This window comes from Pseudomonas sp. Z4-20 (assembly GCF_051131955.1).
GTDB classification, from domain to species: Bacteria; Pseudomonadota; Gammaproteobacteria; order Pseudomonadales; family Pseudomonadaceae; genus Aquipseudomonas; species Aquipseudomonas marvdashtae.
Map to the genome: position 1 here is coordinate 3,665,339 of NZ_CP071641.1, position 56,859 is coordinate 3,722,197.

The following is a 56,859-nucleotide window of genomic DNA, read 5'->3' on the forward strand; positions in this document are numbered from 1 at the left end:
TCACTCGCAAAGGCGTGGCGCGCAGCCAGATCATCATCCTCGAAGCGCTGCTCAAGCTTCGCCAGGTGTGCTGTGACCTGCGCCTGATCAACGACGCAACCCTGCCCGCCCGGGGCAGCACCTCGGGCAAGCTCGACAGCTTGATGGAAATGCTCGAAGAATTGTTTGAAGAAGGCCGGCGGGTGCTGCTGTTTTCGCAGTTCACCTCCATGTTGGCGTTAATTGAAGAGGAACTGAAAAAGCGCGGCGTCGCCTATGCGATCCTGACCGGCCAAACGCGCGACCGGCGCACTCCCGTGAAGGAATTCCAGAGCGGCAAGCGTCAGATTTTTCTCATTAGCCTGAAGGCTGGCGGCGTAGGCTTGAACCTGACCGAAGCCGACACGGTGATCCACTACGACCCGTGGTGGAACCCGGCGACCGAAAACCAAGCCACCGACCGCGCCTACCGCATCGGCCAGGAAAAACCGGTATTTGTCTACAAGCTGATCGCCCGTGGCACCGTGGAGGAGAAGATTCAGCTGCTGCAAAAAGAAAAATCCGACCTGGCGGCGGGTGTACTGGATGGCCGCGTGGCCGGAGATTGGAAACTGCAGAATGAGGACATCGAAGCACTGTTCGCACCGCTGCCGGAGAAGCTGGAAAAACGCTAGGTCATCCCGCCCTGATAAAAGCCGCTTCCGGGGCTTTTAGTGGGAGCCGAAAAGGCTCGGCTCCCTCCGTCGTCCTGTACAAGCTCATCAACCGGCCATCAACACCCGCGCCAGCGTCGACTTCACTTTTCCCATCCCGTCATGCAGCGCCTGCTCGATCTCGGCCATGGTAATCACTGTGGTGGACTTGCCTGCTGCCGGGTTCACCACCAAGGCCAAGCAGGCGTAATCCAGCTCCAGCTCACGGGCCAAGGCCGCTTCCGGCATGCCGGTCATGCCGACAATGTCGCAACCGTCACGCTCCAGGCGGGCGATTTCAGCCACGGTTTCCAGGCGCGGGCCCTGCGTGCAGGCGTAGACACCATGGCTGCTATAGCCACAGCCCTCGGCGGCCAGGGCTGCGATCAACTGCTGGCGTAGCGACTCCGTGTACGGATAACTGAAGTCGATGTGGGTCACCGCTTCCAGGTCGTCCGCAAAATACGTGTGCTGGCGACCGCTGGTGTAATCGATCAACTGGTGGGGCACGCAGAAATGACCGGTGCCCATTGCAGCGTGAATCCCGCCCACGGCATTGACGGCCAGGACAGCCTGGGCGCCGGCCTGCTTCAAGGCCCAGAGATTGGCGCGATAATTCACCTGATGAGGCGGCAGGTGATGGGGATGGCCGTGGCGCGCCAGGAACAAGACCTCGCGTCCGGCATAGTCGCCGATCTGCACGTCGGCCGATGGCGCGCCGTAGGGCGTTTCCACCGAGAGGGACTGGCGAATGGTCAAGCCTTCGAGCTGGGTCAGGCCGGTGCCGCCAATAATTGCGTAAACGGTCATGTAAAACGTCCTTTAATCGATCAGTTGGGCGGCTTTCAACGCGCCGATAGCTGTCAACCAGCGTGGGTCCTGACGATATTCAGTGGTGGCGAACGCCTGGCCACGCATGCGGGCGATCCGGGCCGATGGCGTGACCTTGAGACGCTGAGCAGCGCTCAAGGCCAACTCGGCGGCCGCGCGGTCGTTGCACACCAGGCCCATGTCGCAACCTGCCGACAGCGCAGCCTCGATTCGACTGGCGGCATCGCCGACCACATGGGCGCCAGCCATGGACAAGTCATCACTGAAGATCACGCCATCGAACTGCAACTCGCCTCGCAGAATGTCCTGCAACCAACGCCGGGAGAACCCCGCTGGACTCGCATCCACCTGCGGATAGATGACATGGGCCGGCATCACCGCCGCGAGCTGTTTGCTCAGTTTGGCGAAGGGCACCAAGTCGTTGGCGCGGATCTGTTCGAGGCTGCGCTCGTCGTTGGGAATGGCGACGTGGGAGTCGGCCTCGGCCCAGCCGTGCCCTGGAAAGTGCTTGCCGGTGGCGGCCATTCCCGCGGCGTTCATGCCACGAATGAAAGCACCAGCCAATAGTGCGGCGCGCTCGGGATCGCCGTCAAAGGAACGACTGCCGACGACGGCGCTGCGCTGGTAATCAAGGTCCAGCACCGGGGCGAAACTCAAATCGAGGCCAACCGCCAAGACTTCCATGGCCATGATCCAGCCGCACTGTTCGGCCAAGTATTCGGCATTCGGGTTATCGGCGACGGCTCGCATCGCCGGCAGGCGGACGAAGCCTTGGCGCAGACGCTGGACGCGCCCACCTTCCTGATCGACCGCCAGCAGCAGGTCGGGACGGATGGCCCGGATCGACGCACTCAGTTCGCGCACCTGGCGCGGGTGCTCGATGTTGCGAGCGAAGATGATCAAGCCGCCCACTTCGGGCTGACGCAACAGATGGCGGTCCTCAGCCGTCAGCCAGGTACCGGCGACGTCCACCATCAACGAGCCTTGCAGGCCAGCAGTCATAACAATTCCTTAAAAACGATGAACCCACACAGTGACGCATGCACGACCGCACCGCCGGGCTCCAGGCCTGGCAGACCGCAATGATGCAATGAACTGTATAACGGGTTCGAAACGAGAGTCGGCATGGGCGGCTAGCTTAGCGGATGTAGGCTGCCGCGCCCACCCGCGCACTCAAGCCTTGGCGAGCGCCGGCGTGGATTTGCTGCGCGGACGCAGCTGCGCCGCGGCCATGGCCTCATCGGTGACACCACTTTCGGCACGCATGCCGGCCGCCAGGAAAGGCACCATCAGCCGCATCACCTGTTCGATGGAAGTGTTTACCCCGAAGTCGGTTTCAGCAATGGCCCGCAATGCCTTGATACCGGACATGCTGAACGCTGCGGCGCCAAGCATGAAGTGCACGCGCCAGAACAGCTCGATCGGCGGGATTCGCGGCGCAGCCTCGTTGACCAGCAGCATGTAGCGGCGAAACACCTTGCCGTACATGTCCTCAAGATAACGCCTCAAGTGGCCTTGGCTCTGGCTGAACGCCAAGCCCAGCAGGCGCATGAAGATGGACAGGTCGTTGCCGCTGCGAGGCTGCACGACAAGGGCTTGCTCGACAAGGATTTCCAGCAGCTCTTCCAGCGTCGGCTTGACGTCGGGCTTGGCCTGGCGCCGCTCCAGCTCGCGATCGAGACTGAGGCAAAAAGGCCCGAGAAATCTTGAGAAGACCGCCTGGATCAGCGCTTTTTTTGAACCGAAGTGATAATTCACCGCTGCCAGGTTGACGCCGGCTTTGCTGGTAATCAGACGCAACGAGGTTTCGGCGAAACCTTTTTCCGCGAACAACTGCTCGGCAGCATCCAGAATGCGTTCTACGGTTTCCGACTGGGCCATGGCTACTCCGCCTGACAAACACTTGTTTGAAACATACGTTTCAGCCTTGGGGTTGTCAAGCCTGACGGGACGTTTTGCGAACGCCCGGTCAGGTATTTAACCACACCTTCCAGAAGGTTTGGCGCAGTCGTTTGCAGCCTTCGGGGCGACCGTCCAGCGGCGCCTGAAAAAAGGAGGATTGCCAAGCGCCGCGCACTGTATATAATCCCAGTCACTGTATAAAAAGACAGAGCGATCAATATGCTAAAGCTGACGCCACGCCAAGCAGAGATTCTGGCCTTCATCAAACGCTGCCTAGAAGACAACGGCTACCCGCCGACCCGTGCGGAAATCGCTCAGGAACTGGGTTTCAAATCGCCCAACGCGGCGGAAGAACACCTTAAGGCACTGGCCCGCAAAGGCGCGATCGAAATGACCCCTGGCGCCTCGCGGGGCATTCGCATCCCAGGCTTCGAAGCCAAGGCTGACGAAACCACCCTCCCGATCATTGGTCGTGTTGCAGCTGGCGCACCGATTCTCGCCCAGCAGCACGTCGAGGAATCCTGCAACATCAACCCTTCGTTCTTCCATCCAAGGGCTGATTACCTACTTCGTGTCCATGGCATGAGCATGAAGGACATCGGCATCTTCGACGGTGATCTCCTGGCTGTCCACACCACGCGTGAGGCCCGCAACGGCCAGATTGTGGTGGCGCGAATCGGCGATGAAGTCACGGTCAAGCGATTCAAGCGCGACGGCAGCAAGGTCTGGCTGATTGCCGAAAATCCAGAGTTCGCCCCCATCGAAGTGGACCTGAAAGATCAGGACCTGGTTATCGAAGGCTTGAGTGTCGGCGTCATTCGCCGCTAAAGGAGGCTTTATGCAATTCCCTCACGCACCACAGCACACACAACTTCCGTTGTTCGAGGCATTCATGGCCCAACCGCTGGTTCCTGTCCTGCAAGAGGTCATCGAATCGCCCTGGGGTATCGAGCCCGAGGCGTTCAGCGAGCTGTCGTTGCGTGGTGCAGCTGGAAATTGCCTGAACCTGCTCGCCCCCATCCTGAGGGAGCTGAGCCAAGACCAGGATGCTCGCTGGCTGACGCTGATTGCGCCGCCTGCGAGCGTGACACAGGCCTGGTTGCGGGACGCCGGTCTCAATCGGGAACGGATCCTGTTACTGCAACCGCGCGGCACCCAAAGTGCCCAGCAATTGACTTGCGAAGCGTTGCGCCTGGGCCGCAGCCATACGGTGGTCAGCTGGCTGAACCCCTTGAGCGCGACCGCGCGTCAACAATTGATCAGCGCCGCCCGCATCGGGGATGCGCAAAGCTTGAATATCCGACTGGGCTAAGACAATCGCAGGGCTTCTCCAGGGCAGAGAAGCCAGCAATATTGACGTAAAAAATCGACAGCCGGGATCAATGAAGAACCCGAGGTCCTTCTTCCTTGTTGAATTCGCCTTCAACCAAGCGGCCTGCCATCTGGACACCCACGCTAAGCATCGCCTTGGCGACCTCGACGTGCTGGCCTTGAAGGAACACCTTGGCGTCCTCGGAGAAGTTCAGGGTAACCAGAGAACCCTCGTCTTCAGCCCTGCGCAACTCGATGCGGCCATCAGGAAGTTCGACAATTTCTAGAAAGGACGTTGGCATATAAGTCTGTTCTCCACGAAAGGCGGGGATTATATAGTCATCAGCCGGGCTTCGCTCAGGATCTTGACCAAGCGTCGTTAGCGAACATTACGGAGCGAATGAAACTCAGCATTCGTTCAGCCCTTCGCGAAAGCGGATAGCCAGGCCTTTGAGATTCTGGCGCCAGCTCTCCAATTCTTCCCGCGTCAGCTCCTGCTCCGGCTCTTGTTCGTCAAGATTGACCGCAACGATCAACGGCTGGGTCACGTCACCCTTGGGTTTACGGGGGGCCCGTGGCGGCTGGAACAAAGCCGTATGGGCTGCCAACAGCCTGGCCAGCCAGGTTTCGGGGTTTTGGGCCAGCTCGACCATTTCGGCCAGCTCTGGAATCGCGTGGGCTTCCAATACTTCTGGAGTCAACATCAACTCGGCCCGTGAAGCATTTGCCTGGGGCAAGCGATAGAAACCGGCAATTTCATGACAAAGCCCCAGCAACGCACCGTACAAATGAAACAGCACTGATTCACGCCCAGCCTGGACCAGCGCCGGGGCATTCATTGCGCGCCCTTCCTCCGCCTTGGTCAGCGCTTCAAGCGACAGGCCGGCGAAATAAATCTTCTGATTGGTGCGGGTGTAGAGTTCGTGGGCCATGTCGGCATTCTCCCCAACGAAATAAAAGCGTCACGCAGGTACGACAGTGTCGTGGATCAACCGAGGCGACTGCAAGGCAAAAACAGAGAGGCCGCATGAAACCGTTGGGTTGTCATGCGGCCTTCTGTTCATCCGTGGCTATTGGGGCGACTGCGCCCGAAACGTCGGACCGGTCCAGCGGGAGCAAGCTCCCTCGCAATAGAGAGCCCACACACCATCAATTAGCGCTTATCTTCAACGGTCCACTTTCCGCCGTCATAGAACGCTTTCCAGCCAGTAGGCTTGCCGTCGACCTCGGTCTGCACGTATTGCTCCTTGGTCTTGCGGCTGTAACGAATCACCGCCGGGCGACCGTCCGGGTCCTTCTGCGGCGCTTCACAGAGGAAATGATACTTCGGATCGATTTCGTCCTTGTGCGGGACGATCTCCATCACCAGTGGCGCACGGGTTTCACGGTTTTTCGGGAACTGGCTGGCCGCCAGGAACAGTCCGGAAGCGCCGTCGCGCAGGATGTAGGTGTCGTTGACCTTCTCGCATTTGAGCTCGGGCATCTTCACCGGGTCCATCTTCGGCGGAGCGGCATCACCACTCTTGAGCAGCTTGCGGGTGTTCTTGCAGGTCGGATTGGTGCAACCGAAGAACTTGCCGAAGCGGCCTGTCTTGAGCTGCATCTCACTGCCGCACTTGTCGCATTCCAGGCTCGGACCTTCGTAGCCCTTGATGCGGTAGGTGCCCTCTTCAATCTCGTAGCCGGCGCAATCCGGGTTGTTACCGCATATGTGCAGCTTGCGCTTTTCATCCAGCAGATAGGCGTCCATCGCGGTGCTGCAGATAGGGCAGCGGTGCTTGCCACGCAACACCAGGGATTCCGATTCGCCTTCGTCGTCTGCGGCGATTTCATCGCCAGGCACCAGGTTGACCGTCGCCTTGCATCGTTCTTTCGGCGGCAAGCTGTAGCCTGAGCAGCCTAGGAATACGCCAGTCGAGGCGGTACGGATTTGCATCGGCCGACCGCAGGTCAGGCACGGAATATCCGTCATCACTGGCTGGTTGGCGCGCATGCCGCTCTCAGGGCTCTCGGCTACTTCAAGTTTTTTCTTGAAGTCGCCGTAGAACTCGTCGAGCACGTTCTTCCAGTCCCGCTCGCCCTGGGCCACGTCATCGAGGTTCTCTTCCATGCCGGCGGTGAAGCCGTAGTCCATCAGGTTCGAGAAGCTCTCGGACAAGCGCTCGGTAACGATGTCACCCATCTTTTCCGAATAGAAACGACGGTTGTGCAGCGCCACGTAACCGCGGTCCTGGATGGTGGAAATGATCGCCGCGTAGGTCGAAGGACGACCGATGCCGCGCTTTTCCATTTCCTTGACCAGGCTGGCTTCGGAGTAACGGGCCGGCGGTTTGGTGAAGTGCTGGGTTGGATCGATCTTGACCAGCTTCATCACATCGCCCTGGGCCATGTCCGGCAAGACATCGTCGTCGCCAGGCTTGGTGATTTGCGGCATGACACGGGTGTAACCGTCGAACTTCAGGATGCGCCCCTTGGCGCGCAGCTCGAAGTCGCCAGCACCGACGCTGACCGTGGTCGACAGGTATTGCGCCGGCAGCATCTGGCAGGCCAGGAACTGGCGCCAGATCAGCTCGTAGAGACGCTCGGCATCGCGCTCCATCCCCGACAGCTTGCTTGGCTCGGTATTGGCGTCGGACGGACGAATCGCTTCGTGAGCCTCTTGGGCGCCTGCCTTGCTGCTGTAGACATTCGGCGTCTCAGGCAGATATTTCTTGCCGAACTCGCTTTCTATATAAGTACGCGCCATCGCCACGGCATCCGCCGAGAGGTTGGTCGAGTCGGTACGCATGTACGTGATGTAGCCCGCTTCGTACAACCGCTGGGCCATCATCATGGTTTTCTTCACGCCGAAGCCCAGGCGGTTGCTCGCGGCCTGCTGCAGCGTGGACGTAATGAACGGCGCGGACGGCTTGCTGCTGGTCGGCTTGTCTTCACGCTTGACGATGCTGTAGCTCGAAGACTTGAGCTTCTCCAACGCCGCCATGGCCTGGGCTTCGTTGAGTGGCTTGAAGGCCTCGCCTTCCTCACGGGCCACCTCAAAGCGCACGGTAGCGCCCTTGGCGGTGCCAAGATCAGCGTGGATTTCCCAATACTCTTCAGGAATGAACGCCCGGATTTCGCGCTCGCGCTCCACCACCAGCTTCACCGCAACCGACTGCACGCGACCGGCCGACAGACCACGGGCGATCTTGGCCCACAGCAGCGGCGAGACCATGTAGCCCACTACGCGATCAAGAAAGCGACGCGCCTGCTGGGCGTTGACCCGATCGATATCCAGCTCGCCCGGCTGGGAGAAGGCTTCCTGGATGGCTTTCTTGGTAATTTCGTTGAACACCACGCGCTTGTAGCGGCTGTCATCGCCACCGATGGCTTCGCGCAGGTGCCAGGCAATGGCTTCCCCTTCGCGGTCCAAGTCCGTCGCGAGATAGATGGTGTCGGCGTCCTTGGCAAGCCGACGCAATTCTTCGATGACCTTTTCCTTGCCCGGGAGGATCTCGTACTTGGCTTTCCAGCCGTGCTCCGGATCAACCCCCATGCGGGAGACCAACTGCTTGCGCGCCTTTTCTTTCGGCGACAGCGCTGGCGCTTCACCGGCAGCTGCCTTGCCGCGCTTGGCGGCCGGCTCTTTGCTGGCGCTAGCCGAACCGCTGGTGGGCAGGTCTCGGATATGGCCGATACTCGACTTCACCACGTATTGGTTGCCCAGATACTTGTTGATGGTCTTGGCCTTAGCCGGGGATTCCACAATGACCAGCGATTTGCCCATGGATCAGAAAATTCCTGAATTCAAAAAAGTGAAAGGCGGTTGGCGCCTGACGCGGCACCGCTATATATAGTGGCTGCAAGGTGAGGTCAAGGGCATGCCCGCCCCCATGTCGGCCTCAAGCCTTGGAAAAAATGCTCGCCTCGGCCTGCACCAAAGCAAAGCGTGGCACCTGTTCGCCGTCAACCTCGACGGACTCCTGGAACATGCTCAACGGACGCACCCAAAAGCCGTAATCGCCATACAGGGCTTGATAGAAGACCACTTCTTCCTCGGTCTCGGAGTGCCGCGCAATACTGAATACGCGGTACTGCGGACCTTTGTAATGTTGGTAGAGCCCAGGTTGTATCGGCATGCTTTGGCCCCTGCTCAAGTCTTACCAAAATAAAAACAAAATCTTTTTTTTACTAAACCCGGAAAAACAAAAACCGGGGCACTTGGCCCCGGCTTCCATCAACGTAACGCTTAGACGCGTTCGAAGACAGTGGCGATGCCCTGGCCAAGGCCAATGCACATGGTGGACACCCCAAAAGTGCCGCCGTTCTGCTTCATGACGTTGAGCAGCGTGCCGGAGATACGCGCACCGGAACAACCGAAAGGGTGACCCAGGGCGATTGCGCCGCCGTGCAGGTTAACCTTCTCGTTCATCTTGTCGAGCACTTTCAAATCTTTCAGCACTGGCAAGGCCTGTGCGGCGAAAGCTTCGTTGAGCTCGAAGAAGTCGATATCGGCAATGCCCAGGCCCGCACGCTTCAAGGCTTTTTGCGTAGCCGGTACTGGACCATAGCCCATGATCGCAGGATCCACACCAGCGACGGCCATCGAACGAATCACGGCCATCGGCTGTATACCCAGGTCCTGAGCACGCTGGGCCGACATCACGATCATGCACGACGCACCATCGGTGATCTGCGACGAGGTACCGGCTGTCACGGTGCCGCCCTTTGGATTGAAGGCCGGCTTGAGGGTCGCCAGGCTTTCCAGGGTAGTTTCCGGACGAATGGTTTCGTCGTAGTCGAACAGCTTCAGGAAGCCGTTCTCGTCATAGCCCTGCATCGGGATGATTTCGTCCTTGAACTTGCCTTCCACGGTCGCCTTGTGGGCGAGCTGGTGGGAGCGCACGCCAAAAGCGTCCTGCTGTTCGCGGGTAATGCCGTGCATTTTGCCGAGCATTTCCGCAGTCAGGCCCATCATCCCCGAGGCTTTTGCCGCGTATAGCGACATGTGCGGGTTCGGATCGACGCCGTGCATCATGCTCACGTGGCCCATATGCTCCACACCGCCTACGACAAACACATCGCCATTGCCGGTCATGATCGCCTGGGCGGCGGTGTGCAGTGCGCTCATGGACGAACCGCACAGGCGGCTGACGGTCTGGCCGGCCGCGGTGTGAGGAATCTGGGTCATCAGCGAGGCCATGCGGGCGATGTTCCAGCCCTGCTCCAGGGTCTGGTTAACGCAGCCCCAGATCACGTCTTCGACTTCGTTGGGGTCAACCTTGACGTTGCGTTCCAGCAGTTTGCTGATCAGGTGCGCCGACATGTCTTCGGCGCGGGTGTTGCGGTGCATGCCGCCCTTGGAGCGGCCCATCGGCGTACGACCGAAGTCGACGATCACGACGTCTCTAGGATTCAAGCTCATAAATGTTCTCTCGCTCTAGTCGTTGGGCGCTTAACCGAAGAAACGCTGGCCATTTTTGGCCATTTCACGCAGCTTCGCGGTCGGGTGGTACAGCGCGCCCAGATCAGCGTACTGGTCAGCCAGGGCAACGAACTCGGCCACACCGATCGAGTCGATGTAACGCAGCGCACCGCCACGGAATGGAGGGAAACCGATACCGTAGACCAGACCCATGTCGGCTTCGGCGGCAGTTTCAACAATGCCGTCTTCCAGGCAACGCACGGTTTCGAGGCACAGCGGGATCATCATCCAGTTGATGATGTCCTCGTCGGTGACTTCGCGCTGCTCGTAGACGATCGGCTTGAGCACTTCCAGCACCGACGAATCGGCGACTTTCTTCTGTTTGCCGCGCTTGTCGGTCTCATAGGCGTAGAAGCCCTTGCCATTCTTCTGGCCCAGGCGCTTGGCTTCGTAGAGCACGTCGACGGCCGAACGGCGATCGTCTTTCATGCGATCCGGGAAGCCTTCAGCCATCACGTCGCGACCGTGGTGGCCGGTGTCGATGCCGACCACATCCATCAGGTACGCCGGGCCCATCGGCCAGCCGAATTTTTCCATGATCTTGTCGATACGCACGAAGTCGACGCCAGCGCTGACCAGCTTGGCGAAACCGCCGAAGTACGGGAACAGCACGCGGTTGACCAGGAAACCCGGGCAGTCGTTGACGACGATCGGGTTCTTGCCCATTTTCTTGGCGTAGGCAACGGTGGTGGCGATGGCTTGTTCGCTGGACTTCTCGCCACGGATGACTTCCACCAGCGGCATCATGTGCACCGGGTTGAAGAAGTGCATGCCGACGAAGTTCTCCGGACGCTTGAGGGCCTTGGCCAGCAGCGAAATGGAAATGGTCGAGGTGTTCGAGGCGAGGATGGTGTCTTCTTTGACCTTGTCTTCGACTTCGGCCAATACCGCCTGCTTGACCTTCGGGTTCTCGACAACGGCTTCGACCACCAGGTCGACATGGCCGAAATCGCCGTAGGACAGGGTTGGACGAATGCCGTTGAGCACTTCGGCCATCTTCGCGGCGGTCATGCGACCTTTGTCGACGCGACCGACCAGCAGCTTGGCGGCTTCGGCCAGACCCTGCTCGATCCCGTGTTCGTTGATGTCTTTCATCAGGATCGGCGTGCCTTTGGACGCCGACTGGTAGGCGATGCCGCCGCCCATGATGCCGGCGCCGAGTACAGCGGCCTGCTTCACGTCGCGGGCGATTTCGTCGTAGGCCTTGGCCTTTTTCTTCAGTTCCTGGTCGTTGAGGAACAGACCGATCAGGCTTTGTGCAGCCGAGGTCTTGGCCAGCTTGACGAAACCGGCGGCTTCGACTTCCAGAGCCTTGTCGCGACCGAAATTCGCGGCTTTCTGGATGGTCTTGATCGCTTCGACCGGTGCCGGGTAGTTCGGGCCAGCCTGGCCAGCCACGAAACCCTTGGCGGTTTCGAAGGCCATCATTTGTTCGATGGCGTTGAGCTTGAGTTTCTCCAGCTTCGGCTGGCGCTTGGCCTTGTAGTCGAACTCGCCGCTGATGGCGCGCTTGATCGTTTCAAGCGCCGCTTCCTGGAGTTTACCGGGTTCAACCACGGCATCCACAGCGCCTACTTTCAGTGCGTCTTCGGCACGGTTTTCCTTGCCAGCGGCGATCCACTCGATCGCGTTGTCGGCACCGATCAGGCGCGGCAGGCGCACGGTACCGCCAAAGCCAGGGTAGATGCCCAGCTTGACTTCCGGCAGGCCGATCTTGGCCGTGGTGGACATGACGCGGTAATCGGCCGCCAGGCACATTTCCAGGCCACCGCCCAGGGCGATGCCATTGATGGCCGCGACGGTTGGCACGCCGAGGTCTTCGAAATCGCTGAAGATACGGTTCGCTTCGAGGTTGCCAGCGATCAGTTCGGCATCGGGCAGCTTGAAGTTATCGACGAATTCGGTGATGTCGGCGCCGACGATGAACACGTCTTTGCCGCTGCTGACGATCACACCCTTGATCGAAGCATCTGCGTTGATGGTGTCTACGGCCTGCCGCAATTCATTCAGGGTTAGACGGTTGAACTTGTTGACGGACTCACCCTTGAGGTCGAATTTCAGTTCGACGATGCCACTTTCAAGAGCCTTAACCGTGATGGCTTTACCTTCGTAAATCATCAACTGATCTCCACGATATGGAAGCTGAACAGTACACGTTGGACGCTGACTGCTGGCCTGGCATTGACATAACGTCGATGCTACGCCAATCCGCCAGGCACACCCGTCAACGCGATAGTCGGGGTCTGTAGGAACGCTCTGAAAATACAAACGCTCAATTCATACGCCCGTTTGATTTGGGTACGTCACCTTCACGGAATTTCCGACAATTGTCAATCGCCCTAAACAAGCGTTTGAACAGGACTCTACAGTCATTTCCGTACCGCACGGATCCGCAACACGACGCTGCATGGGCAACCATTCATAGAATCAATTATTAGAAAAGTCGCCCTAATTGCAGGCGTGCGGATTTGAACCGGCTAAGCTGGTGACAACACATCTGAGTGCTTGGGAAGGAGGACGTTTCGAAGCACGCCCGGATATAACGGTTTACCGGCCTGCCTGGCCAACCCGCCCGATGACGCTATCGGGCTTTTTATTGCTCAGGCCAACGCCTTGAGCACAGCAGAAATGTCCTGCAGAACACTCGCCTCGCCTTTCTCGCCCCAATACAGGGCGATCATCTGACCGTCAGCCTCGACCTTGTAGACATTGGCCGGCAATGTTCTGAAATGACTGAGCAGCGATTCGTCCTGACAGGGCTCCTGCCATTGGTTGACCCACACGCCCGGCGCCTTTTGCCAGTAACTCCAGCTGACCGGCTGCCGCCCCCGCCGCGGCCGATGATACTGCGCGCAAGGGTTCGGCGGCTGCTGGCCGAGCCAATGGGGCCACTCCTGCTGAGCCAGCTGCATGGCCAGCCCAAGGCGTCGCGCCTCCATGCGCAGGGCCATTCGACCACTCTGGACACGGGACGGCCGCAACCATGCCAGGGGGCTTAAAACCACCAACAGGATTGACACCACTATCCAGACCGTCATATCTGTACTCCCGAATTTTGATGAGCCATTGACCTGCGTTGCCCTCAATGCGCTTGAAACCAGCCATACTTAACGTATCGCCATTCTCTGGAGTGCTTTTTCATGTACTACGAACACGTCCTGGTCGCCGTCGACCTCACTGAAGAATGCGATCCCGTCGTCAAGCGCGCCCTCGCCCTTTGCGATGGCCGAGACACCAAACTGTCGCTGGTGCACATCGTCGAACCCATGGCCATGGCATTTGGCGGTGACGTTCCAATGGATCTTTCCCAACTGCAGCAGCAACAATTCGATCAGGCCAAGGAACGCCTTGACCGGCTGATCGTGAAATACCCGGCGCTGAAAAAAGAAAACAGCCACCTGACCTACGGCCAGCCTCGCCAGGAGATCCATCATCTGGCCAAGGAGCAAGGCTGCGACCTGATCGTCGTTGGCAGCCACGGGCGCCACGGCCTGGCGCTGTTGCTAGGCTCCACCGCCAACGATGTGTTGCATGGTGCGCCATGCGACGTGCTTGCAGTGCACCTGGTCAAACGCACCTGAACCTTCAGGGGCGGTACCTTGGATGAAAAAAATCCCGGCGCTCAACGCCGGGATTTTTTAGAGCGGTCGATCAGGCGTCCAGTTCGGCCCAGCGCTCGACCAATGCGTCCAGCTCAGCCTGCAACTGCTCCAGATGCGCGATCACCTTGGCGGTTTCACCCGGTGGACGCTGATAAAAACCAGCGTCAGCCATCTCGGCCTCCACCGCGGCGATCTGCTTTTCCTTCGCATCGATATCACCCGGCAAGGCTTCCAGCTCACGCTGCAGCTTGTAGCTGAGTTTTTTCTTCGCAGGCGTCGGTGCGGCCGCGGTGGCAACCGAAGCCGGCTCGGCCTTGACGACCGCTGAATTCAGATCAGCCTTGCCGGACTTGCTCTCGGTCACACCCAGCAGACGCGGCGAGCCGCCCTGGCGCAGCCAGTCCTGATAACCACCGACATATTCGCGAACCAGGCCCTCGCCTTCGAACACCAGTGTGCTGGTGACCACGTTGTCGAGGAATGCCCGGTCGTGACTGACCATCAGTACAGTGCCGTTGAAGGTCAGCAGCACTTCCTCCAGCAACTCCAGGGTTTCCACGTCCAAGTCGTTGGTTGGTTCGTCGAGCACCAGCAGGTTCGCTGGCTTGCTGAACAATTTGGCCAGCAACAGACGGGCACGCTCACCACCCGACAGCGCCTTCACCGGCGTGCGGGCACGCTGGGGGCTGAACAGGAAATCACCCAGGTAGCTCAGCACGTGGCGGCTCTGGCCGTCGATATCGATGAAGTCGCGGCCTTCCGCCACGTTATCGATCACGGTCTTTTCCAGATCCAGCTGATGACGCAGCTGGTCGAAGTAGGCGACGTCGATCTTCGTGCCCTCTTCCACCTTGCCGTTGGTCGGCACCAGGCCGCCGAGCATCAGCTTGAGCAAGGTGGTCTTGCCGGTGCCGTTGGCGCCCAGCAAGCCGATGCGATCGCCGCGCTGCAGGACCATGGAGAAGTCCTTGATCAGGAACGGGCCGCCAGGGTGGGCGAAACTCACGTTCTCCAGCACCATGACCTGCTTGCCAGACTTGTCAGCGGTATCGAGCTGGATGTTGGCCTTGCCGGTGCGCTCGCGCCGCTCGCTGCGTTCCATGCGCAAGGCCTTCAGCGCCCGCACGCGGCCTTCGTTGCGGGTGCGCCGAGCCTTGATGCCCTGGCGAATCCAGACTTCTTCCTGGGCCAGCTTCTTGTCGAACAACGCGTTGGCGGTTTCCTCCGCCGCCAGCGCCGCTTCCTTGTGCACCAGGAAACTGGCGTAATCGCCGTTCCAATCGATCAGGCCACCGCGATCCAGTTCGAGGATGCGCGTCGCCAGGTTCTGCAGGAAAGAACGGTCGTGGGTGATGAACAGCACAGCGCCCTGGAAATCCTTGAGGGCTTCTTCAAGCCAGGCAATGGCGCCGATGTCCAAATGGTTGGTCGGTTCGTCGAGCAGCAGCAGGTCCGGCTCGGAAACCAGAGCCTGGGCCAACAGGACGCGACGACGCCAGCCGCCGGACAGCTCGGCCAGGGTCTTGTCGGCCGGCAACTGCAGGCGACTCAAGGTGCTGTCGACCAGTTGCTGCAGACGCCATCCGTCGCGAGCCTCGAGGTCGTGCTGCACGTGCATCAACTTGTCCAGGTCGGCATCGGTGACGATGTTCTGGCTCAGGTGGTGATATTCGGCCAACAGCGCGCCGACGCCGTCCAGGCCTTCGGCAACCACGTCGAACACGGTTCGCCCGTCGGCCACCGGCAATTCCTGGGGCAATTCGCCGATTTTCAGGCCTGGCGCACGCCAGACGGAACCGTCGTCAGGCTTCTGGTCGCCCTTGACCAGCTTCATCATGCTGGACTTGCCAGTGCCGTTGCGGCCGATGATGCACACCCGCTCACCACGGGCGATCTGCCAGGACACCTTGTCCAACAACGGCATCGCGCCGAAAGCAAGGGACACATCGCTGAATTTGAGCAGGGTCATGAGCTTCTCCAAAAACCGGGGGCGCATTCTACCTGAGAAGAGCCCTCATAGGTCCGCCAATTTCGTCGCAGAAGCACTCTGCAAAATAAATGTTGCGAACTTGTGCCGACGGCCCTGCAAAGCTTTCGCCGGCTGCTGGCAAAAGGCTAAGCTACAGGCAGTTACCCCGGGTTTTCCCCTGGGCTTGTCATGTTTTTTTCTGCCCGGACGTATCATGCGCAGTCGCCTTTTCAGTGTCTTATCTTGTTTGTTTGTATGTGCTACTGCCGTTCAAACCGCCCAGGCGGTGGATATTTCCACCCAGCGCCAATATTACGATGAAGCCAAGCGCGCCTTGGCCAAAGGCGATTCAGGCCCGTATTCTCGCTACAGCCAGGCCCTGCGCGATTATCCGCTGGAGCCGTACCTGGCCTACGACGAACTGACCGCGCGCCTAAAGAGCGCAAGCAACGCCGAGATCGAGAAGTTCCTCGCCGAGCATGGCGACCTGCCCCAGGCCAACTGGATGAAGCTGCGCTGGTTGCGCTGGCTGGCCGAGCGTGGCGACTGGGCGACCTTCGTCAAGTACTACGATCCCAAGCTCAACTTTACCGAGCTTGATTGCCTTAATGCCCAGTATCAGCTGGGTCACGGCTTGAAAGCCGAAGGCTACGCCAACACCGAGAAATTGTGGCTCACCGGCAAATCGCAGCCTGCGGCCTGCGACGCGCTGTTCGGCATGTGGGCGGCCCAGGGCCAGTTGACCGAGCAGAAACGCTGGGAACGCGCCAAGCTGGCCGCTCAGGCCCGCAACTACCCCTTGGCCAATAGTCTGGTCAGCGCCCTCACCACGCTCGCGCCTCGGGGCAAACTGCTGGTTGACGTTGCGCAGAAGCCCGAGCAGCTCAGCCAGCCGTCGCGCTTTGCTCCCGCCGACGAGCCAATGTCCGATATCGTCAGCCTCGGTCTGCGCCGCCTGGCCCGCCAGGATCCAGAAAAAGCCATGGCATTGCTCGACGGCTACGCGAGCACCATGCATTTTTCCCGGGATGAAAAAGTGGCCATCGCCCGGGAAATCGGCCTGACCCTGGCCAAACGCTTCGACAGCCGCGCCCTGGACGTGATGACCAAATACGATCCGGAACTGCGGGACGACACGGTCTCGGAATGGCGCTTGCGCCTGCTGCTGCGCCTGGCCCGTTGGGAAGACGCCTACCAGTTGACCCGCCGCCTGCCTGAGTCGCTCGCCAGTACCAACCGCTGGCGCTACTGGCAAGCACGCAGCCTGGAATTGGCACAGCCGCAGAACCCCGAAGCCGTGACGCTCTACAAGCAATTGGCCCGGGAGCGGGATTTCTACGGTTTCCTGGCGGCCGATCGGTCTCAGTCACCCTACTCGCTCAATAACAAACCCCTGGTCATGAGCCAGGCGTTGATTAACAAAGTACGCAATACGCCGGGCATACGTCGAGCGCTGGAGTTTCATGCGCGAGGGCAAATTGTCGATGGTCGCCGCGAGTGGTATCACGTCAGCCGTCATTTCAACCGGGACGAAATGGTCGCCCAGGCGAAACTAGCCTATGACTTGAAATGGTATTTCCCGGCCATCCGCACCATCAGCCAGGCCAAATACTGGGACGACCTGGACATCCGTTTCCCAATGGCCTACCGCGACACCCTGGTCCGCGAGGCCAAGGTTCGTGGCCTGCATCCGAGCTGGGCGTTCGCCATCACCCGCCAGGAAAGCGCGTTCATGGACGATGCCCGCTCCAGCGTCGGTGCCAGCGGTCTCATGCAATTGATGCCGGGCACTGCCAAGGAAACCGCACGCAAGTTCAACATCCCCCTGGCCTCGCCACAGCAAGTGTTCAACCCGGACAAGAACATCCAGCTAGGCGCGGCTTACCTGAGCCAGGTCCACAGCCAGTTCAATGGCAACCGCGTCCTCGCCTCCGCCGCCTACAACGCTGGCCCCGGCCGTGTGCGCCAGTGGCTGCGCGGCGCCGATCACCTGAGCTTCGACGTCTGGGTCGAAAGCATCCCCTTCGACGAAACCCGCCAATACGTGCAGAACGTGTTGTCGTACTCGGTGATCTACGGCCAGAAACTCAACTCGCCGCAGCCGCTGGTGGACTGGCATGAGCGGTATTTTGATGATCAGTGACTGAGCAGCGGCGAGCGTTGAGCTGCTCGCGGCTCCAAAAAAATGCCCGTATTGAAAGATACGGGCATTTTTTTGGTCGGTTACTTGGTCGGTTACTTGGTCGGTTGCTGGCGCTGTGGGGCAATTTCTGAATCGATTGCCGCTTCAGGGCCAGCATTGAACTGCAACGCCGCCAACCGCGCATACAGCGCATTGCCAGCAACCAACTGCTGATGCGTACCCACCGCAACCACCTTGCCCTGGTCCATCACCGCGATTCGGTCGGCGTTCTTCACCGTGGCCAGACGGTGGGCAATGACCAGCGTGGTGCGGTTTTTCATCAGGCTGGGCAGGGCTTGCTGGATTAGGTATTCACTTTGCGCATCGAGGGCACTCGTCGCTTCGTCCAGCAGCAGGATCGGCGCGTCCACCAACAACGCCCGGGCAATGGCCAATCGTTGGCGCTGGCCTCCGGAAAGTCCGAGGCCGCCATCGCCCAGGTGGGTACCGTAGCCGTCGGGCATTTTTTCAATGAAATCGTGGGCATGGGCAATGCGCGCGGCTTCGCGAACTTGCTCGGCGGTGGCGTCGGGGTTGCCGTAGCGGATGTTTTCTTCAACCGTACCAAAAAACAAAGCAGGGCTTTGCGACACCAAGGCGAAGTGACGGCGCAGGTCCAGCGGATCGAGCTGGGTCAGCGGGACGTCATCGATCAGAATGACTCCCTCGACCGGGTCGTAGAAGCGCAGCAACAAGTCATAAACCGTTGATTTACCGGCCCCGGACGGCCCGACCAGCGCCAGGGTTTCGCCAGCCCTGACGGTCAAGTCCAGCCCATCGACCGCGAAACGCTCCGGTCGGGACGGATAGGAAAACCGTACGCCTTCGAGCCGCAGCTCGCCCCGCACCCTGGATGGCAGTGTAACGAGGCCAGAAGCCGGCGGCTGGATGACATTTTCCGAACGCAGCAACTCGGCAATACGCTCAGCCGCACCGGCCGCTCGCTGCAGCTCGCCGATCACCTCGCTCAGGGTACCGAAGGCACTCCCCACGATCATGCTGTAGAACACGAACGCCGCCAGCTCACCGCCGGAGATCCGCCCCGCGATCACGTCCATGCCGCCAACCCAGAGCATCACGCCCACGGCCCCCAACACCAATAAGATCACCAGCGTGATCAACCAGGCCCGCTGGGCAATGCGCTTGCGGGCCGTGTCGAAGGCCTGCTCGACGGTAGTGGCAAAACGACGCTCATCCTGGCCTTGGTGGTTATAAGCCTGCACCGTCTTGATCTGGCCGAGGGTTTCGGAGACGTAGCTACCCACGTCGGCGATGCGGTCCTGGCTTTCACGCGACAGGCTCCGCACGCGACGGCCGAAAATCAGGATCGGCGCCAGTACCAGCGGCAGGGCAATGACCACGATGCTGGTGAGCTTTGGATTGGTGACGAACAACAGCACGATCCCGCCGATCACCATCAACAAGTTGCGCAGGAACAGCGAGAGCGATGAGCCAATCACCGACTGCAACAGCGTTGTGTCAGCCGTCAGGCGTGACTGGATCTCCGAACTGCGGTTGTTTTCATAGAAGCCGGGGTGCAAGTACACCAAATGGTTGAACACCTGCCGCCGGATATCGGCCACCACCCGCTCGCCGATCCAGGACACCAGGTAGAAACGCGAAAACGTACCGATCGCCAGCCCAACCACCAGGACCATGAACAGGCCGATGGACTGGTTGAGCAATTGCGGTGAGCGGGTCATGAAGCCTTGGTCCACCAGCAAGCGGATGCCCTGGCCCATGGACAAGGTAATGGCGGCCGTGGCAATCAGCGCCAGCAAAGCGCCGATCACCTGCTTGCGGTAAGGGGCGATGAAGCCGCTGGCCAAGCGTATGGCACGGCGATGTCGAGAAGAAAGCATGGAGAGCATCCGATAATACAGCAGGAAAAAGGATGGCCAGCGGCAACGAAACGCAGCGGAACCAAATTGAATCGAAATGAGTCAGGTTAAATATGACCCCCGGCACCAATGGCTAGATGTTATCGGTCTAACGTCTGGCTGGAAACGCACCGCCATTTCTGGTTCAGTGGGGTTGTCGTCATGAACCTTCAAGGAGTGTCATGGCTCGGTCACCTGACGACAGTACGATAGGCACGCAACCTGATGAGGAGACAGGCCATGTCCTTGCAACACAGCAGCGACGACAAGATTCAAGTGATTCGCACGCAACCGGACCAATCCCTGGGCTGCTCGTTCATCGATGCCCAAGGGCGCGAAGTCCCGATCACCGAAGACATGATCCAGAACGCGTGTAGCGAACTGGAAAAACGACTGGTCAAGCCTGCCGAACAAAAGTGATGTAACCCGTCTTCAATTGAACCCGACTTTTGTCGGGTTTTTTATGCCCGCCGCTTTTGCAGGCTCTTGTGGCTTAAAGGGTCGTGGCACCCAGCGCGGCCACGATTTGCTGCAGAGCCGCCGATTGTCCTTGGATATGAACCTTCAAGCTGTCGATTTCCCGGCGTGGCGGATAGAATTTGCGCAGGGTGTCGAAGGCGCTGCGTTGTTCATCGACCGTGCCCACCAGGCTGCGGCGAAAATCCGCATCGTCGCGACGCGGGTCGTACACGCTGCGGCACAGCGCCGCAAGGGCCCAGGCCGGGTCGGCTTGGGCATCCAGCGTAACGCCACCCAACCAGGGCCGGGGCAGCAGATCGGCCAGATTGACTTCGACCGGTCGCTCGAGAAAACCACACAGCGCCTGGTAGATCTGCGCTGTGCCGCGCTGGCGACCGTCAAGGCTGTAGCCGGCAATATGCGGAGTGGCGATGACGCACAGGTCGGCCAGGTCAACATCGACTGTCGGCTCCTGTTCCCAGACATCCAGCACCGCTTGCAAGTCCTCGCGCTCCAACAGCACTTCGCGCAGCGCCACGTTGTCAATGACCGGGCCGCGAGCTGCGTTGATCAGCCACGTGCCAGGCCTGAGGCTGTTCAACCGGTGCTCATCGAATAGATGCCAGGTAGGCTGCCCCCCACCCCGGGTCAAGGGTGTGTGCAGGCTGATGACATCGCACTGCTCGACAATTTGCTCCAGGCTCAAGTAATCACCGTCCTCGAGCGCCTGGCGCGGCGGATCGCAGACTTTCACATTCCAACCCAGGCCTTTGAGCACCTCGACCAACCGCCCACCCACTTGCCCCGCGCCGACCACGCCGAAAGTGCGTTGCGCAAGGCTTGCGCCTTCGATTTCCGCCAGGGTCATCAGGCAGCCCAGCACGTAGTCCACCACGCCACGGGCGTTACAGCCCGGCGCGCTGGCCCAGCGAATGCCGCCCTCGGCAAAATAATCCAGGTCCAGGTGATCAGTACCGATGGTGCAGGTACCGACGAAGCGCACCTTGCTGCCGGCCAGCAATGCCCGATTGACCTGGGTGACCGAACGCACCAGCAACACATCAGCCTGCTCGACCAGCGCCCGGTCGATACTCCGTCCCGGCACCCGGCGAATTTCACCGAAGCCTTGGAAAAATGCATCTAGCAGGGGGATGTTTTCGTCGGCGACGATCAGCATGGCAGAGCTCCTTTGGCGGGAGGGGCAGTGTAGGCGTTCCTCGCCTTGATGGGCCAGCCATTGCTTCAGTGAACGCGTATGTGGCGAGGGAGCAAGCTCCCTTACCACGGAAACGACCCAGGCAGACGTTGGCGATTACAAATCCCCAACACAGGTTTTTTCCTGACCATTGCGTCAAGGGGTAGAATGCGCCGCCTCGCGCTTATTCTTTCCGGACGCTTGCCCTGTGAATCCTCTGATCGACACCCTCACCACCCTCACCCGCCCGGCCCGGGTTCGCCTGGAGCTCAAGACGTTGCTGGCCCTGGCACTGCCGATCATGGTGGCGCAACTGGCAACCACCGCCATGGGTTTTGTCGATGCGGTGATGGCCGGCCGAGTCGGGCCGCGGGATCTCGCGGCAGTGGCGCTGGGCAATTCGATCTGGGTCCCGGTGTTCCTGTTGATGACCGGTACGCTGCTGGCCACTACCCCGAAGGTGGCCCAACGATGCGGTGCCGGAACGTTCGACCAGATCGGCCCACTGGTTCGCCAGGCGCTGTGGCTGGCGCTGCTGGTGGGGTTGATCGCAGCGCTGGCGCTGATCAGCGCCGAACCGATCTTGCACATCATGAAGGTCGATCCCGAGCTGATCGGTCCGTGCATGGAATACCTGCGGGGCATCGGCACCGGTCTTCCGGCGGTGGCGTTTTATCATGTGCTGCGCTGTTTCAGCGACGGCTTGGGGCGTACGCGCCCGGCGATGGTGCTGGGCCTGTGCGGCTTGGCGCTGAACATTCCGCTCAACTACATCTTCATTTATGGACACCTGGGCGTTCCCGCCATGGGTGGCGTCGGTTGCGGTTGGGCCACGGCCATCGTGATGTGGTTCATGGCGGCAGGCATGGCGGCGTGGACACGCTGGGCACCGGCCTACCAGTCAAGTCGTTTGTTCGCTCGTTTCGATTGGCCGCAAGGGGCAGTGATCAAGCGTTTGCTGGGCATCGGCCTGCCCATTGGCATTGCAGTGTTTGCTGAGTCGAGCATCTTCGCGGTCATCGCGCTGCTGATCGGCAGCCTCGGCGCCACGGTGGTGGCCGGGCATCAGATCGCCCTGAACTTCAGTTCACTGGTGTTCATGATCCCCTACTCCCTGGGCATGGCCGTGACGGTGCGGGTCGGCCAGACGCTGGGCCGCGCCCAGCCACGGGAAGCGCGCTTCGCCGCCGGTGTCGGCATGGGCACGGCGCTGGCGTACGCCTGCCTGTCGGCGAGCCTGATGTTTGCGCTGCGTGCGCCCATCGCCGCGATCTACACCGCCGACCCCGTGGTGATCCAGGTGGCGTCGATGCTGATCGTCTACGCGGCGCTGTTCCAGTTTTCCGATGCGATACAAGTCACGGCGGCAGGTGCGTTGCGTGGCTATCAGGATACGCGCGTGACGATGATCCTGACGTTGTTCGCTTATTGGGGGATCGGCCTGCCGGTGGGTTACGCATTGGGCCTGACCGACTGGCTCGGCGATGCAAGCGGTCCGAGCGGATTGTGGCAGGGCTTGATCGTAGGCTTGAGTTGCGCGGCGCTGATGCTTTCGATCCGCCTGGCACGCAGTGCACGCAAGCAAATCCGCATCAGCCGCTCGACGGATTAAGCGAGTTTCTTGCGGATCCAGTAGCGGTAGGTGCCATCCACTTCGTCCTGCCCCACCAACTCGTGGTCAAGAAATACGCAAAACTTGGGAATATCGCGGCGGGTCGAAGGGTCGGTGGCGATGACTTTCAACAGCCCTCCGGGAACCAGGTCGCGGATATGCTGGTGCAGCATCATCACCGGTTCCGGGCAATTGAGGCCAGTGGCGTCCAGTGTGCCGTCGACCGGCGTGTCGTTCATTTCACTCATGTTCTACTCCTGAAACTGGCCGGCATTGTCGCGCAATGCCGGCGCCCTTAACAGATGTCCATCTTCCCTGTGGCGAGGGAGCTTGCTCCCGCTCGGCTGCGAAGCAGTCGTCGCTCTTTGGAGCCCAACAAGGCATTGGGGTTGCTTCGCAACCCAGCGGGAGCAAGCTCCCTCGCCACAAAAGCTCGCTACATGTTTCAGTGAGACTTCGGCTTCTTGCTATCCAACCGCCGCAGATGGCACGTCACTTCCTCGCGGTCGTGATACAGCTGCTTGCAACCGATCTCGACCTTGATGCCCCGCGCCTTGAACCCCTCGGCGATGCGCTCGAGCAGGCGCTTCACCTCGACGTAACGCTGTTTCATCGGCAGCTTGAGGTTGACCACGGCCTCGCGGCAATGCCCCTCGCCGATCCATTCTTCCAGCATCGCCGCGTTGCGCGCGGGCTTCTCGACGATGTCGCAGACCATCCAGTCCACCGGCTGCTTGGGCTTGAACGTGAAGCCGTCCGCCATCAAGTGCTGCACCAGGCCGGTGTCCATCAGGCTTTCAGCCATCGGGCCGTTGTCGATGGCCGTCACCAACATGCCGCGGTTGACCAGTTGCCAGGTCCAGCCGCCCGGCGCGGCGCCGAGGTCGACGCCGGTCATATCGCTATGCAGGCGTTCGTCCCACTGGTCGCGGGGGATGAAATGGTGCCAGGCCTCCTCCAGCTTGAGCGTCGAACGGCTCGGTGCTTCCCGAGGGAACTTCAAACGCGGGATGCCCATCGGCCACATCGCCGAATTGTTGGACTCCGCCAGCCCCAGGAAAACCTCCCGGCCACTTTTGAACGTCAGCAGCAGGCGCGGCTTGAGCGGATCGTCCACCAGCTTCCCGGCTCCGCCCAATGCTTTGCGCAACGGACCTTCGAATTTTTTGCAGAAGTTCGACAGTTCCTTGCCGTCATTGGTGTCGACCATCTCCAGCCACAGGCTGCCGCAGGTCGGGAACGCGGTCAGGTGGGCGAGGATGACGCTGATGCGGTCGGTTTCCGGCAAGTCAATGAACGTGCCTCGCGCCCACTGCCGCGGAAAGATCAACTCGGCAAACCGCTGTCCACGCATCAACCGCTCGGCGCCGTCCTGTTCCGTGCAGACAAATTCGGCGCAGGCGCTGGCCGTCTTGGCCTTGGCATAGCCGGCCACGTTGAGCCGCGCGGCGTGTTCGGCGATCTCCGAACAGACCTCGCCCTCGAATCCCGGTCGGCAGTGCATGAAAAGCGTATTCATTGAAACTCCGTAGCAAAGCCTGTCACGAAAACCGCCGCATGATAGCGGAGTTCGGAACCCCCGACCTGCCCGTAGAGTCCAGTGATTAGTCATACGCTCAAAACAGGGCTAGGTTAAAGGCTCTGTCCGTTCCGTCAGTCCGTAGCCGTGCGGACTCAAAGGAGTGATTTCAATGCCGTCCCTCGATAGCCTGAAGACCCTTAAAACATTGCAAGTCGACGCCAGGATTTATCACTATTTCAGCCTGCCAGACGCCGCACGAAGCCTGGGAGACCTGGATAAGCTGCCGATGTCGCTCAAGGTGCTGCTGGAAAACCTGCTGCGCTGGGAAGATGAAAAAACTGTCACCGGGGCCGACCTCAAGGCCTTGGCCGGATGGTTGAAGGAGCGCCGCTCCGACCGCGAGATTCAATACCGCCCGGCACGGGTGCTGATGCAGGACTTTACTGGCGTCCCCGCCGTGGTCGATTTGGCGGCCATGCGCGCCGCCGTGGAAAAGGCCGGCGGCGACCCCCAGCGGATCAACCCGTTGTCACCCGTGGACCTGGTGATCGACCACTCGGTGATGGTGGACAAGTTCGCCAGCAGCCAGGCGTTCGAGCAGAACGTCGACATCGAAATGCAGCGCAACGGCGAGCGCTACGCCTTCCTGCGCTGGGGCCAGAGCGCCTTCGACAATTTCAGCGTAGTGCCGCCGGGCACCGGTATCTGCCATCAGGTCAACCTCGAATACCTGGGCCGCACCGTGTGGACCAAAGAAGAAGACGGCCGCACCTACGCCTTCCCCGACACTCTGGTCGGCACCGACTCCCACACCACCATGATCAACGGCCTCGGCGTACTGGGCTGGGGCGTCGGCGGGATCGAGGCGGAAGCGGCCATGCTCGGCCAACCGGTGTCGATGCTGATTCCCGAGGTTGTCGGTTTCAAACTCATCGGCAAGCTGCGCGAAGGCATCACCGCGACCGACCTGGTGCTGACCGTCACGCAAATGCTGCGCAAGAAGGGCGTGGTGGGCAAATTCGTCGAATTCTATGGTGATGGGCTTGCTGACCTGCCGCTGGCCGACCGCGCGACCATCGCTAATATGGCGCCAGAATACGGCGCCACGTGCGGTTTCTTCCCGGTGGACGACGTGACGCTGGATTATCTGCGCCTGTCCGGCCGCCCGGCCGAAACGGTGAAACTGGTGGAAGCCTATTGCAAAGCCCAGGGGCTGTGGCGCCTGCCCGGCCAGGAGCCGGTGTTCACCGATACCCTGGAGCTGGACATGGGCAGCGTCGAGGCCAGCCTCGCCGGGCCCAAACGCCCTCAAGACCGGGTCTCGCTGCCGAATGTCGGCCAGGCTTTCAGCGACTTCCTGGGGCTGCAGGTCAAACCCACCAGTAAAGAAGAAGGTCGCCTGGAAAGTGAAGGCGGCGGTGGTGTCGCGGTGGGCAATGCCGACCAGGTGGGCGAAGCCGAGTACGAATTCGAAGGCCACACCCATCGCCTGAAAAACGGCGCGGTGGTGATCGCCGCCATCACCTCGTGTACCAACACCTCCAACCCCAGCGTGATGATGGCCGCCGGGTTGCTGGCGAAAAAAGCCGTGGAAAAAGGCCTGGTCCGCAAGCCTTGGGTCAAGAGTTCCCTGGCGCCGGGCTCCAAGGTGGTCACCGATTACTACAACGCGGCCGGCCTGACCGAGTACTTGGATAAACTCGGTTTCGACTTGGTGGGCTATGGCTGCACCACCTGCATCGGCAACTCCGGGCCGCTGCCCGACCCCATCGAAAAAGCCATTCAGAAAGCCGACCTGACCGTCGCCTCGGTATTGTCGGGCAACCGCAACTTCGAGGGCCGGGTGCATCCATTGGTGAAGACCAACTGGCTGGCCTCGCCGCCGCTGGTGGTTGCCTATGCCCTGGCCGGCACGGTGCGCATCGACATCAGCAGCGAGCCGCTGGGCAACGACCGGGATGGCAACCCGGTGTACCTGCGTGACATCTGGCCCAGTAGCCAGGAAGTGGCCGCCGCCGTGGCCCAGGTCAACACCAGCATGTTCCACAAGGAATACGCCGCCGTGTTCGCCGGTGACGAACAATGGCAAGCCATCGAGGTGCCGCAAGCGGCGACTTATGTCTGGCAGGACGACTCAACCTACATCCAGCATCCGCCGTTCTTCGACGACATTGGCGGGCCACCACCGGTGGTCAGGAACGTCGAGGGCGCACGGATCCTGGCATTGTTAAGCGACTCGGTGACCACCGACCACATCTCCCCCGCGGGCAACATCAAGACGGACAGCCCAGCCGGCCACTACCTGCGCGAACAAGGCGTAGAGCCACGGGACTTCAACTCCTACGGCTCGCGGCGCGGCAATCATCAGGTGATGATGCGCGGCACCTTTGCCAATATCCGCATCCGCAACGAGATGCTCGGCGGCGAAGAAGGCGGCAATACGATCTACATCCCCAGTGGCGAACGCATGCCAATCTATGATGCCGCCATGCTGTACCAAGCCATGGGCACGCCACTGGTGGTGATCGCAGGACAGGAATACGGCACGGGTTCGAGCCGGGACTGGGCTGCCAAGGGTACGAACCTGCTGGGGGTCAAGGCCGTGATCGCCGAGAGCTTCGAGCGTATCCACCGTTCCAACCTGGTGGGCATGGGCGTGCTGCCCTTGCAGTTCAAGCTGGATCAGAACCGCAAGAGCCTGAACCTCACGGGCAAGGAAACCCTGGATATCCTCGGCTTGAGCGACATCGATTTGACCCCGCGCATGAACCTGCCCGTGGTCATCACCCGCGAAGACGGCAGCCAGGAGCGGATCGAAGTGTTGTGCCGGATCGACACCTTGAACGAAGTGGAATATTTCAAGGCTGGCGGGATCCTGCATTTTGTCCTACGGCAGTTACTTGCAGGATAAAAAAGAAGCGTCCTACGAAAACACCGCCTCTTAAGGGCGGTGTTTTCGTTTGGGTCTGCCTATAATTCCGCCGGCCTGACAGCCCCGAACGTTTCCGCCCGAAAGGACTTCACATGCTCGCCCTACCCTGGCCGTACCTGGCCCTTCTCTCGATCGGTTATGGCCTGGCCCTCGCCTACGGCCACCTGGCCTGGACTGCGATCATCTCGGTCGCGCTGCTGCTGTTTGCCGGGTACGCGGTGCGCCAGCGACAAACGCCGGTCGGGCAGTTTCTTGGGCATTGCCTGTTCATTGTCCTTGCGGTCGCGCTGGCATTGCACTGGATGCCGGGGTTCTTCAACGGCCGGGCGATCGCGGCGCAACGCTTCAGCGATGACGCCGTGCGGTTTGCCATGTATCTGAACCAAGACAAACCCCTGATCGGTTTCTGGCTATTGCTGGCATGCCCCTGGATCGTGGGTCGCCGCTCATTTCGCGGCGCTGTTTACGGCACGGCCCTGGGACTGACCCTGAGCGCGCTATTAGCCTTGGGCGGGGCCATGTTGCTGGGCATGATCCATTGGGCACCGAAATGGCCGGACCAGGCGTGGATCTGGGTGCTCAACAATCTTTTATTGGTGACGTTGGTGGAGGAAGCACTGTTTCGTGGCTACATCCAGGGTGGCCTGAGCCGACGCTTCAAGCATCTGCGCCATGGCGACAATCTCGCGTTGCTGCTCGCCTCGCTGCTGTTCGGCCTGGTCCATGCCGGTGCCGGTTGGCATTGGGTGCTGCTGTCGGGCCTGGCCGGGATCGGTTACGGCCTGGCCTATCGGTTGGGCGGTCTGAGCGCAGCGATTGCCACACATTTTGCCCTCAACCTGCTGCATTTCGCCCTATTTACCTACCCGATGCTGGCGTGATACCGCCGGGCAGAATTTCTTCAACAAAAAGCTGACGGTGCCGACAACCTTTCAAAGCCTTGCGGACTACACCACCATGCGTAACAACCAACCTATTACACAACGCGAAAGGACCTTCCCGGCCCAGCAGAGATTGATTTCCACCACCAATACCAAGGGTGTGATCACTTACTGCAACGACGCATTCGTTGAAATCAGTGGGTTCTCGAAGGAAGAGCTGATCCATTCGCCGCACAACCTGGTACGCCATCCCGACGTTCCGTCGGCCGTGTTCGCCCACATGTGGGACACTCTGAAACAAGGCTTGCCATGGATGGGTATCGTCAAGAACCGCTGCCAGAACGGTGACCATTACTGGGTCAACGCCTACGTCACGCCTGTATTCGAAGGCAATCAGGTGGTCGGCTATGAATCGGTACGGGTCAAACCCAGTGCCGAGCAGATCTCCCGGGCCGAAGCGCTCTATCAACGCATCAACCAGGGCAAGGCCGCAGTCCCGAGCAGCGACAAATGGCTGCCGATCCTGCAGGACTGGCTGCCATTCATCCTGGTCAGCCAGTTGAGTTTCGTCGTCGGCGCGTTCCTCAATTCGTCCTACGGTTTCGCCCTGGCCGCCCTGTTGTCGGTGCCGTTGGGACTGATGGGGCTGCAATGGCAGCAACGCGGCATCAAGCGCCTGCTGCGCTTGGCCGAGCAAACCACTTCCGACCCGTTGATCGCGCGGATGTATACCGACAGCCGCGGCGTCCAGGCGCGCCTGGAAATGTCGATCCTCAGCCAGGAAGCACGTTTGAAAACCTGCCTGACCCGTCTGCAGGACACCGCCGAACATCTGAACGCCCAAGCCCGACAGTCGAATGCACTGGCTAACGACAGTTCCACCGGCCTCGAGCGTCAACGAGTGGAGACCGAGCAAGTGGCCACCGCCGTCAACCAGATGGCCGCGACCACCCAGGAAGTCGCCAGCCACGTGCAACGCACCGCCGATGCCACCCAGGAGGCCAATCGCCTGACTGGCCGCGGGCGCGATATCGCTGGGGAAACCCGCGAAGCCATCGAACGCCTGTCCGTCGTCGTGGGTGAGACCGGACAGACCGTGACCCAACTGGCCAAGGACAGCGATGAGATCGGTGGCGTGGTCGACGTGATCAAAGGCATCGCCGACCAGACCAACCTGCTGGCCCTCAACGCCGCCATCGAAGCGGCCCGTGCCGGGGAGATGGGTCGCGGCTTTGCCGTGGTGGCCGATGAAGTGCGCCAACTGGCCCAGCGGACCAGTGAATCCACCGGGCAGATCCATGCCCTGATCGCCAAGCTCCAGCAGACCGCCAACAATGCGGTACAGACCATGGAGGCCGGCCATCGCCAGGCCGAAGAAGGCGTGGCGCGTGTGATGGAAGCGGACCAGGCGCTGGTGGGGATCAGCGAGGCGGTGGCCCACATCACCGACATGACCACCCAGATCGCTGCTGCGACCGAGGAACAGAGTTCGGTCGCCGAGGAGATCAGCCGCAACATCAGCAACATCTCGCAACTGGCCGACCAGACCTCCGGCCAGGCCCACAGCTCGGCGCTGCTCAGCGAAGAACTGACTCGCACGGCCAATACCCAGTATTCGTTGGTGGAGCGGTTCAACCGCTGACTTCCATGGGCAAATCAAAAACCCGGACAGCGAGAGCTTCCGGGTTTTTAGCGGCTATGCCAAAGCGCCAGAATATCTACTAAAAACACTCTGACACCCTATTCGCCCCTCTCTACCTGTCAACTCTGACAGTAGAACCGGAATTGCAGGCGCCCTAATCTTGAACAGCAAGAAAAAACGGCGATTTCAATAGGGATTTCGAATGAACAGTCAGATCTTCTACATTCCGGAAAAAGAACCCCGCTTGATTGAGGGAAATTCATTTACTTGGGACGTGGGCGCAGGGCTCGTCACTGCCGAACATACCAAGCTCATCCTGCATAACCATCCATTGGATAGAGGCTGGACTTTTTATGGCCGCACCGGTTCTGGAAGCGAATGTACTCATTTCAGTTTCAAACTTTTTATTCCTTATGCCGGCGATGAAGTTCTAGACGCCACCTATACACATGAAGGCGGACTCAGCTTCAGTCATCTCTATTCCGGTACGTTGCCCGATTTTTATAGGTTGGCCACTACTAAAAGCGCCGAATTGACCATCAAGCTTGATCCCAGGAGAGGGACGGCAACGGGGAACTTCACCGCTCTTATAGAAAAAGAGGGGCAGGAAATGCGCCCGACGGGGGCATTCGAATTAATCCGCGACCAATGAGCAATTCATTGCGGTTCGAATGATTTAATCGCGAGCAGGCTCAATTCCAGGAAGTAAAAATTGCAGCGAGCCTGTTCGCGACAAGGCAGTGACAGTCAGGCAAAGAGTTATTTAAGAAATTCTGTCACCCTCCGTGCCGCCGCTCCCAAATGCTGCTCATGACTGAACCCCGAAGCCTTCAACGGCTTGAGGTCATGATCCCCCGCCACCAACCACAACACCTCGATGTTCGGTGACAAGGTGTAGCCCTGCACCGCCGCCCGATTACCCAACGCATCGCGTTCGCCCTGGACGATCAAGGTCCGGGTCTTCAACCCCGCCAAATGCTCGACCCGCGGTTTCTCCGGCTTGCCCACCGCGTAGAAGGGATAACCCAGGCACACCAGCGCATCGGCACCCAACTCATCGGCCAGCAGGCTCGCCATGCGCCCGCCCATGGACTTGCCGCCAACGGCCAGCCGCCCAGCGACATAAGGCCGCACCGTGGCGTACACCTCCCGCCAGCATTCGAGCAGCTTAGGGGCCGGGTTCGGTGGACGCTTGCCCCCGTCCAAGCGACGCTGCGCCATGTAGGGAAACTCGAAGCGCAGCACGTTGACGCTTTGTGCGGCAAGGCGCGCGGCCATTTCGTTCATAAAGCCGCTGTCCATCGGCGCACCGGCACCATGGGCCAGGATCAAGGTCGGCGTCTCGGCGCCGGTACTGGGCTGCGCGGCTGTCCACAACCAACCATGTTCCGCCACGCATCGCGCCCATTGATCCCCGTCAATACTGGCCTTGTGCTGTTTGTCCATGCTTGCCTCGCTTTTAGTCTGCCTATAACTCCAGGCGAAGAACGCCGCACTGCCTTGCGCAGGCGCTCACTTCGGCTGAACCGTGGATGGGGAACCATGAACACTTCTATCAGTACCGCCTACAACTACAAGGTGGTCCGCCAATTCGCCATTATGACGGTGGTGTGGGGCATCGTCGGCATGGGGCTCGGGGTTTTTCTCGCGGCCCAATTGGTCTGGCCGCAGCTCAACTTCGATTTGCCCTGGACCAGCTTCGGTCGCCTGCGCCCGCTGCACACCAACGCGGTGATTTTCGCCTTCGGTGGCTGCGCCCTGTTCGCCAGTTCGTTCTACTCGGTGCAACGCACCTGCCAGACCCAGCTGTTTGCGCAGAAACTCGCCGCGTTCTGCTTTTGGGGTTGGCAGTTGGTGATCCTGCTGGCGGCCATCAGCCTGCCACTGGGTTACACCAGCTCCAAGGAATACGCCGAGCTCGAATGGCCGATCGACATCCTGATCACCATCGTCTGGGTCGCCTACGCCATCGTGTTCTTCGGCACCGTGGCCAAGCGCAACACCAAGCACATCTACGTCGGTAACTGGTTCTTCGGCGGGTTCATCTTGACCGTGGCGCTCCTGCACATCGTCAATAACCTGGAATTGCCGGTGAGCTGGACCAAGTCCTACTCGGTCTATGCCGGGGCCACCGATGCGATGGTGCAATGGTGGTATGGCCACAACGCCGTGGGCTTTTTCCTCACCGCGGGCTTCCTGGGGATGATGTACTACTTCGTGCCGAAACAGGCCGAGCGCCCGGTGTATTCCTATCGCTTGTCCATCGTGCACTTCTGGGCACTGATCACCCTGTACATCTGGGCCGGCCCACACCATCTGCACTACACCGCGCTGCCGGATTGGGCGCAGTCGCTGGGCATGGTGATGTCGCTGATCCTGCTGGCGCCCAGCTGGGGCGGCATGATCAACGGCATGATGACCCTCTCGGGCGCCTGGCATAAGTTGCGCAGCGACCCGATCCTGCGCTTTTTGGTGGTGTCCCTGGCGTTCTATGGCATGTCGACCTTCGAAGGCCCGATGATGGCGATCAAGACCGTCAACGCCCTCTCCCACTACACCGACTGGACCATCGGCCACGTACACGCCGGTGCACTCGGCTGGGTGGCGATGATTTCCATCGGTGCGCTGTACCACATGATTCCGAAAGTCTTTGGCCGGGCGCAGATGCACAGCATCGGCCTGATCAACGCGCACTTCTGGCTCGCCACTATCGGCACCGTGCTCTACATCGCTTCGATGTGGGTCAACGGCATTGCCCAGGGCCTGATGTGGCGCGCGGTGAACGAGGACGGCACGCTCACCTATTCCTTCGTAGAAACCCTGGTGGCCAGCCACCCCGGCTTCATCGTGCGGCTGGTAGGCGGGGCAATCTTCCTCAGCGGCATGCTGCTGATGGCCTACAACACCTGGCGCACCGTGCGGGCCTACCAGCCTGCCGAAGCTGCCGCTGCCGCGCAGATGGCTTGAGGAGTCCGCCATGAAACACGAGACAATAGAAAAAAACGTCGGCCTGCTGATGCTGCTGATGGTCCTGGCCGTGAGTATCGGCGGCCTGACCCAGATCGTGCCGCTGTTCTTCCAGGACGTGACCAATAAACCGGTGGACGGCATGAAGCCCTACACCGCCCTGCAACTGGAAGGCCGCGACATCTACATCCGCGAAGGCTGCGTCGGCTGCCACTCGCAGATGATCCGTCCATTCCGCGCCGAGACCGAGCGCTACGGCCACTACTCCGTCGCCGGCGAAAGCGTCTGGGACCACCCGTTCCTGTGGGGCTCCAAGCGCACCGGACCGGACCTGGCCCGAGTCGGCGCGCGCTACTCCGATGACTGGCACCGCGCCCACTTGTACAACCCGCGCAACGTCGTACCCGAGTCGAAAATGCCGGCCTATCCATGGCTGGTCACCCAAGCGGTCGACAGCAGCCACACCGAAGGCAAGCTGCGCGCCATGCGCACCCTCGGCGTGCCCTACACCGATGATGACATCGCCACCAGCGTGGCCTCGCTCAAGGGCAAGACTGAAATGGACGCGCTGGTCGCCTACCTGCAAGTGCTCGGCACTGCCATCAAGAGCAAGAGGTGAGCCCATGTTCCTTGAAATGAGCACTGGAATGATCCGCGGCCTGGGCACGGTCGTGGTGTTCATCGCCTTCATCGGCCTGACCCTGTGGGTGTTCAGCAGCAAGCGCGGCCCGGAATTCGCCCAGGCGCGCCTGCTGCCATTCGCCGACGAACCGCCCGCCGAAACCGCCCTTCCCCAAGACCCTGCAACAAGGAGCACCTGGCCATGACTACCTTCTGGAGTACGTGGATCTGCGTACTGACCCTCGGCAGCCTGATCGGCCTGACCTGGCTGCTGATCGGCACCCGCAAGGGCGAGACCAAGGGCAGCGTCGACCAGACCATGGGCCACAGCTTCGACGGCATCGAGGAGTACGACAACCCGTTGCCGCAATGGTGGTTCCTGTTGTTCGCCGGCACGTTGGTATTTTCCGTGGGCTATCTGATTCTGTATCCAGGCCTGGGCAACTGGAAAGGCATCCTGCCCGGCTACGAGAATGGCTGGACCGGCGCGCATGAATGGGAAAAGGAAATGGCCAAGGCCGACGCCAAGTTCGGGCCGATCTTCGCCAGATTCGCCGCCATGCCGGTGGAAGAAGTCGCCAAGGACCCGCAGGCCCTGAAAATGGGCGGTCGCCTGTTCGCCTCCAACTGCTCGGTTTGCCATGGGTCGGACGCCAAGGGCGCCTTCGGCTTCCCGAACCTGGCCGACAGCCATTGGCGCTGGGGCGGCAATGCCGAAACCATCAAGGCGACGATCCTGGGCGGTCGCATGGCGGCGATGCCGGCCTGGGGCGAAGTGCTGGGAGACGCCGGGGTGAAGAACGTGGCCGCGTATGTTCGCCACGACTTGGCTGGCCTGCCGCTGCCGGCCGACAGCGGTGCCGACCTGCAAGCCGGCCAGCAGGCTTTCAACAGCACCTGCGTCGCCTGTCACGGCGCCAACGGCCAAGGGACCGAAGCGATGGGCGCGCCGAACCTGACGCAACCGGCCGGTTTCATCTACGGCACCAGCCTGGCTCAATTGCAGCAGACCATCCGCCACGGCCGCCAAGGCCATATGCCGGCGCAGAATGAATTGCTCGGCAATGACAAGGTGCAACTGCTCGCGGCCTACGTCTACAGCCTTTCGAAGAGTGGGGAGCAGTTGAGCGGCGAGCGTCAAGCTGCAAGCTTCAAGTAAAAGCAAAAGCAAAAGCAAAAGCAAAAGCAAAACCTGCAAGCGACGAGCACCCCACTTGAAGCTTGCAGCTTACAACTTGCAGGTGCTTCTTTTTGTCACACCCCTCCCATCGTCTCCTTTCGGTTCCCCGCAATCGCGTCTAAGCTTGCCTTTACGTGCACTGGCGACTGCCGGTTTCAGGTCGACCCGACCCGATGCGTTCGACATTCGTTCGTTGAAAAAAGCCGCAAAGGCAGGTGGATACCGGCTATTGCGTCAGTTGCCTGGCATCACCCGAACGCCGTGCTCGAACACACCCCGTTACAACCGACCCGACCCCCTCGCCTCTTTCCTGCGTTGCGACATTTTGCCAAGGGCCAATTTTGTCCCTACACAGAACATGGAAAGGCCGCAGAATCAGCTTTGGAAAGCATTGACCCAGGTCATGGCGCGTTGCAATGACCCCCCGCTTTCTCCATACTTGCGACCGATTTTTATCCTAATAAAACACCCAAACCGTGGAACCTTAGAATGAGCACAGCAATCAGTCCGACTGCTTATAACTATAAGGTAGTCCGCCAGTTCGCCATCATGACGGTGGTCTGGGGGATCCTTGGCATGGGGCTTGGTGTCTTCATCGCCTCGCAACTGGTCTGGCCGGAGTTGAACTTCGATCTGCCATGGACGACTTTTGGACGCCTGCGCCCACTGCACACCAACCTGGTGATCTTCGCCTTCGGTGGTTGTGCCTTGTTTGCCACTTCTTACTATGTCGTGCAGCGAACCTGCCAGACGCGACTGATCTCCGACAGCCTCGCCGCCTTCACCTTCTGGGGTTGGCAAGCGGTGATCGTCGGCGCGATCGTGACCTTGCCAATGGGTTTCACTACCACCAAGGAATACGCGGAACTGGAATGGCCCCTGGCTATTCTGCTGGCCATCGTCTGGGTGACCTACGGTTTGGTGTTCTTCGGCACCATCGTCAAGCGCAAGACCAAGCACATCTATGTTGGCAACTGGTTCTACGGTGCCTTCATCGTCGTGACCGCCATGCTGCATATCGTCAACCACGCATCGCTGCCGGTCAGCTTCTTCAAGTCGTATTCGGCCTACTCGGGGGCGACCGACGCGATGATCCAGTGGTGGTACGGCCACAACGCCGTGGGCTTCTTCCTGACCACCGGTTTCCTCGGGATGATGTATTACTTCGTGCCGAAACAGGCCGAGCGTCCGATCTACTCCTATCGCCTGTCCATCGTGCACTTCTGGGCACTGATCACCCTGTACATCTGGGCCGGCCCGCACCACCTGCACTACACCGCGCTGCCGGACTGGGCGCAGTCGCTGGGCATGGCAATGTCGATCATCCTGCTGGCGCCAAGCTGGGGCGGCATGATCAACGGCATGATGACCCTCTCGGGCGCCTGGCATAAGCTGCGCACCGACCCGATCCTGCGGTTCCTGGTGGTATCCCTGGCGTTCTACGGCATGTCGACCTTCGAAGGCCCGATGATGGCGATCAAGACCGTCAACTCGCTGAGCCACTACACCGACTGGACCATCGGCCACGTACATGCCGGTGCACTCGGCTGGGTGGCGATGATTTCCATCGGCGCCATCTACCACATGATCCCGAAACTGTTCGGTCGTGCGCAGATGCACAGCACCGGCCTGATCAACGCGCACTTCTGGCTCGCCACCATCGGCACCGTGCTCTATATCGCCTCGATGTGGGTCAACGGCATTACCCAAGGCCTGATGTGGCGTGCGATCAACGACGACGGCACCCTGACGTACTCGTTCGTCGAAGCCCTGCAAGCCAGCCACCCTGGCTTCATCGTGCGTGCACTGGGCGGCGCGTTCTTCGCCAGCGGCATGCTGCTGATGGCCTACAACGTGTATCGCACCGTTCGTGCCTCTGACCCGGTTGAAGCAGAAGCCGCCGCCAAGATCGCCGTAGTTGGAGCTCACTGATGAAGCACGAAGCAGTAGAGAAGAATATCGGCCTGCTGGCCTTCTTCATGGTCATCGCCGTCAGCATCGGCGGCTTGACCCAGATCGTTCCGCTGTTTTTCCAGGACGTGACCAACAAGCCGGTCGAAGGCATGAAGCCGCGTACCGCCCTCGAACTGGAAGGCCGCGACGTCTACATCGCCAACGGCTGTGTCGGCTGCCACTCGCAGATGATCCGTCCGTTCCGCGCCGAAACCGAACGTTACGGCCACTATTCCGTTGCCGGTGAAAGCGTCTGGGACCACCCGTTCCTGTGGGGCTCCAAGCGTACCGGCCCGGACCTGGCCCGCGTTGGCGGCCGTTACTCCGATGACTGGCAGCGTGCGCATTTGTACAACCCGCGCAACGTAGTGCCGGAATCAAAGATGCCGGCCTACCCGTTCCTCGTAGAAAACAAGCTCGACGGCAAAGACACTGCCAAGAAAATGGAAGTCTTGCGCACCTTGGGCGTGCCTTACACCGATGAAGACATCGCCGGTGCCAGGGATGCCGTGAAGGGCAAGACCGAAATGGACGCGCTGGTGGCCTATCTGCAAGGCCTGGGCACCATCATCAAAAGCAAACGGTGATTTAGATGGATATCGGGATGATTCGTGGCCTGGGCACCGTCGTCGTGATGGTGGCCTTTATCGGCCTGGCCCTGTGGGTGTTCAGCCCCAAGCGCAAGTCGGAGTTTGAAGACGCGACCTTGCTGCCGTTCGCGGATGATCCCGAAGCCATCAAGCACGTCGAGCAAGCTTCTAGGAGTAACAAAGAATGACAACATTCTGGAGTCTGTACGTCACAGTCCTCAGCCTGGGAACGATCTTCGCCCTGACCTGGCTGTTGCTGTCGACCCGCAAGGGCCAGCGCAGCGAAGCCACCGAGGAGACGGTCGGCCACTCCTTCGACGGGATCGAGGAGTACGACAATCCACTGCCAAAGTGGTGGTTCATGCTGTTCGTGGGCACCATCATTTTCGCCCTCGGTTACCTGGTCCTCTATCCGGGCCTGGGCAATTGGAAAGGCCTGCTGCCAGGCTACAACTACCTGGACAATGAAAAGCAGACCGCTTTCGCCAACGGCCAGACCGGCTGGACCGGGGTGCACGAATGGGAAAAGGAAATGGCCCGCTCGGACGCCAAGTTCGGTCCGATCTTTGCCAAGTTCGCTTCCATGCCGATCGAAGAAGTCGCCAAGGACCCTCAAGCCCTGAAGATGGGTGGCCGCCTGTTCGCCTCCAACTGCTCGGTCTGCCATGGTTCCGACGCCAAGGGCGCCTACGGCTTCCCTAACCTGACCGACGCCGACTGGCGCTGGGGCGGCGAGCCGGAAACCATCAAGACCACCATCATGGGCGGTCGTCATGCCGTCATGCCGGGATGGGCTGCCGTGGTTGGCGAGCAAGGCGTTGCCGACGTGTCGGCCTATGTGGTGACCAGCCTGCACGGTCGTAAATTGCCGGAAGGTGCCAAGGCCGATCCGGCCAACGGCCAGAAACTGTTCGCAGCCAACTGCGTGGCCTGCCACGGTCCTGCCGGCAAAGGCACGCCCGCCATGGGCGCACCCGACCTGACGCATCCGGCCGGCTTCATCTACGGTTCGAGCTTCGCTCAGTTGCAGCAGACCATCCGTTACGGTCGCCAGGGCCAGATGCCGGCCCAGGCCGATCTGCAAGGCAACGACAAGGTTCACCTGCTGGCCGCTTACGTCTACAGCCTGTCTCACGGCGAAAAGGCTCCGGCCGCTGACGCGCAATAAGACAACCGCTTGAGACATCAAAGGCCCCGCCAATCAGATTGGCGGGGCCTTTTGTTTACCGGCTCGAAACAGGGGTAAAACTGTTCGTGGCGAGGGAGCTTGCTCCCGCTGGGTGGCGAAGCCGCCCCAGAAAATCGCCACGCTTTTCCAGATCGGACCGCGCCAGCCTGATTTACGACGGCTGCGCCGCCGAGCGGGAGCAAGCTCCCTCGCCACAAAAGGCCTCCTCGCCACGAACAGGGGAGCCCTCATAACGCGGCCTTCGTTTCGCCAACGCCATGCACTGTCTATAGTCAATTGATCTGGGTCATGACTTGTTACATCCGCTACACCATTCGGCCCCCGCTCCCAACGCGACCAAAGGTCGCACCCTTGCACTAGAGCGACAGGCGTATCATTGCGCCACTGCAATACCCTTTCTGACCGTGGTCGGCACGTACTGGCCTCGGCACTTTTCCACTGCCGTGGGATGCAATTGATGAGCAACCAGATTCCTGTACATGACGTTACCCCGCCTGCCAAGGACGCCAACAAAAGCGTCGACCTGTATGCCTCTCGGGAAAAAATCTACACCCGCGCCTTCACGGGCCTGTTCCGTAACCTGCGAATGGTTGGCGGGGCGTTATTGTTCCTGCTGTATTTCGGTACGGTCTGGCTGAGCTGGGGTGGCCACCAGGCTGTCTGGTGGAACTTGCCGGAACGCAAATTCTTTATTTTTGGCGCCACCTTCTGGCCCCAGGATTTTATCCTGCTGTCCGGGCTGCTGATCATCGCCGCCTTCGGCCTTTTTTTCATTACCGTGTATGCCGGACGGGTCTGGTGTGGCTATACCTGCCCACAGAGCGTATGGACCTGGATCTTCATGTGGTGCGAAAAAGTCACCGAAGGCGACCGAAACCAGCGCATCAAGCTCGACAAGGCGCCCATGAGCGCCAACAAAATCTCACGCAAGTTCGCCAAGCACAGCCTGTGGCTGCTAATCGGTTTCGCCACCGGCATGACCTTCGTCGGTTACTTCACACCCATCCGCGAACTGGTGTTCCAGTTCTTTACCGGCGAGGCCGATGGTTGGTCGTACTTCTGGGTCGGCTTCTTCACCCTCGCCACTTATGGCAATGCCGGCTGGCTGCGCGAACAAGTGTGCATCTACATGTGTCCCTACGCCCGCTTCCAAAGCGTGATGTTCGACAAGGACACCCTCATCGTTTCCTATGACCCGCGTCGCGGTGAAAGCCGCGGCCCGCGCAAAAAAGGCATCGACTACAAGGCGCTGGGCCTGGGGGACTGCATCGATTGCACCATGTGTGTCCAGGTCTGCCCCACCGGTATCGATATCCGCGACGGCTTGCAGGTCGAGTGCATCGGCTGCGCGGCCTGCATCGATGCTTGCGACAACATCATGGACAAGATGGAGTATCCCCGCGGCCTGATCAGCTACACCACCGAACACAACCTCTCGGGCCAGAAAACCAATAAACTTCGCCCGCGCCTGATCGGTTATGCCTTGGTGCTACTGGCCATGATCAGCCTGCTGGTGACGGCGTTCTTCATGCGCTCGCTGGTGGGTTTCGACGTCAGCAAGGACCGCGTGCTGTATCGCGAAAACGCCGAAGGCCGGATCGAGAACGTCTACAGCCTGAAAATCATGAACAAGGACCAACGCGACCATACGTACATTCTGGAAGCCGCCGGCCTGCCCGATCTCAAGCTGCAAGGGCGTCGGGAAATCAAGGTGGCCGCCGGCGAGATCTTCAGCCAGCCGGTTGAATTGTCCAGCGCACCGGAACAACTGCCATCGAGCACCAACGAGGTGACATTCATCCTCAAGGATGCCGATGACGACAGCGTCCATGTTGAAGCCAAGAGCCGGTTCATCGGCCCACAGACTCGTTGAGAGAAATGAACATGCCTGCAGCAACCGCCACCAGCCCTTGGTACAAGCACCTCTGGCCGTGGATCATCATTGCGATCCTGACCTGTTCGGTGACACTGAGCCTGACCATGGTGACCATCGCCGTGAAGAACCCGGACAACCTGGTCAACGACAATTATTACGAAGCCGGCAAGGGCATCAACCGCTCGCTGGAGCGAGAGTTGCTGGCCCAGACACTGCAACTGCATGCCAATGTGCAACTGGATGATGTGACCGGCGAAGTGAACCTGCGCCTGAACGGCAACAGTCGCCCCCAGGCCCTGGAACTGAGCCTGATCTCGCCAACCCAGCCGGAGAAGGATCGCAAGGTCGTCCTGACCCGCAACGACAGCGAGCCGGGGCGCTACGTCGGCCAGTTGACGGACAGGATCGAAGGCCGGCGTTTTGTCGAATTGCTAGGCGTGGAGAGCGACCAGACCTGGCGCCTGTTCGAAGAAGAACAGATCAACCACGACCAGGCCATCCTGCTTGGCGATGAGCCATTGCAAGGCGCTGAAGACCTGAAGAAATAAGCTGCCTTTGTGGCGACAACCATGACCACCCCACAGCCCTGCTACCACTGCGCCCTGCCCGTCCCTGCTGGCAGTCGCTTCACCACCGTTGTCCTCGGCGAGACTCGCGAGCTGTGCTGCCCGGGCTGCCAGGCCGTGGCCGAGGCGATCGTCGCCGGCGGCCTGGAAAGTTACTACCAACATCGCAGCGAAGCGTCGGCCAATCCCCAGACCCTGCCGGTGCAACTGACCGAAGAACTGGCGCTGTATGATCGCCCCGATGTGCAGCAGTCGTTCATTCGCCATGAAGGCGAGCTGGCCGAGACTACCCTGCTCATGGAAGGCATCAGCTGCGCCGCCTGCGGCTGGTTGATCGAAAAACAACTGCGCAGCCTGCCGGCCGTGGCCGAGGCGCGATTGAACCTGTCCAACCATCGCTTGCACGTCCGCTGGGCCGACGGGCAACTGCCGCTGAGCACGCTGCTCGCCGAGCTGCGCCAGATCGGCTACGCCGCCCATCCGTACCAGGCCGACCAAGCCTGCGAACAGCTCGCCGCGCAGAACCGCCTGGCCCTGCGCCAGTTGGGCGTGGCCGGGTTGCTGTGGTTCCAGGCCATGATGGCGACCATGGCCACCTGGCCGGAATTCAACATCGACCTGAGCCCGGAGATGCACACCATCCTGCGCTGGGTTGCGCTGTTCCTCACCACCCCCATCGTCTTCTACAGCTGCGCGCCGTTTTTCAAAGGTGCCATGCGCGACCTGCGCACCCGCCACCTGACCATGGACGTTTCGGTATCCCTGGCCATTGGCGGCGCCTACATCGCCGGGATCTGGACCGCCATCACCGGGACCGGCGAGCTGTATTTCGATGCCGTCGGCATGTTCGCCTTGTTCCTGCTCGCCGGCCGCTACCTGGAGCGCCGCGCCCGCGAACGCACCGCTGCCGCCACCGCCCAATTGGTCAACCTGCTGCCGGCCTCGTGCCTGCGCCTGGACGACCAGGGCCAGAGTGAGCGCGTCCTGCTCAGCGAGCTGCGCATGGGCGACCGCGTGCTGGTCCAGCCTGGGGCGATCCTGCCCGCCGACGGTCGGATTCTCGACGGCCAGTCCAGCGTCGACGAATCACTGCTGACCGGCGAATACCTCCCGCAACCTCGTCAGGCGGGCGACGCGGTGACGGCGGGTACGCTTAACGTCGAGGGTGCGCTCACCGTCGAAGTGCAGGCCTTGGGGCTCGACACCCGATTGTCCGCCATCGTGCGCCTGCTCGAACGTGCCCAGGCCGAAAAACCGCGACTGGCGGAAATGGCCGACCGCGCCGCCCAATGGTTCCTGCTGTTCTCACTCGCTGCCGCGACGGCCATCGGCCTGCTGTGGTGGCAGCTGGATGCTTCGCGCGCGTTCTGGATAGTCCTGGCGATGCTGGTCGCGACGTGCCCTTGCGCGCTGTCCCTGGCGACGCCAACCGCCCTGACCGCCGCCACCGGCACCCTGCACAAACTCGGCCTGCTACTGACGCGCGGTCATGTGTTGGAAGGCCTGAACCAGATCGACACGGTGATTTTCGACAAGACCGGCACCCTCACCGAAGGCCGCCTGGCGTTGCGCGCGATCCGAACACTCGGGGCACTCGACAGTGACCATTGCCTGGCCCTGGCCGCCGCCTTGGAAAACCGCTCCGAACACCCTATCGCCAGGGCTTTCGGCCGTGCGCCATTGGCCGCCGAGCATGTACAAAGCACTCCTGGGTTGGGACTCGGAGGCGTGGTAGGCGAACAATCCCTGCGCATCGGCCATCCCGGCTTTGTCTGCGAACTGAGTGGCGCAGCAGCGCCGGTGATGCCGGATGAACCTGGACAATGGCTGTTGCTGGGCGATCAGCTGGGGCCGCTGGCCTGGTTTGTGCTCGACGATCGCTTGCGCGTCGATGCGCCGGCCCTGCTCGCGGCGTGCAAGGCCCGGGGCTGGCGAACCTTGCTGCTGTCGGGCGACAGCTCGCCGATGGTGGCCAACGTCGCCGCCGAACTGGGTATCGATGAAGCCCGCGGCGGCTTGCGTCCGGATGACAAGTTGGCCGTGCTCCGGCAACTGCACCAGCAAGGCCATAAAGTGCTGATGCTTGGCGACGGCGTGAACGACGTCCCGGTGCTGGCGGCGGCGGATATCAGCGTCGCGATGGGCTCGGCCACCGACCTGGCCAAGACCTGCGCCGACGCAGTCCTGTTGTCCAACCGCCTCGGCGCCCTCATTCACGCCTTCAGCCTGGCCCGGCGCACCCGCCGGGTGATCATCGAGAACCTGGTCTGGGCCGGGTTGTACAATGGCCTCATGTTGCCGTTCGCCGCCCTCGGTTGGATTACGCCGGTGTGGGCCGCGGTCGGCATGTCCATCAGCTCGTTGACGGTGGTGTTGAATGCGCTGAGGCTGACCCGTCAACCCAAGGCGCAGGTGTTCGACGCCACCCCCGATACCCGTCCGCTGCCGGCCTGAGCCGCGCGGGCATGGAGTTCCGACATGCCAGCTCTCTACGTGATGATCCCTGCCGCGCTGCTGATCGTAGCCATCGCCGTCTACATTTTCTTCTGGGCCGTGGACAGCGGCCAATACGATGACCTCGACGGTCCGGCCCATAGCATTCTGTTCGACGACCAGGACCCGAACCACAAGGCCGCCGTGGACGAGGCCAGCGGCGACGAGCGCAAACCGGACGACAAGGCCCCGCCCCATGCTTGATCTGGCGCCCTTGCTGGTTTCGGCCGTCATCCTTGGCCTGTTGGGTGGTGGACATTGCCTGGGCATGTGCGGCGGGTTGATGGGCGCCCTGACCCTGGCAATTCCCAAGGAACAGCGCAGCCGGCGCTTTCGATTGTTGCTGGCGTACAACCTCGGACGAATCCTCAGCTACGCCACGGCCGGCTTGCTGATCGGCCTGGCCGGCTGGGCCGTGGCAAACAGCCCGGCGGCAATGGTCATGCGGGTGCTGGCCGGTCTGTTGCTGATCGCCATGGGCCTGTATCTGGCAGGTTGGTGGAGTGGCCTGACACGGATCGAAAGCGTCGGGCGTGGCCTGTGGCGGCATATCCAACCCGTCGCCAATCGCCTGCTGCCGGTGTCGAGCCTGCCCCGGGCCCTGCTGCTCGGCGCGCTGTGGGGTTGGTTGCCGTGCGGGTTGGTCTACAGCACCCTGCTGTGGTCCGCCAGCCAAGGCAATGCGCTGGACAGTGCTTTACTGATGCTCGCCTTTGGCCTGGGCACCTGGCCGGTGCTGCTCGCCACCGGCCTCGCCGCCGAACGCGTCACGGCATTGTTACGCAAACGCAGCGTGCGCATGGCTGGCGGCTTGTTGGTGATTGTCTTCGGAATCTGGACTTTGCCAGGGCCGCATCAGCATTGGCTCATGGGGCATTGAGCCGGTTACACAGGGATACGTTGGCAGCGGGCTTGCCCTGTTGACGTAAATCAACACGCTCCTTCCACCGCCCCGATAAACTTTCAAGCATGCCAGCCTATCCGGGGAACGCCCGCATGCTCGACGCCATTCGTTGGGACTCAGACCTGATCCGCCGCTACGACCTGGCGGGCCCACGCTACACCTCGTACCCGACCGCGGCGCAGTTTGCCGGCCAAGTGGGCAGTTTCGATTTGCTCCACGCCCTGCGCGATAGCCGCAAAGCGCTCAAGCCGCTGTCGCTGTATGTACACGTGCCGTTCTGCGCCAATATTTGCTACTACTGCGCCTGCAACAAAGTCATCACCAAGGATCGCGGCCGGGCCCATGTCTATCTGCAACGCCTGGAGCAGGAAATCCAACTGATCGGTTGCCACCTGGACCCGGCCCAGCGCGTGGAACAGCTGCACCTTGGCGGCGGTACGCCGACCTTTCTCAGCCATGCCGAGTTGCGTCAGTTGATGGCCAAGCTGCGCAAACACTTGAACTTGGTGGACGACGATTCCGGCGACTACGGCATTGAAATAGACCCTCGGGAAGCCGACTGGTCGACCATGGGACTGCTGCGGGAGCTGGGCTTCAACCGGGTCAGCATCGGCCTGCAGGATCTTGACCCGGCCGTGCAGCGCGCCATCAATCGCCTGCAAAGCCTGGAAGAAACCCGCGCCGTGGTCGAAGCCGCCCGGACCCTGCAGTTTCGTTCGATCAACATCGATTTGATTTACGGCTTGCCCAAGCAAACCCCGGAAAGCTTTGCCCGCACTGTCGAGGAAGTTATCAGCCTGCAACCGGACCGCCTGTCGGTGTTCAACTATGCCCACCTGCCGGAACGCTTCATGCCCCAGCGGCGCATCAACAGCCAGGACCTGCCGAACCCGCCCCAGAAACTGGCGATGCTGCAAGGCACCCTCGAACAGCTGACCGCCGCCGGTTATCGCTACATCGGCATGGATCACTTCGCCCTGCCCGACGACGAACTGGCAATCGCCCAGGAAGAAGCGACCTTGCAGCGCAACTTCCAGGGCTATACCACCCATGGTCATTGCGACCTGGTCGGTCTGGGCGTGTCGGCCATCAGCCAGATCGGCGACCTCTACTGCCAGAACAGCAGCGATTTGAGCCACTACCAGAACACCCTGTCCGACGGGCAACTGACGACCAATCGCGGGCTGGTGTGCAACGCTGACGACCGGGCGCGACGGGCGGTAATCCAACAACTGACCTGCCAGTTCACGTTGGCGTTCGCCGAGATCGAGCAGGCCTTCAATATCGATTTTTGCGAGTATTTCGCCTCGATATGGCCGCAACTACAGGCAATGGCCGACGACGGGCTGATCGAATTGACGAATACGCACATCAAGGTATTACCCGCCGGGCGGTTGCTGGTGCGCTCGGTCTGCATGGTGTTCGACGTGTATCTGGAGCATCAGAACCGACAGCGTTTTTCCCGCGTCATCTGAGCGCGACAATTTGACGGTGATACCGCGCTGGCCGGAGTTAGTATGCTGGGTTACCCTTACGGCTTATGTGTGTTTTCCCACAAGGATTTAAGAAATGTCCGAGCCAGTCAAATCGCGCGCTCATAACCAGGCACACTGCAAGGACTGCAGCCTGGCCCCCCTGTGCCTGCCACTTTCATTGAATCTGGAGGACATGGACGCGCTGGACGACATCGTCAAACGCGGACGTCCATTGAAGAAAGGCGAGTTTCTGTTTCGCCAGGGCGATGCCTTCAATTCGGTCTTTGCCGTACGCTCGGGCGCCTTGAAGACCTTCAATCTGAGCGACGGCGGCGAAGAGCAGCTCACGGGTTTCCACTTGCCCAGCGAACTGGTGGGCCTGTCGGGCATGGACACCGAGAGCCACCCGGTCTCGGCCCAAGCGCTGGAAACCACCTCGGTCTGCGAAATTCCTTTTGATCGTCTCGACGAGCTGTCCGTGCAGTTACCGCAACTGCGCCGTCAATTGATGCGGGTGATGAGTCGGGAAATCCGTGACGACCAGCAGATGATGCTGTTGCTCTCGAAGAAAACCGCCGACGAACGCATCGCCACGTTCCTCGTCAACCTCTCGGCACGCTTTCGTGCCCGTGGGTTTTCCGCCAATCAGTTTCGCCTGAGCATGTCGCGCAACGAAATCGGCAACTACCTGGGCCTGGCGGTGGAAACCGTGTCTCGGGTGTTTACCCGTTTCCAGCAGAATGAATTGATCGCCGCCGAAGGCAAGGAAATCCACATCCTCGACCCGATCCAGCTTTGCGCCCTGGCTGGCGGCTCGGTAGAAGGCTGATACGCCTGCGCGGCTGAGGCTTTCGCCCCGCCGCGCTATACTGCGGCGTTTGCAGCCAGCCAGGACACTTCGACGATGGTCTTCGACTCCTTCGACATCAAATCCCTGATCCGCCCCGTTATTGACTTCCCCAAGCCCGGCGTGATCTTTCGCGACATTACTCCGTTGTTCCAGTCGCCCACCGCGCTGCGGCTGGTGATGGACAGCTTTGCCCATCGCTATGTCGAGGCCGGGTTCACGCATATCGGCGCGATGGATGCGCGAGGTTTCCTGATTGGCTCGATCCTGGCCTATCAACTGAACAAGCCGCTGGTGCTGTTCCGCAAGCAAGGCAAGCTGCCGGCCGACGTATTGGCCGAGGGCTACCAGACCGAATACGGCGAGGCCTTCCTGGAAGTTCACGCCGACAGCCTGTGCGAGGGTGATTCGGTGGTGATGTTCGATGACCTGATCGCCACGGGCGGCACGCTGATCGCCGCGGCCAACCTGATCCACCGCATGGGCGCGAAGGTCCATGAAGCGGCGGCGATAATCGATTTGCCAGAACTGCTCGGCTCCCAGCGCCTGGAAGACATGGGGATACCGACGTTTTGCCTGACGCAGTTTTCGCTCAGCGAACGATAATCGGCGCCCGACGGTAGAACGTGTGGAAGCGAGCCTGCTCGCTTCACACGTTACAACGCGATCGGCTTGCGCCCGGCAAACGAATGCGCCAATGTCCCACCATCCACTAACTCCAACTCGCCGCCCAGGGGCACGCCGTGGGCGATGCGGGAGGCGACCAGGCCTTTGTTGCTCAGCAGTTGGGCAATGTAGTGGGCGGTGGCTTCGCCTTCGACCGTCGGGTTCGTGGCAAGGATGACTTCGGTAAACGTACCCGCCTCCTCGACCCGCGCCATCAGTTGCGGAATGCCAATGGCCTCCGGCCCTAGCCCGTCGAGCGGCGATAAATGGCCCTTGAGCACGAAGTAGCGACCACGGAAACCGGTCTGCTCCACCGCGTACACGTCCATCGGCCCCTCCACCACGCAGAGCAGGCTGTCGTCCCGACGCGGGTCGGCGCATTGCGGACAAAGGTCGTCTTCCGTCAGGGTGCGGCACAAGCGGCAATGCCCTACCCCTTCCATCGCCTGGCTCAAGGCCTGGGCCAGGCGTGAGCCGCCACTGCGATCACGCTCAAGCAATTGCAACGCCATGCGCTGGGCGGTTTTCTGACCGACACCCGGCAAAGTTCGCAGGGCATCGATCAGTTGACGGATCAAAGGGCTGAAGCTCATGGAGGAAACGTCCGACATAACAACGAGACGCGGTTTATACCCGCGCCTCCGATTAGCGTCAAATACTCAATCGCGCGCCACCCGCACGACCAACTTGCCGAAGTTGCGCCCTTCCAGCAGACCGATAAATGCCTGTGGCGCGTTCTGGAGACCGTCGACAAGGTCTTCGCGGAACTTGACCCTGCCGTCGCGCACCCAGGGCGCCATGGCGCTGATGAATTCCGGCTGGCGATCACCGTAGTCATCAAACACGATGAAGCCCTGGATACGCACGCGCTTGGTCAGCAGCGTGCGCTGCAACTGCGGCAGACGATCCGGGCCACTCGACGGCTGACGATCGTTGTAGGAGGCGATCAATCCGCAGAGCGGGATGCGGGCCTTGGCATTGAGCAGCGGCACCACCGCGTCGAAGACTTTGCCACCGACATTTTCGTAATAGATGTCGATGCCCTGGTCGCAGGCCCGGGCCAGTTCTTGCGCAAAATTTTCGCTTCGATGATCGACGCAGGCGTCGAACCCCAGCTCGTCGACCACGTATTTGCACTTCTCGCTTCCGCCGGCCACGCCCACCACGCGCAGGCCCTTGATCTTCGCCACCTGGCCGACCACTGAACCGACCGCTCCCGACGCCGCGGCAACCACCAGGGTTTCCCCTGCCTTGGGTTGGCCGATGTCCATCAGACCCATGTAGGCGGTCATGCCCGGCATCCCCAGAACCCCCAGGGCCATTGAAGGGCTAGGCAATCCCGAGGGGATGGGAATGACATTGCGGCCGTCACTGATGCAGTGGCTTTGCCAACCCGTTGCACCCACCACCAGATCGCCTTCCTGGAACTTGGGATGCATCGAGCGCTCCACGCGGCTGACGGCGCCACCGGTCATCACCTCGTCGATTTGCACCGGCGCGGCGTAGGAAGGTGCGTCGCTCATGCGTCCGCGCATGTAGGGATCCAGCGACAGGAACAGCGTCTTGAGCAGGATCTGTCCCTGCGCCAGGTCCGGCAGCGTGACGTGTTCGAGACGAAAGTTTTCAGGGATGGGCGCACCTTCCGGGCGGGAAGCCAGGACGATGCGCTGGTTGGAAATCGACATGCAAGCGTCTCCTTGTTCGTTACGGGCACGTATAGGGAGCAGACCATTGCCGAAGGGGCGGCGTTCGATGTTTGTTCAGCCGAACGGCGCCAGTGACCGGCTGCATAGCGCAAACAAAAATGCCAGGCGCGATGCCTGGCATTGTGTGTAGCCCATCCCGATCGGGATGGCGAATCAGAACGGCAGTTTCATGCCCGGCGGCAACTGCATGCCAGCGGTCATGCCGGACATCTTGTCCTGGCTGTTGGCTTCGATCTTGCGCACGGCGTCGTTGACGGCGGCGGCGAACAGGGCTTCGAGCATTTCCTTGTCATCTTCGCTCAAGCCTTCGACCACGCTTGGGTCGATGCTGACGCGCTTGATGTCGTGGCGCCCGGTCATGACCACGGTCACCATGTCGCCGCCGGACTTGCCGGTGACTTCAGCGTTGGCCAGCTCTTCCTGCATCTTGGCCATTTTTTCCTGCATCTGCTGCGCCTGCTTCATCAGGCCGGCCATGCCACCTTTCATCATGGGAATCACCTCGAAAGTACGTGAATAAACACAGCGCCCGGCGTTCGGCCCGGCGCTTTCAGTTATGAGCCCTGGGTGACCGGGGCCTCGACAGGTTCGATAGTATCGTGACGGACCACGGCGCCGAACTGTTGCATCATCTGCTGGATGAACGGATCGCCGTGGATCGACTCCTCCGCCTCGCGCTGACGGTCGGCACGGCGGCGGGACGCAGCCTGTGCCGGGGTTTCCTGCTCGGGCTTGATCAGCTCGATGGTCAACGTCAGGGGGCGCTGGTGGTATTGGTTCAGCGCATCGTTGAGACGACGCTGTTGGGTCGCATTGAACAGCGCGCTGTGGGCCGGGTCCAGGTGCAACAGCCAGTGGTCGCCTTCCACGGAAATCAACGTGCAGTTTGCAGCGATGCTGCCTGTCATGCCGCTGATCGGCAGTTTCGGGAACAGCTCCAGCCATTGCAAGGCCAGCCCTGTGGCTGGCATCGCCGCGGGTTCCGGCTCGGGCTCCGGTGCTGGCTCGGCGGCATGCTCGCTGGCCAGGTCGTCCAGGTAGCTGTAGGCCGAATCCATGTCCGGCTCGATGTAATCCTCGTCCAACGGCGGCTCGTCATCCAGGTCGCTGCCCGGCGTGGCGACATCGACGTCCGCCACCGTCGGCTCGGGCACCGGCGCGGCGACCCACTCGGGCGCGTCGGGCACCACGCTGTCCGGCGTCGGCATGGGCATGGGCGGCAATTCGGGCTGCTCGGCGACCGTTTCCAGCACCGGTTCCACAGCAGGCTGCAGGACGACCTCCGGCTCGACCGGGTCGTTCCAGGGCAGATCGATGACTTCTTCGGCGACAGGCTGGGGCAACGCCTCAACGACCGGCTCCGGTTCGGGCTCCGGTTCAGGCATGGTAACGACAGGATTCGGGGCCGGTTGGGCGACAGGCGCCACTGCGGCCGGAGCAGAAGCCGCTGCCGACGCGACATTGGGCGTGGCAGCCACTGGCTTGGCGGAATCAGCTGTGGCCTGGCTGATCCCCACTGGCTTTAGCACCTGTCTCGGCGCTTCCGGCGTATCGGCGGGCCGGAACGCGAGCATTCGCAGCAGCACCATTTCGAAGCCGCCTCGCGGGTCCGGTGCCAAAGGCAGGTCGCGGCGGCCGATCAAGCCCATCTGGTAATAGAACTGCACGTCTTCGGCCGGCAGCACCTGGGCCAGGGCCAATACGCGATCGCGGTCGCCATGACCGTTGTCAACGCCGTCCGGCAACGCCTGGGCGATGGCGACACGGTGCAGCACATTGAGGATTTCCGAGAGCACGCCATTCCAGTCCGGCCCCTGCTCGGCCAGGTGACGCACCGCTTCGAGGAGCGCCTTCGCGTCGCCTTCGATCAGCGCATGCAGCACGTCGTAGACCTGGCCGTGATCGAGAGTGCCGAGCATGGCGCGCACATCGGCGGACATGACCTTGCCTTCACCGAAAGCGATGGCCTGGTCGGTCAAGCTCATGGCGTCGCGCATCGAACCGTCGGCGGCGCGGCCCAGCAGCCACAGCGCGTCGTCTTCGAACGGCACGTTCTCGACGCCCAGGACGTGGGTCAAATGCTCGACGACCCGTTCCGGCGTCATGTTCTTCAGGGAGAACTGCAGGCACCGCGAGAGAATCGTTGCAGGAAGTTTCTGCGGATCGGTGGTCGCCAGGATGAACTTGACGTAGGGCGGCGGTTCTTCGAGGGTCTTGAGCAACGCATTGAAGGAATGGCTGGAGAGCATGTGCACTTCGTCGATCAGGTAGACCTTGAAGCGCCCACGGCTCGGCGCGTACTGGACGTTGTCGAGCAACTCACGGGTGTCTTCGACCTTGGTGCGGCTGGCGGCGTCGATCTCGATCAGGTCGACGAAACGACCTTCGTCGATTTCCCGGCAAACCGAGCATTCGCCGCAGGGGGTCGAAGTGATGCCGGTTTCACAGTTCAGGCACTTGGCGATGATCCGCGCAATGGTGGTCTTGCCCACGCCCCGGGTGCCGGTGAACAGGTAGGCATGGTGCAGCCGCTGGCTGTCCAAGGCATTGATCAGAGCCTTGAGCACATGGGTCTGGCCGACCATTTCGCGGAACGAGCGCGGACGCCATTTACGTGCAAGAACCTGATAACTCATCGAAAACCGTCGCAACGAAGGAACATAAGCGGCTAATGCTAGCGGAGCAGGGGCGAAATTGCATCCGGTGTGCTCGTCTAATGTGGCTAAGCTTGGACCTGAAGGCTCGGTTGTCGACACGGTTGGGCACTGTCAGGAGAGTTTATGCGTTCGGCCATGGGGGCTTTGCTGCTGTTGACTACGGGATGTTTCGCCGACGAGGTCCCCTTGCGTTTCGCCATTACCGACGGCTGGGCCATGCCCATGGTGCAGATCGAGCGAGGCCACCCGACCCAAGGCATCCTGCCGGACATCATGACCAGCCTGGCAACCCGGGTGGGCATGCCTGCGCAATTTCATGTCCTGGCTCGCGCACGACTGGACAGCGCCATGGAACATGGCGAAATAGACATGCGCTGTTACGTCTCGCCTGATTGGGTGAAGGACAAAGGCCCCGACTACCTTTGGAGCGTTCCGCTGTTCTTTCAGCGCGACGTGCTCGTCAGCGCGACCGGCACCGGCGAAAAAATCGCCCCGGCGGCGCTGGCGCAGCAATCGATCGGCACCGTGCTCAGCTACCGCTACCCTACCTTGCAACCTTTGTTCGACAGCGGCCATCTGCGGCGCGACGATGCGCGCAGCCAGGATCAGGTGTTGGCGAAACTGTTGGCCGGGCGCTATCGTTATGCGGTCAGCAATCAATGGGCGCTGGATTGGTTCAACCAACGGCATGGCGCCGACCGACAGCTGCATGAGGTTGCGGTCCTCCAGGAACAGCAACTGAGCTGCTATGTGCGCAATGACCCGGAAATTCCAGCGCAACGCATTCTGCGCACCTTGCTGAAAATGAAAATGTCCGGGGAAATCGACGCGATCATCCAGCTCTACACCGGTCGCAGCGAGGGGTCTCAGAGCGGCGCCGTATCGCCCTGAGCACCCGGCCGACTCTGCCACTGCGGCGGCGGGACGAAGCTTCTTACCCAGCCCGGCACCCGGTTGGCGGGCATGGGCCGGGCGATGAAGTAGCCTTGCGCCACTTCACATCCCAGGCGCAGCAGCACCTGTCCGTGCTCAAGACTGTCGAGGCCCTCCGCGACCACCTGCCGGCCAAACGCCCGAGCCAGACCGATCACGGCTTCGGTCAGCGCAAGATCGTCCCGGTCATCTAGCATATCGCGCACGAAGGTCTTGTCGATCTTGATGGTTTGCGTATGTAGGTGCTTGAGGTCATTGAGCGAACAATAGCCCGTACCGAAACCGCCCAATGAAAACCCCACGCCCAAGGCCTGGCACGCCTGTAGACAGGCGCTGACGTGCGCGAGGTTTTCCACGGCGACCGACTCCACGATCTGCAGGTCGAGCATGCGCGGCAACACCGCTGGGTGCTGCTCCAACTTCCGTTGCAGCCGCTCGACGAAATCCGCTCGCTGGAAATGGCGGGCCGATATATTGATGCTCACCGGCCAGCCCTGCCCCACCTGTTGCCATCGTTGTAGCTGAGTCAGCACTTGTCCCATGACCCATTCGCCGATCTCGACAATCAGGTCCGTCTCTTCTACCAGCGGCAGGAATTCGCGTGGCGGCACCAGGCCACGCTGCGGATGCTTCCAGCGCAACAAAGCTTCCAGACCGACCACGGTGCCATTGCGCATATTGACCTTGGGCTGGAAATACAATCGCAATTCATTGCTGGCCAAGGCCTGTCGGACCCGTTCGACGGTCTGGTAAGTTGCACGCACCTCTTTGTCCCGGGACACGTCGAACAGGTGAAACCGATTGCGACCGCTCTGCTTGGCCACGTACATCGCCTGGTCGGCGTGGCGCAGCAACGTGTCGGCGTCTTCGTTATCCCAGGGAGACAGCGTCACACCGATGCTGGCAAAAACGTTGATGCTCTTGCCATCAATGGCATAGGGCATGGACACGGCGATCAACACCCGATTCAACGCGGCATGCAATTCGTCCATGCCACACACATGTCGCAGCACCAACACGAACTCATCCCCGGCCAGGCGCGCCACGACGTCGTCGCCGCGCACAATGCTGCGCAACCGCCTGGCGACTTCCACGAGCAAGCGATCACCGCTGGCGTGGCCATAACCGTCGTTGACTGCCTTGAAGCCATCCAGATCAAGCATGCAAACCGCCAGGGGTAGATTCTCTCCCCGGGAAAATTCCAAGGCCTGGTCCAGCAGTTCGGACAAGTAGGTACGATTGGGCAGTCCAGTCAGCACATCGTGCCCGACCCGCCATTGCAGGGAATGCAGCAGCCGGCGCTTTTCGCTGACATCGAAGCGAATCGCCAGGTATCGCTCGACGAGCCCTGTCGCTTCGTCAGTCATCGGTACCAGGGTGGTGTCGACCCAGTGCAGCGTACCGTCCTTGGATCGATTGCAGATCTCGCCCTTCCAGATCTCCCCCAACGCGATGGTGCGCCACATCGCGCTGAAGAATTCGCTGGGGTGCTGGCCGGAATTGAGCAACCTGTGGTTCGCCCCCAGCAGCTCATCGCGCCGGAAGCCAAACAGATCGCAGAATTGATCGTTGACGTAAGTGATGCGACCGCTCAAATCGGTTTCGGAAAAGATCGCGGCGGCGTCAACGGCCCTGCGGTACTTCTTATCCATCGAAGCAGTCATCCATGAGTCAGGCTCGTTTGGCGCGCGCGGTTGCACCGCCCCCGGACGGGCGAAAATCAACCAGGCTCAAATACCTTGATAAAGCTGGAGCACGGACGCTGGCGGTGCGACCTGAATGCTCCAGGCCCCGCCTTGTGTCGCTGCAAGAAGCGCGAGCCCCGGTCCTTTTACTCGCCCGGCTTCAGAAGCAGATCACCAAATTCACGTGCCAAAGACCGATTCTACGAAACGCATCACATTTTGCAAAGCAAGGTGATGGAACAAGCGGTTGCCTAATGCGAAAATCTATCGTTAAGTTCTTGATTCTGAATGGGAATTAAGCGATGCAAATTTCAAGTCTGGGCTCAGCCATCAGACGCTACCGCAAAGTAGCGGGGCTTACTCAGGCTGAACTTGGCGAAAAGACCGGTTTTGACCCGAAAACCATCAGCCGCTTCGAAACCGGCACCTACACCCCCAGCGTCGAAGCGTTATTCCTGCTTGCCAATGTATTGGACGTCCAGCCTAAAGCGTTTTTCGCCGACATGGCCGATGAAGACGAGCAGCGGGCGTACTTGTTCAATGTCATTCACAAAGCTACTTCGAAGGACCTGGGGAAGCTGATTGCGGCGGTTGACCAGGCGCTGGGCAAGTCTTGATGCATAAAAAGACGTTTCGATAGCACCACCGGCCAGATGGTGGCACATTGACAACCCGACGCAAGCTATCGGACCAGCATCTTGACGATGCCCTCTCGCCTCATCAATGCGAATCGAAAATCAAAGGGAACACAGTGCATAAACTTTCGATCATTCTTATTTCGATACTTGCTACAGGCTGTACAGCTAAATATGCACAACAGGATGTATCCACCAGCGAGGCAAAACTTGATCGGCAACTGCCCATCACAATTGCCACGCCCGCCGACGGACGCTACGAAACGACGTCTTACTCCGCGTCCGGTGACATGACCGCTGCTGCCGTCAAGAAAGCCTTCTCTCTTTATTCCAACCGCGTGACAGTTGTGAACTCATGTCGTGAACTGGAGTGTCTGAGACAAGGCAACCCGTTGGGTTACTACGTCGTCCCGCAAATCCTGCACTGGGAAGAACGCGCGACGGAATGGTCAGGTATCCCCGACAGAATTGAAGTGAAGCTGGCCATTTACGGACCGACAGGAGAGCAACCGCTGGAATCAACCGTCCTGTCTGGTAAAAGCAAATGGGCGACCTTTGGCGGGGATCATCCGCAGGATTTGCTGGATGAGCCGATTTCCGGGTATGTGAAAGCGCAATACTGATCGACGAAAACAAGGGTCGGCCCTGTTCGGCCCTGTTCCTTTGGCTGCGGAGCTTGAATTCATGTCGACCGCTGTCATCCGGCATAAAGTGCAGACACGACAATTTTGAAATCGTTGATGACGGCGCAGATGTCGAGGGTAGGAGGGTCGAAACTGGGCAAACCTTGCGAACGAAGGCCTGGGCGTTATGGAGGCAACCCCACCAGCCACACCCCGGCACACAATGTTCCCGCTGTGGCTGCTTCCTTCCGGATCTGACCAGGTTCACGGGTAATCGTTGCGGGGGGACCGATGGGGTCACCATAACGACGCCCGCCTGACGGCGAGCCGCGCCATTGTACCTATCTGGCGGGAAGTTACAACCGTTGGCACGGGATTAAAAACTCATGGCCTTCAAGCACTTGTAGGTGCGCGCAGCTACAACAGCACCGCATCCGCCCGACCACCCTCCTCCTGGATCACCAGATGGATGAAATGCAGCTTGGTGATGACCGCCGCCGGTACGACGAACGGGTAGAAATCCGGCTGGCCCATGCTGCGCGAGAGTTCGTTGAGCATCCCAGCCAACTCGATCCAGGCGTTGACGAATGACAGGAACGCCGCGCCGCCCGCGTGCTCCGGGTCGAACAGGGTTTCGGGTGGGAATGGTTGGTAGTCGAAATCCATTTCCCGGGCGCTCATGCCAAAGCCCAGCGCCGTGTCGACCGCGTCCATCATGTGCAGGTAATGGGCCCAGGTCTCGGCCCAGTCTTCCCAAGGGTGCATGGTGGCGTAGGCGCTGACGTACCGGGTTTGCCAATCCAGCGGCGCGCCTTGCTGATAGTGGCGCTCCAGGGCTTCGGAATAGCTGGCGCGCTCATCGCCGAACAATGCGCGAAATGGCTCCAGCCAATGACTGTCGGCGACCAATCGATCCCAATAATAGTGCCCCACCTCATGGCGAAAATGTCCGAGCAAGGTGCGATACGGCTCGCGCATCTGCTGGCGCACGTGCTCGCGATGGGCATCGTCGGCCTCTTTGATATCGAGAGTGATCAGCCCACTGGCATGTCCAGTGGTCGGCGGCTTGCCGTCGAGGTCGACACCGATGAAGTCGAAGGCCAGGCCGATGTTTTCATCGGCAGTCTTGGGAATCACCGGCAAGCCGAGGGTAATCAGCTGGGCCACCAGGCGCCGCTTGGCGGTTTCAACCTTGCGCCAGCGCTCAGGATTTTCCGCAACCGACAAGTCTGGAATGG

At 60.7% G+C, this 56,859-nt stretch carries 52 protein-coding genes and 1 other RNA gene (2 of these 53 only partly in view); 30 read left to right on the plus strand and 23 right to left on the minus strand.

Annotated features, from left to right (window positions below; genetic code table 11):
* Window positions 1-653 carry the 3' end of a DEAD/DEAH box helicase gene (locus J3P82_RS16615; protein ID WP_434557823.1) on the plus strand. It extends 2,041 nt beyond the left edge of the window, so the window shows 653 of its 2,694 coding nt (coding positions 2,042-2,694); its start codon lies beyond the left edge, outside the window; its stop codon occupies window positions 651-653.
* Window positions 654-740: 87 nt separating this feature from the next.
* Here the strand turns inward: J3P82_RS16615 and J3P82_RS16620 are convergent, their stop codons facing one another.
* The 3 genes from J3P82_RS16620 to J3P82_RS16630 all read right to left on the minus strand — a co-directional run bounded on the left by J3P82_RS16620 (window position 741) and on the right by J3P82_RS16630 (window position 3,383).
* The gene (locus tag J3P82_RS16620; protein ID WP_434557824.1) at window positions 741-1,481 is read right to left on the minus strand and encodes an S-methyl-5'-thioinosine phosphorylase; all 741 of its coding nucleotides are present in this window, start codon (window positions 1,479-1,481) and stop codon (window positions 741-743) included.
* 12 nt (window positions 1,482-1,493) lie between these two features.
* Window positions 1,494-2,492 carry a beta-N-acetylhexosaminidase gene (nagZ, locus tag J3P82_RS16625; RefSeq protein WP_434563859.1) on the minus strand — a complete coding sequence of 333 codons (999 nt, stop codon included), beginning with the start codon at window positions 2,490-2,492 and terminating at the stop codon, window positions 1,494-1,496.
* A gap of 183 nt (window positions 2,493-2,675) precedes the next feature.
* A complete protein-coding gene (locus J3P82_RS16630) occupies window positions 2,676-3,383 on the minus strand; it encodes a TetR/AcrR family transcriptional regulator (protein WP_013692622.1) in 708 nt (235 codons plus the stop codon).
* A gap of 240 nt (window positions 3,384-3,623) precedes the next feature.
* Between J3P82_RS16630 and lexA the strand changes: the two genes are divergently transcribed.
* Window positions 3,624-4,232 (plus strand): transcriptional repressor LexA, encoded by a 609-nt coding sequence (lexA, locus tag J3P82_RS16635; protein WP_186609823.1) that lies wholly within the window; start codon window positions 3,624-3,626, stop codon window positions 4,230-4,232.
* 10 nt (window positions 4,233-4,242) lie between these two features.
* Window positions 4,243-4,716, plus strand: coding sequence for an SOS-induced cell division inhibitor SulA (gene sulA, locus J3P82_RS16640; protein ID WP_434557825.1), 474 nt, complete (start codon window positions 4,243-4,245; stop codon window positions 4,714-4,716).
* 67 nt (window positions 4,717-4,783) lie between these two features.
* Here the strand turns inward: sulA and J3P82_RS16645 are convergent, their stop codons facing one another.
* The 7 genes from J3P82_RS16645 to J3P82_RS16675 form a co-directional block, all read right to left on the minus strand.
* The gene (locus J3P82_RS16645; RefSeq protein WP_003183419.1) at window positions 4,784-5,017 is read right to left on the minus strand and encodes a hypothetical protein; all 234 of its coding nucleotides are present in this window, start codon (window positions 5,015-5,017) and stop codon (window positions 4,784-4,786) included.
* 105 nt (window positions 5,018-5,122) lie between these two features.
* A complete protein-coding gene (locus tag J3P82_RS16650) occupies window positions 5,123-5,647 on the minus strand; it encodes a DUF6586 family protein (protein ID WP_434557826.1) in 525 nt (174 codons plus the stop codon).
* A 221-nt stretch (window positions 5,648-5,868) separates the two neighbouring features.
* Entirely contained in the window at window positions 5,869-8,481 is a 2,613-nt protein-coding gene (gene topA / locus J3P82_RS16655) for a type I DNA topoisomerase (RefSeq protein WP_434557827.1), read from the minus strand.
* A 115-nt stretch (window positions 8,482-8,596) separates the two neighbouring features.
* Window positions 8,597-8,833, minus strand: coding sequence for a DUF1653 domain-containing protein (locus tag J3P82_RS16660; protein ID WP_434557828.1), 237 nt, complete (start codon window positions 8,831-8,833; stop codon window positions 8,597-8,599).
* 110 nt (window positions 8,834-8,943) lie between these two features.
* A complete protein-coding gene (fadA, locus tag J3P82_RS16665; protein WP_092197355.1) occupies window positions 8,944-10,119 on the minus strand; it encodes an acetyl-CoA C-acyltransferase FadA in 1,176 nt (391 codons plus the stop codon).
* 30 nt (window positions 10,120-10,149) lie between these two features.
* The gene (fadB, locus tag J3P82_RS16670; RefSeq protein ID WP_434557829.1) at window positions 10,150-12,297 is read right to left on the minus strand and encodes a fatty acid oxidation complex subunit alpha FadB; all 2,148 of its coding nucleotides are present in this window, start codon (window positions 12,295-12,297) and stop codon (window positions 10,150-10,152) included.
* A gap of 482 nt (window positions 12,298-12,779) precedes the next feature.
* The gene (locus tag J3P82_RS16675; protein WP_434557830.1) at window positions 12,780-13,217 is read right to left on the minus strand and encodes a hypothetical protein; all 438 of its coding nucleotides are present in this window, start codon (window positions 13,215-13,217) and stop codon (window positions 12,780-12,782) included.
* A gap of 102 nt (window positions 13,218-13,319) precedes the next feature.
* On the opposite strand from J3P82_RS16675, the gene J3P82_RS16680 reads away from it, so the two are divergent.
* Entirely contained in the window at window positions 13,320-13,760 is a 441-nt protein-coding gene (locus J3P82_RS16680) for a universal stress protein (RefSeq protein ID WP_434557831.1), read from the plus strand.
* 70 nt (window positions 13,761-13,830) lie between these two features.
* On the opposite strand, the gene J3P82_RS16685 is transcribed toward J3P82_RS16680, so the two are convergent.
* Window positions 13,831-15,750, minus strand: a complete 1,920-nt coding sequence (locus J3P82_RS16685) for an ATP-binding cassette domain-containing protein (RefSeq protein ID WP_434557832.1) — start codon at window positions 15,748-15,750, stop codon at window positions 13,831-13,833.
* Window positions 15,751-15,964: 214 nt separating this feature from the next.
* Here J3P82_RS16685 and J3P82_RS16690 point away from each other — a divergent pair, with 214 nt between their 5' ends.
* A complete protein-coding gene (locus J3P82_RS16690) occupies window positions 15,965-17,893 on the plus strand; it encodes a transglycosylase SLT domain-containing protein (RefSeq protein ID WP_434557833.1) in 1,929 nt (642 codons plus the stop codon).
* Window positions 17,894-17,985: 92 nt separating this feature from the next.
* Here J3P82_RS16690 and J3P82_RS16695 read toward each other — a convergent pair whose 3' ends face one another.
* A complete protein-coding gene (locus tag J3P82_RS16695) occupies window positions 17,986-19,803 on the minus strand; it encodes an ABC transporter transmembrane domain-containing protein (protein ID WP_434557834.1) in 1,818 nt (605 codons plus the stop codon).
* Window positions 19,804-20,052: 249 nt separating this feature from the next.
* Here J3P82_RS16695 and J3P82_RS16700 point away from each other — a divergent pair, with 249 nt between their 5' ends.
* Window positions 20,053-20,232, plus strand: coding sequence for a PA1571 family protein (locus tag J3P82_RS16700; RefSeq protein WP_434557835.1), 180 nt, complete (start codon window positions 20,053-20,055; stop codon window positions 20,230-20,232).
* 73 nt (window positions 20,233-20,305) lie between these two features.
* On the opposite strand, the gene pdxB is transcribed toward J3P82_RS16700, so the two are convergent.
* Entirely contained in the window at window positions 20,306-21,448 is a 1,143-nt protein-coding gene (gene pdxB / locus J3P82_RS16705) for a 4-phosphoerythronate dehydrogenase PdxB (RefSeq protein WP_434557836.1), read from the minus strand.
* A gap of 226 nt (window positions 21,449-21,674) precedes the next feature.
* Between pdxB and J3P82_RS16710 the strand changes: the two genes are divergently transcribed.
* Window positions 21,675-23,078, plus strand: coding sequence for an MATE family efflux transporter (locus tag J3P82_RS16710; protein ID WP_434557837.1), 1,404 nt, complete (start codon window positions 21,675-21,677; stop codon window positions 23,076-23,078).
* Here J3P82_RS16710 and tusA read toward each other — a convergent pair.
* Both tusA and rlmM read right to left on the minus strand, forming a co-directional pair.
* On the minus strand, window positions 23,075-23,326 hold the full coding sequence (gene tusA / locus J3P82_RS16715) for a sulfurtransferase TusA (protein ID WP_042732523.1): 252 nt from the start codon (window positions 23,324-23,326) through the stop codon (window positions 23,075-23,077). The two genes, J3P82_RS16710 and tusA, sit on opposite strands and share 4 nt — an antisense overlap.
* A gap of 197 nt (window positions 23,327-23,523) precedes the next feature.
* A complete protein-coding gene (rlmM, locus tag J3P82_RS16720; RefSeq protein ID WP_434557838.1) occupies window positions 23,524-24,597 on the minus strand; it encodes a 23S rRNA (cytidine(2498)-2'-O)-methyltransferase RlmM in 1,074 nt (357 codons plus the stop codon).
* Window positions 24,598-24,769: 172 nt separating this feature from the next.
* On the opposite strand from rlmM, the gene acnA reads away from it, so the two are divergent.
* The 4 genes from acnA (at window position 24,770) to J3P82_RS16740 (ending at window position 30,707) form a co-directional block, all read left to right on the plus strand.
* Window positions 24,770-27,511: an aconitate hydratase AcnA gene (acnA, locus tag J3P82_RS16725; RefSeq protein ID WP_434557839.1), complete on the plus strand. Its 2,742-nt coding sequence runs from the start codon at window positions 24,770-24,772 to the stop codon at window positions 27,509-27,511.
* A gap of 113 nt (window positions 27,512-27,624) precedes the next feature.
* Window positions 27,625-28,413 (plus strand): lysostaphin resistance A-like protein, encoded by a 789-nt coding sequence (locus J3P82_RS16730; protein ID WP_434557840.1) that lies wholly within the window; start codon window positions 27,625-27,627, stop codon window positions 28,411-28,413.
* A 76-nt stretch (window positions 28,414-28,489) separates the two neighbouring features.
* Window positions 28,490-30,055: a methyl-accepting chemotaxis protein gene (locus tag J3P82_RS16735; RefSeq protein ID WP_434557841.1), complete on the plus strand. Its 1,566-nt coding sequence runs from the start codon at window positions 28,490-28,492 to the stop codon at window positions 30,053-30,055.
* A gap of 202 nt (window positions 30,056-30,257) precedes the next feature.
* A complete protein-coding gene (locus tag J3P82_RS16740) occupies window positions 30,258-30,707 on the plus strand; it encodes a hypothetical protein (protein ID WP_434557842.1) in 450 nt (149 codons plus the stop codon).
* A gap of 107 nt (window positions 30,708-30,814) precedes the next feature.
* On the opposite strand, the gene J3P82_RS16745 is transcribed toward J3P82_RS16740, so the two are convergent.
* Window positions 30,815-31,501 carry an alpha/beta family hydrolase gene (locus J3P82_RS16745; RefSeq protein ID WP_434557843.1) on the minus strand — a complete coding sequence of 229 codons (687 nt, stop codon included), beginning with the start codon at window positions 31,499-31,501 and terminating at the stop codon, window positions 30,815-30,817.
* A gap of 96 nt (window positions 31,502-31,597) precedes the next feature.
* On the opposite strand from J3P82_RS16745, the gene ccoN (J3P82_RS16750) reads away from it, so the two are divergent.
* The 16 genes from ccoN (J3P82_RS16750) (at window position 31,598) to J3P82_RS16825 (ending at window position 47,322) form a co-directional block, all read left to right on the plus strand.
* Entirely contained in the window at window positions 31,598-33,022 is a 1,425-nt protein-coding gene (ccoN, locus tag J3P82_RS16750) for a cytochrome-c oxidase, cbb3-type subunit I (RefSeq protein ID WP_434557844.1), read from the plus strand.
* 10 nt (window positions 33,023-33,032) lie between these two features.
* Window positions 33,033-33,641, plus strand: a complete 609-nt coding sequence (ccoO, locus tag J3P82_RS16755) for a cytochrome-c oxidase, cbb3-type subunit II (protein ID WP_434557845.1) — start codon at window positions 33,033-33,035, stop codon at window positions 33,639-33,641.
* A 4-nt stretch (window positions 33,642-33,645) separates the two neighbouring features.
* On the plus strand, window positions 33,646-33,849 hold the full coding sequence (locus tag J3P82_RS16760; protein ID WP_434557846.1) for a cbb3-type cytochrome oxidase subunit 3: 204 nt from the start codon (window positions 33,646-33,648) through the stop codon (window positions 33,847-33,849).
* A complete protein-coding gene (gene ccoP / locus J3P82_RS16765; RefSeq protein ID WP_434557847.1) occupies window positions 33,846-34,802 on the plus strand; it encodes a cytochrome-c oxidase, cbb3-type subunit III in 957 nt (318 codons plus the stop codon). The genes J3P82_RS16760 and ccoP (J3P82_RS16765) overlap by 4 nt, the downstream gene beginning before the upstream one ends.
* A gap of 510 nt (window positions 34,803-35,312) precedes the next feature.
* A complete protein-coding gene (gene ccoN / locus J3P82_RS16770) occupies window positions 35,313-36,755 on the plus strand; it encodes a cytochrome-c oxidase, cbb3-type subunit I (protein WP_186636610.1) in 1,443 nt (480 codons plus the stop codon).
* Complete coding sequence (gene ccoO / locus J3P82_RS16775) at window positions 36,755-37,363, plus strand: cytochrome-c oxidase, cbb3-type subunit II (RefSeq protein ID WP_095943289.1); 609 nt, start codon at window positions 36,755-36,757, stop codon at window positions 37,361-37,363. Before ccoN (J3P82_RS16770) ends, ccoO (J3P82_RS16775) begins: the two co-directional genes overlap by 1 nt.
* Window positions 37,364-37,368: 5 nt before the next feature.
* The gene (locus tag J3P82_RS16780; protein WP_003175465.1) at window positions 37,369-37,554 is read left to right on the plus strand and encodes a CcoQ/FixQ family Cbb3-type cytochrome c oxidase assembly chaperone; all 186 of its coding nucleotides are present in this window, start codon (window positions 37,369-37,371) and stop codon (window positions 37,552-37,554) included.
* Complete coding sequence (gene ccoP, locus J3P82_RS16785; RefSeq protein WP_434557848.1) at window positions 37,551-38,534, plus strand: cytochrome-c oxidase, cbb3-type subunit III; 984 nt, start codon at window positions 37,551-37,553, stop codon at window positions 38,532-38,534. Before J3P82_RS16780 ends, ccoP (J3P82_RS16785) begins: the two co-directional genes overlap by 4 nt.
* 478 nt (window positions 38,535-39,012) lie before the next feature.
* Complete coding sequence (gene ccoG, locus J3P82_RS16790) at window positions 39,013-40,428, plus strand: cytochrome c oxidase accessory protein CcoG (protein ID WP_434557849.1); 1,416 nt, start codon at window positions 39,013-39,015, stop codon at window positions 40,426-40,428.
* 11 nt (window positions 40,429-40,439) lie between these two features.
* Complete coding sequence (locus tag J3P82_RS16795; RefSeq protein WP_434557850.1) at window positions 40,440-40,979, plus strand: FixH family protein; 540 nt, start codon at window positions 40,440-40,442, stop codon at window positions 40,977-40,979.
* A 21-nt stretch (window positions 40,980-41,000) separates the two neighbouring features.
* Complete coding sequence (locus tag J3P82_RS16800; RefSeq protein WP_434557851.1) at window positions 41,001-43,451, plus strand: heavy metal translocating P-type ATPase; 2,451 nt, start codon at window positions 41,001-41,003, stop codon at window positions 43,449-43,451.
* A 24-nt stretch (window positions 43,452-43,475) separates the two neighbouring features.
* The gene (gene ccoS / locus J3P82_RS16805) at window positions 43,476-43,694 is read left to right on the plus strand and encodes a cbb3-type cytochrome oxidase assembly protein CcoS (RefSeq protein ID WP_434557852.1); all 219 of its coding nucleotides are present in this window, start codon (window positions 43,476-43,478) and stop codon (window positions 43,692-43,694) included.
* Entirely contained in the window at window positions 43,687-44,370 is a 684-nt protein-coding gene (locus J3P82_RS16810) for a sulfite exporter TauE/SafE family protein (RefSeq protein WP_434557853.1), read from the plus strand. The genes ccoS and J3P82_RS16810 overlap by 8 nt, the downstream gene beginning before the upstream one ends.
* Before the next feature lie 116 nt (window positions 44,371-44,486).
* Window positions 44,487-45,869: an oxygen-independent coproporphyrinogen III oxidase gene (hemN, locus tag J3P82_RS16815; protein WP_434557854.1), complete on the plus strand. Its 1,383-nt coding sequence runs from the start codon at window positions 44,487-44,489 to the stop codon at window positions 45,867-45,869.
* A gap of 94 nt (window positions 45,870-45,963) precedes the next feature.
* Entirely contained in the window at window positions 45,964-46,698 is a 735-nt protein-coding gene (gene fnr, locus J3P82_RS16820) for a fumarate/nitrate reduction transcriptional regulator Fnr (protein ID WP_434557855.1), read from the plus strand.
* Window positions 46,699-46,773: 75 nt separating this feature from the next.
* Window positions 46,774-47,322 carry an adenine phosphoribosyltransferase gene (locus tag J3P82_RS16825; RefSeq protein WP_186636626.1) on the plus strand — a complete coding sequence of 183 codons (549 nt, stop codon included), beginning with the start codon at window positions 46,774-46,776 and terminating at the stop codon, window positions 47,320-47,322.
* A gap of 50 nt (window positions 47,323-47,372) precedes the next feature.
* Here the strand turns inward: J3P82_RS16825 and recR are convergent, their stop codons facing one another.
* The 4 genes from recR to dnaX form a co-directional block, all read right to left on the minus strand.
* On the minus strand, window positions 47,373-47,975 hold the full coding sequence (gene recR / locus J3P82_RS16830; protein WP_186636627.1) for a recombination mediator RecR: 603 nt from the start codon (window positions 47,973-47,975) through the stop codon (window positions 47,373-47,375).
* 66 nt (window positions 47,976-48,041) lie between these two features.
* The gene (locus J3P82_RS16835; RefSeq protein WP_434557856.1) at window positions 48,042-49,067 is read right to left on the minus strand and encodes an NADP-dependent oxidoreductase; all 1,026 of its coding nucleotides are present in this window, start codon (window positions 49,065-49,067) and stop codon (window positions 48,042-48,044) included.
* Window positions 49,068-49,241: 174 nt separating this feature from the next.
* Window positions 49,242-49,580 (minus strand): YbaB/EbfC family nucleoid-associated protein, encoded by a 339-nt coding sequence (locus tag J3P82_RS16840; RefSeq protein ID WP_003183512.1) that lies wholly within the window; start codon window positions 49,578-49,580, stop codon window positions 49,242-49,244.
* A 62-nt stretch (window positions 49,581-49,642) separates the two neighbouring features.
* A complete protein-coding gene (dnaX, locus tag J3P82_RS16845) occupies window positions 49,643-51,724 on the minus strand; it encodes a DNA polymerase III subunit gamma/tau (protein ID WP_434557857.1) in 2,082 nt (693 codons plus the stop codon).
* Between the two features lie 144 nt (window positions 51,725-51,868).
* On the opposite strand from dnaX, the gene J3P82_RS16850 reads away from it, so the two are divergent.
* Window positions 51,869-52,636: a substrate-binding periplasmic protein gene (locus J3P82_RS16850; protein WP_434557858.1), complete on the plus strand. Its 768-nt coding sequence runs from the start codon at window positions 51,869-51,871 to the stop codon at window positions 52,634-52,636.
* Here J3P82_RS16850 and J3P82_RS16855 read toward each other — a convergent pair.
* Entirely contained in the window at window positions 52,612-54,330 is a 1,719-nt protein-coding gene (locus J3P82_RS16855; RefSeq protein ID WP_434557859.1) for a putative bifunctional diguanylate cyclase/phosphodiesterase, read from the minus strand. The two genes, J3P82_RS16850 and J3P82_RS16855, sit on opposite strands and share 25 nt — an antisense overlap.
* Window positions 54,331-54,665: 335 nt before the next feature.
* Here J3P82_RS16855 and J3P82_RS16860 point away from each other — a divergent pair, with 335 nt between their 5' ends.
* Both J3P82_RS16860 and J3P82_RS16865 read left to right on the plus strand, forming a co-directional pair.
* Window positions 54,666-54,980: a helix-turn-helix domain-containing protein gene (locus J3P82_RS16860; protein WP_434557860.1), complete on the plus strand. Its 315-nt coding sequence runs from the start codon at window positions 54,666-54,668 to the stop codon at window positions 54,978-54,980.
* 47 nt (window positions 54,981-55,027) lie between these two features.
* Window positions 55,028-55,621, plus strand: coding sequence for a DUF4823 domain-containing protein (locus tag J3P82_RS16865; RefSeq protein ID WP_434557861.1), 594 nt, complete (start codon window positions 55,028-55,030; stop codon window positions 55,619-55,621).
* A 197-nt stretch (window positions 55,622-55,818) separates the two neighbouring features.
* Here the strand turns inward: J3P82_RS16865 and ffs are convergent.
* Together ffs and J3P82_RS16875 are read right to left on the minus strand one after the other, a co-directional pair.
* Window positions 55,819-55,915, minus strand: an RNA gene (ffs, locus tag J3P82_RS16870) — signal recognition particle sRNA small type.
* A 123-nt stretch (window positions 55,916-56,038) separates the two neighbouring features.
* Window positions 56,039-56,859: the 3' portion of a zinc-binding metallopeptidase family protein gene (locus J3P82_RS16875; protein ID WP_186636644.1), read on the minus strand. 340 nt of this gene lie beyond the right edge of the window; 821 of the gene's 1,161 nt are visible here — the last part of the coding sequence; the start codon falls outside the window, past its right edge; its stop codon occupies window positions 56,039-56,041.

Excerpts from the sequence above, each read along its gene's own strand:
- ccoP (WP_434557848.1), top strand. The coding sequence starts at position 37,551 with ATGACAACATTCTGGAGTCTGTACGTCACAGTCCTCAGCCTGGGAACG.
- J3P82_RS16680 (WP_434557831.1), top strand. The coding sequence starts at position 13,320 with ATGTACTACGAACACGTCCTGGTCGCCGTCGACCTCACTGAAGAATGC.
- J3P82_RS16645 (WP_003183419.1), bottom strand. The coding sequence starts at position 5,017 with ATGCCAACGTCCTTTCTAGAAATTGTCGAACTTCCTGATGGCCGCATC.
- J3P82_RS16690 (WP_434557833.1), top strand. The coding sequence starts at position 15,965 with ATGCGCAGTCGCCTTTTCAGTGTCTTATCTTGTTTGTTTGTATGTGCT.
- tusA (WP_042732523.1), bottom strand. The coding sequence starts at position 23,326 with ATGAGTGAAATGAACGACACGCCGGTCGACGGCACACTGGACGCCACT.
- J3P82_RS16630 (WP_013692622.1), bottom strand. The coding sequence starts at position 3,383 with ATGGCCCAGTCGGAAACCGTAGAACGCATTCTGGATGCTGCCGAGCAG.
- hemN (WP_434557854.1), top strand. The coding sequence starts at position 44,487 with ATGCTCGACGCCATTCGTTGGGACTCAGACCTGATCCGCCGCTACGAC.
- J3P82_RS16685 (WP_434557832.1), bottom strand. The coding sequence starts at position 15,750 with ATGACCCTGCTCAAATTCAGCGATGTGTCCCTTGCTTTCGGCGCGATG.
- fnr (WP_434557855.1), top strand. The coding sequence starts at position 45,964 with ATGTCCGAGCCAGTCAAATCGCGCGCTCATAACCAGGCACACTGCAAG.
- J3P82_RS16850 (WP_434557858.1), top strand. The coding sequence starts at position 51,869 with ATGCGTTCGGCCATGGGGGCTTTGCTGCTGTTGACTACGGGATGTTTC.
- J3P82_RS16825 (WP_186636626.1), top strand. The coding sequence starts at position 46,774 with ATGGTCTTCGACTCCTTCGACATCAAATCCCTGATCCGCCCCGTTATT.
- J3P82_RS16675 (WP_434557830.1), bottom strand. The coding sequence starts at position 13,217 with ATGACGGTCTGGATAGTGGTGTCAATCCTGTTGGTGGTTTTAAGCCCC.
- dnaX (WP_434557857.1), bottom strand. The coding sequence starts at position 51,724 with ATGAGTTATCAGGTTCTTGCACGTAAATGGCGTCCGCGCTCGTTCCGC.
- J3P82_RS16730 (WP_434557840.1), top strand. The coding sequence starts at position 27,625 with ATGCTCGCCCTACCCTGGCCGTACCTGGCCCTTCTCTCGATCGGTTAT.
- J3P82_RS16860 (WP_434557860.1), top strand. The coding sequence starts at position 54,666 with ATGCAAATTTCAAGTCTGGGCTCAGCCATCAGACGCTACCGCAAAGTA.
- ccoN (WP_434557844.1), top strand. The coding sequence starts at position 31,598 with ATGAACACTTCTATCAGTACCGCCTACAACTACAAGGTGGTCCGCCAA.
- J3P82_RS16855 (WP_434557859.1), bottom strand. The coding sequence starts at position 54,330 with ATGGATAAGAAGTACCGCAGGGCCGTTGACGCCGCCGCGATCTTTTCC.
- J3P82_RS16620 (WP_434557824.1), bottom strand. The coding sequence starts at position 1,481 with ATGACCGTTTACGCAATTATTGGCGGCACCGGCCTGACCCAGCTCGAA.
- J3P82_RS16840 (WP_003183512.1), bottom strand. The coding sequence starts at position 49,580 with ATGATGAAAGGTGGCATGGCCGGCCTGATGAAGCAGGCGCAGCAGATG.
- J3P82_RS16735 (WP_434557841.1), top strand. The coding sequence starts at position 28,490 with ATGCGTAACAACCAACCTATTACACAACGCGAAAGGACCTTCCCGGCC.
- J3P82_RS16780 (WP_003175465.1), top strand. The coding sequence starts at position 37,369 with ATGGATATCGGGATGATTCGTGGCCTGGGCACCGTCGTCGTGATGGTG.
- J3P82_RS16760 (WP_434557846.1), top strand. The coding sequence starts at position 33,646 with ATGTTCCTTGAAATGAGCACTGGAATGATCCGCGGCCTGGGCACGGTC.
- ccoO (WP_434557845.1), top strand. The coding sequence starts at position 33,033 with ATGAAACACGAGACAATAGAAAAAAACGTCGGCCTGCTGATGCTGCTG.
- J3P82_RS16745 (WP_434557843.1), bottom strand. The coding sequence starts at position 31,501 with ATGGACAAACAGCACAAGGCCAGTATTGACGGGGATCAATGGGCGCGA.
- ccoG (WP_434557849.1), top strand. The coding sequence starts at position 39,013 with ATGAGCAACCAGATTCCTGTACATGACGTTACCCCGCCTGCCAAGGAC.
- J3P82_RS16795 (WP_434557850.1), top strand. The coding sequence starts at position 40,440 with ATGCCTGCAGCAACCGCCACCAGCCCTTGGTACAAGCACCTCTGGCCG.
- ccoN (WP_186636610.1), top strand. The coding sequence starts at position 35,313 with ATGAGCACAGCAATCAGTCCGACTGCTTATAACTATAAGGTAGTCCGC.
- fadA (WP_092197355.1), bottom strand. The coding sequence starts at position 10,119 with ATGAGCTTGAATCCTAGAGACGTCGTGATCGTCGACTTCGGTCGTACG.
- ccoS (WP_434557852.1), top strand. The coding sequence starts at position 43,476 with ATGCCAGCTCTCTACGTGATGATCCCTGCCGCGCTGCTGATCGTAGCC.
- lexA (WP_186609823.1), top strand. The coding sequence starts at position 3,624 with ATGCTAAAGCTGACGCCACGCCAAGCAGAGATTCTGGCCTTCATCAAA.
- J3P82_RS16800 (WP_434557851.1), top strand. The coding sequence starts at position 41,001 with ATGACCACCCCACAGCCCTGCTACCACTGCGCCCTGCCCGTCCCTGCT.
- J3P82_RS16835 (WP_434557856.1), bottom strand. The coding sequence starts at position 49,067 with ATGTCGATTTCCAACCAGCGCATCGTCCTGGCTTCCCGCCCGGAAGGT.
- acnA (WP_434557839.1), top strand. The coding sequence starts at position 24,770 with ATGCCGTCCCTCGATAGCCTGAAGACCCTTAAAACATTGCAAGTCGAC.
- J3P82_RS16660 (WP_434557828.1), bottom strand. The coding sequence starts at position 8,833 with ATGCCGATACAACCTGGGCTCTACCAACATTACAAAGGTCCGCAGTAC.
- ccoP (WP_434557847.1), top strand. The coding sequence starts at position 33,846 with ATGACTACCTTCTGGAGTACGTGGATCTGCGTACTGACCCTCGGCAGC.
- J3P82_RS16700 (WP_434557835.1), top strand. The coding sequence starts at position 20,053 with ATGTCCTTGCAACACAGCAGCGACGACAAGATTCAAGTGATTCGCACG.
- ccoO (WP_095943289.1), top strand. The coding sequence starts at position 36,755 with ATGAAGCACGAAGCAGTAGAGAAGAATATCGGCCTGCTGGCCTTCTTC.
- rlmM (WP_434557838.1), bottom strand. The coding sequence starts at position 24,597 with ATGAATACGCTTTTCATGCACTGCCGACCGGGATTCGAGGGCGAGGTC.
- J3P82_RS16740 (WP_434557842.1), top strand. The coding sequence starts at position 30,258 with ATGAACAGTCAGATCTTCTACATTCCGGAAAAAGAACCCCGCTTGATT.
- sulA (WP_434557825.1), top strand. The coding sequence starts at position 4,243 with ATGCAATTCCCTCACGCACCACAGCACACACAACTTCCGTTGTTCGAG.
- fadB (WP_434557829.1), bottom strand. The coding sequence starts at position 12,297 with ATGATTTACGAAGGTAAAGCCATCACGGTTAAGGCTCTTGAAAGTGGC.
- topA (WP_434557827.1), bottom strand. The coding sequence starts at position 8,481 with ATGGGCAAATCGCTGGTCATTGTGGAATCCCCGGCTAAGGCCAAGACC.
- J3P82_RS16650 (WP_434557826.1), bottom strand. The coding sequence starts at position 5,647 with ATGGCCCACGAACTCTACACCCGCACCAATCAGAAGATTTATTTCGCC.
- pdxB (WP_434557836.1), bottom strand. The coding sequence starts at position 21,448 with ATGCTGATCGTCGCCGACGAAAACATCCCCCTGCTAGATGCATTTTTC.
- J3P82_RS16810 (WP_434557853.1), top strand. The coding sequence starts at position 43,687 with ATGCTTGATCTGGCGCCCTTGCTGGTTTCGGCCGTCATCCTTGGCCTG.
- recR (WP_186636627.1), bottom strand. The coding sequence starts at position 47,975 with ATGAGCTTCAGCCCTTTGATCCGTCAACTGATCGATGCCCTGCGAACT.
- J3P82_RS16695 (WP_434557834.1), bottom strand. The coding sequence starts at position 19,803 with ATGCTCTCCATGCTTTCTTCTCGACATCGCCGTGCCATACGCTTGGCC.